The organism is Acinetobacter sp. ACNIH3 (genome assembly GCF_002918965.1).
Lineage (GTDB): Bacteria > Pseudomonadota > Gammaproteobacteria > Pseudomonadales > Moraxellaceae > Acinetobacter > Acinetobacter schindleri.
The window spans coordinates 1-46416 of record NZ_PQLP01000021.1; the positions used below are offsets into that span (position 1 = coordinate 1).

Below are 46416 nucleotides of genomic sequence, written 5' to 3' on the forward strand. Positions count from 1 at the left end.
ATTTTCGAGATTAAAACATTTCCGAGCGATTGCAACCCGATTTGATAAGCTTGCACGAAATTACCAGTCTATGATTTACATTGCTTGCATGTTTATTTGGTGTAAAGCCAAATGAGGACACGCCCTAGGCAATAACTGTATTACTAAGATTTACTAATTTTAAAAAGCATTCCCACAGGGGACTGATGTATTTCCTTGTTTTGTTGAATCAAATTTTGAAATCTGTGAGGTATTTCTTTTAGCTTAGGTGCATCAAGAAATTGATTTGCCACTAATGCAGCCACTCCCCATGCAGGTGTACCAGTCAAAGCAGCACTAATTTCAATCCCGCCCATTACAATCCAAGAACCAATATCATGTCCAGCAAATTTCCAATTTTTAGCTTTTAACTCATCCAGTTTTTTTCTATGATTTTCAAAACTGTTTTCAATATTTTCTAAAATTTGATCCCTTGTTCTAAAAGAATTCGTGGGGTTAGTATGAACTAACTCTTGAATATTGTTACCCAAAATATTTCTAATTTCTTCAAGTGCTCCTTGTTTTCTAAGTTCCAATAAAGATTCCGAAGGAATATTACCGAGCCAAGGCAAATCTGTTTGAGATAAATCTGTTAAGCCTTTAAGAATATGAAGATCTCCCGAATGATAGTATTCTTGAGCTTGACCAGCATCATACTCCAACTTCCAATTTAAGAACCTCCAAGATGTTTCCACATCCATGATAGGGGTTCCTGATAATTGTCTTGCTTTAAGCAAAAGCTCATTACTTACACTCATTCTTCCAAGAGCTTGATTGAAAATTAATAACCCTGGCTCTCCTCTACCAATTGCTTTCATTTCATCAGAACCTAATGCCCTGTTAAATTGTGTATGCAATGGTTCTTTCCATTCACTATCAAATAGCACTCTATTTGGATCTTTGATTTCCTTAATTGTATTTTCAACAGTATCCAAACTTATGCAGAACTCTGTAAACTCCTCAATACTCTCAAACTTTCTACCGAATATTTTTTCTGCATGTATTAGTGCATCAAGATTAGCTATATGATTAAGAAAGTCTCTACCATTATCTTCCAAATTAGGCATGTCAGGTAAGATAACTACAATCGGCTTACCATTCTCAACACATGCTAAATCCCTGTATTTTAGAATATTCATAGCATGTTTTATTAAGTAATAAACTTTTCTATCATCAGGATAATGTTCAAAAACAATTTTTGATCGTACAAAAGGATCAGGTAGCACAATAGTATCTGAATAAATCCCACATTTTGATGCTATATTTTCATCATGAGCAGGAAATAAATCTCCACCATACACCCCTGTTATTTGTTCATGACTATCTTCCATATGCCAATAAGCAATATCGCCTAAATTCCTCCAAAATTCATAAATAGCTTCAAGAAAATCGGGAAATTGCTTAATAATTGAATTTACGAAGCTTGGTTTACTGGATAAGAATTCGGCAATATGACCTGGTGTTACATTTGCTTTTAACATCTGCTGATAAAAATGATCAAAATTAGTAAAAATAAAGTCGAAATATAAATTTTGTATTTCAAATAAAGAATATTTCTTTTTTAACTTATCTCTTGTATCTAATTGTTCCACTACCAATGCCATTGATCTAATACTGGCATCTACCGATTCCAGTATGATTTCTCCTTTATCATCATATCTAATATTACTCAGACTTTTTGTTATGGAGTCTCTTAGATGTTCTGCGACGTGAATTTTTCCAGCTTCAAGATTTTTTTGTAGAATTTTCAACCTTTCTTTAAGCCTAGTTCTATATTCTTCCTGTTCTGGAATACCCATCATTAAGGTGCTCTTTTTAATGTAAATTATTTATATAGATAGAGGTGAAATAGATGATTTCAATAAGTTAAATATACTTTTTATTGTTTACTATAGGCTTACGTTGCATAAACGCCAAAAACAACAAAGCCCTGACAATGTCAGGGCTCAGTGCTTGTAATTTGGCGGAAGCGGTGAGATTCGAACTCACGGAGGGGTATAAGCCCTCGTCGGTTTTCAAGACCGGTGCATTAAACCGCTCTGCCACGCTTCCATGTGCGCCATCATACGGAGCTTTTCCTCACCTGACAAGTGAAAATTACAGTGAATGCAATCAACTGCATATAGTTTCATCAAATCCTTACAATCTGGCTGCCAGTTCAGCACCTTCACGAATCGCACGTTTGGCATCCAGCTCTGCCGCCAGTTTGGCACCGCCAATAATATGATACTTGGCTATAGTTTTTTGACCTTCAACAGGCATGATTTCTTTCACTGATTCCTGACCGGCACATACCACAATCGTATCTACGCGTAGCAATTGGTCATGTCCGTCCACTTCAATCCATAAGCCTTCATCAGTAACCGACTTATACTGCACCCCACGCAGCATACGTACACCATGTTTTTTCAATTGTGCGCGATGTACCCAGCCTGTGGTTTTCCCTAGACCAGCACCAAGTGGTGTGGTTTTACGTTGGAGCAGATAAATTTCCCGGACTGGTGCTTCAACCTCCGCAGGCTGCATCCCCCCTTCCGTTACATAATTTGGATTTGGATCTACTCCCCATTCACGCTTCCATTCCTCTACAGGCATTGGCTGGGGTTGCAATGGCGGTTTTAGCAAAAATTCAGATACATCAAAACCAATCCCTCCTGCACCAATCACGGCAACTCGATCTCCGACAGATGCTCCATTCAACACTTCGGTATAGGACAAGACCTGTGGCGCATCACTACCCGCGATCTTTAAGGCGCGTGGTACAACACCAGTCGCTACAATCACCTCATCAAAACCTTCACGTTCCAGCTGTTCACGATTGACCCTGGTATTCAGACGTAATTCAACCCCTGTCTTTTCTATTTGAACCTTGAAATAACGAATGGTTTCATGAAATTCTTCTTTACCTGGCACTACTTTGGCCAGGTTGAACTGGCCACCAACATCGTTCGTCGCTTCAAACAGGGTCACCTCGTGACCACGTCCGGCAGCCACCGTTGCCGCTGACATACCTGCAACGCCACCACCCACAACTGCAATCCGTTTCGGTTTTTTGGTTTTGACATAAACCAGTTCAGTTTCATATCCAGCACGCGGATTCACTAAACAGGTAGCACGCTGGTTTTTAAACGTATGGTCGAGACAAGCCTGGTTGCAGGCGATACAGGTATTGATCTCATCAACACGGTTGGTCGCTGTTTTATTCACCCAGAAAGCATCTGCCAGTAAAGGACGTGCCATTTGCACCATGTCCGCCTGCCCTGATGCCAGGATTTCTTCAGCAGTATCTGGCATATTGATACGATTCGATGCAATCACCGGAACAGTAACATTTTTCTTTACTTCTGCAGTGTACTCGACGAAAGCAGCTCGTGGCACAGACGTAACAATGGTTGGAATACGTGCTTCATGCCAGCCGATCCCGGTATTAAGTAAAGTAATTCCGGTCTTCTCTAATGCTTTAGCGACGGTAATGACTTCCTGCATGGTATTGCCATCATGCACCAGATCCAGTAAAGACAGACGGAAGCAGATAATAAATTTTTCACCAATCTCGGCCCGAATCGCTTTGACAATTTCCACCGCAAAACGCATCCGGTTTTCGATCGAACCACCCCAGCGATCATTACGCTGATTAACATGACGACTCAGGAACTGGTTAATCAGGTAACCTTCTGAACCCATGATTTCCACACCATCATAGCCGGCTTTTTTTGCCAGACTGGCAGTTTTTACATAGTCCTGAATAGTATCCAGAATCTGTTTTTCTGAAAGCTGGCGTGGTTTAAAAGGAGAAATCGGTGACTTGATTGGACTCGCTGAAACCACAAAAGGTTGGTAGCCATAACGGCCGGCATGCAGGATCTGCAACAGGATTTTGGCACCATGCTTATGCACGGCATGGGTTACCAGTCGATGCGGAGCAATATCTCCCAAGGTATTCATGGTTCCACCTGCAGGCAGTAACCAGCCCTGACGGTTTGGAGAAATACCACCCGTGATGAGCAGCCCTACCCCACCTTTGGCACGCTCGCCAAAATAAGCTGCCAGTTTGGGATAATTATAGAAACGATCCTCCAGCCCGGTATGCATTGAACCCATCACCACCCGGTTTTTAATCGTGGTAAATCCCAGATGAAGCGGTTTTAAAATATTCGCATAACGAGTCGTTGTCATGGCTATTCCCTTTGATGATGGCTTTGCAACTTGTTGCATATTACTCTAGCGTGTTTTTTATTTTTGTTTATGGCATTTTTACAAAATTATTGCTTTCTCAGGTCAACTCAGGCCTCCCACTGTTTCGCCGAGCTTTTCCATAATGCAATTGCCCCCAGTACTGTTCCTACAGGAAAACTCAACAGCATCAGCACCGCCATAATTCGGGAAAGTGTACGTCCCTCGCCCTGACCTTTCTTAACTTTCAGAGCTGCCTGAATATTGAAATAGATCAATACCAGCATTAATAGAATGACAAATCCCAAGCTGATGGTTGAAGCGGTTCTTTGCTGAGATTCAAGATAAAGAAATACTGCGCCACTAAAGATCAACAGGCCGGCATAAATGCCATGCAATACAGACAAAGTCTGATTACGCTCATGCAGTCGTGGCAGCTGTGGCGGGGTGATACTTGAATTCATAAGAGATTCCTAAAAAATTGTTATTGTTAGTTTTATCGTATCAGGACCAGATCATGATCTCTACCTGGCATATTAAAACCCAAGACTGGATCTAAATCAGTAGTTTTTCGATCTATGGCAACATCCGTACAACCTGTATTTTTCCAATGTTTTATAGATAAAAAAATGCAGTGCGAGCACTGCATGAGGTAGGCCAGATCATATTGTTATTGTTGTTATTCCCAGTTTTCCTGCTTATTTCCAGTATTTCAGCTTTGAGCTATGCCCAATACCGACATTAAAACTATTGGTCGGGTCCAGCTTCTGGTAATGGTTTTTTAATGCCGGTTTGGCAATGTAGAGATGTCCTACATTATGTTCAGCTGGATATTCCGCACCACGATCATCCAGCAGCTTCCACATGGCATGTTCCATTTTCAGCGGATTAACCCCTTTTTTCACGATATAATCCTGATGAAATACATGGCACAGGAAGTGACCATAATAAAGTTTATGTAAGATCTGCTCTTCCATCTCCTGTGGCAGAGTTTCTACCCATTGGCGGTCATTCCGACGCAGCGCAATATCCAGCGCCACAATATCTTCCACTTCACTTAAATGGGTATCACGGTAACGAATTGCTGCACCTGCTACGGCAAAACGGTGCAGGAAGGCCTTGCGACCTTCTTCTTCAGTACACAGGAAATAATTCCCGGTCGGATGGGCCTTAAAGTAGCCTTCAAAGAATGCCTGTACCTGTACCACATCCTGATTTTCAATTCTGAGAATCAGATGATGCTCATACAGATCACGGTATTCGTTCATGCGTTTTGGCAAATGTGATGGCAGCATTTTACTGATCATTTGCAGAATTTTGTCGCTTAAACCACGTAGCCCCATTTTCTGCAATATCCCATCAACCTTGTCTTTCATGGCAAATGCGGCAGGCACTTTGGCAGTACCAAATTTTTCAATGAACATAAAAGTGTCTTTGCCGTATTCCGCACCGATGTCATAAGCCACACGGTGAATATATTCTCCAGCAATCGGCAGACGCGGCAGATCTTTGAGCAAAAAACGACGGATTTCCGTCAGGTCATCATGCGAGTTAGTGCCGACATAGAACACTTGGCTTGGGATTTTTTCAAAAGTATCCAGACGTACTGCAAAAACACACACCTTGCCCGCAGAACCAGAGACTTCAAACAGACGGCTTGGATCTGCATTGAAACGTGCCGGAGTATCAGCATCAACCTGGCGCACATCCTGACTATAACGATGATCGGAAGCACAGCGATGTTCCTGCTGCTGGATATCCTGCTCATTATATTGTTTCTGCTCCAGATTTTTCAGAATCTCTTCCGGACTATGACCCAGATGGATACCGAGATGATTCACCAGCTCCAGTTCGCCATGTTCATTGACACGCGCATACAATGCCAGTTCAGTATAGGCCGGCCCACGGCGAACCAAGGCTCCACCGGAGTTATTGCATACGCCACCCAGCACCGAAGCACCGATACAGGATGAACCAATCACCGAATGCGGTTCACGGTTAAATGGCACTAGCTGTTTTTCCAGTGCATCCAGTGTTGCACCCGGCAAACAGACAACCTGTTTGCCCTCCTGGATCACCTGAATGCCTGCCAGACGGCGAGTACTCATCACAATCACCGGACGGTCATATTCACCAAACGGTGTTGAACCACCCGTCAGACCGGTATTGGCAGCCTGCATAATCACGATACAGTCGGCTGCAACAGCAATTTGCAGGACTTGCCATTGTTCCAGCAATGAACCCGGAGTGACGACCGCAAACACCTCACCTGAACCATAGCGTCGGCCCTGTCGATACAGACGCGTATCATTATCGTCGGTCAACACATGTTGCTGGCCGACCACAGCAACCAGTTTGTTTAAGGTCGCAGTAGCGTCAAATGAGTTTTGCATAGTGGAGCCCCGTTTCATTTTTATGGCTATCTTTTTATAAAGTCAGCCATCAGCATGTTTTGGATTTTTAATCTTGAATAGATGAAATAGCAGCAATTCTGTTGTTCCGCATTGCTCTAGGATGACGATCATGTTGAGTCGTCATCCTGATTGGTTTTATTGTGAAATTTCGCGATCCAGCTTGACCAGACAATCCTGTGTAATGTCAGCAATGGTCTTGGCCCCTGTTAAGGTCATGGCAACACGCATTTCCTTGTCGATCAGATCAAGAAGGTTGCTGACACCTGCACCGCCTGCAGCACCCAATGCATAAACGAAGGCCCGACCGAGCATACAGGTGTCCGCACCCATTGCCAGCATACGCACCACATCCAGACCATTACGGATACCAGAGTCGACCAGGATTTTCAGTTCACCTTTTACCGCATCAGCAATTGGTGGCAAGGCACGTGTGGTAGATAACACACCATCTAGCTGACGACCACCATGGTTGGATACTACGATGCCATCCGCACCGAAACGCACAGCATCTTTAGCATCTTCAGGATCCAGAATCCCTTTGATCACCATTGGACCATCCCAATAGTCACGGATCCATTCCAGATCTTTCCAGGAAATAGAAGGATCAAAGTTGGCACCCAACCAGCCGATATAATCTTCAAGACCTGTCGGTTTACCAAGGTATTTCGAGATATTACCCAAGTCGTGTGGACGGCCCATCAAGCCGACATTCCAAGCCCAGTGTGGATGCATGCAAGATTGCATATAACGGCGCATCGCTGCATTTGGTCCACTCATGCCAGAATGTGCATCACGGTAACGTGCACCCGGCACTGGCATATCCACGGTAAAGACCAGCGTTGAACAACCCGCAGCTTTGGCACGTTCCAAGGCATTTTTCATAAAACCGCGGTCACGCAGGACATAGAGCTGGAACCACATTGGGCGCTGGATCGCCGGTGCCACTTCTTCGATTGGACACACAGACACTGTAGAGAGCGTAAATGGAATACCTTTTTGGTCTGCCGCAACGGCTGCCTGCACTTCCCCACGACGTGCATACATACCGGTCAAGCCTACAGGTGACAAGGCCACCGGCATCGACAGGGTTTCATCAAATAATTTAGTTTCCAGATTTAGCGCTGACATGTCATTCAGGACACGTTGACGCAGCGCTACTTTTGATAAATCTTCTACATTGCGCTTCAGCGTGTATTCTGCATAAGCACCACCATCAATATAATGAAACAGGAATGGTGGAAGACGACGTCGTGCGGCTTCACGGTAATCATTTGCAGAAGAGATAATCATAATTTAGATCCTGTTTAATCGGCTCATACGCTGCTGACGGGCTTCATCCTCATCAATCGTGCGTACTTGCTGAATGACAAACTCAATGTGTCCACAAACTGCCTGACGTGCAGCTTCTGGATCTTGACGCTCAATTGCGGCCATCACCTTAAAGTGCTGGTCCTGCAACTGATCAAAACGGTGGGCCTCGGAATAGACCTTGCGTCGTCCGAGTACCACATTAAATTGCAGCAGGTCGAACAGACTGCGCATCAACTGGATCAGCACCACATTATGCGATGCTTCGGCAATGGCAAGATGAAAACGGGCATCTGCGCGGGCTGCTTCATCGTCATCACCCAACAGCTGATAATGTGCAATCTGGTCATAACACTGTCTGATTTTTTTTATATCATCGGGTGTGGCGCGCTGTGCCGCATACCAGGCTGTACCGCCTTCCAGAATCAGACGAGACTCCTGAACATCAAAACGGTATTCAGGATCGACATCCATCAGGTCACTTAAAGGCTGCACAATATGATGCTGTGACCAGTGATTCGGCAGTTCTTGCAAATAAGTACCGGCACCAACACGGCTCACCAGCATGCCCTGGCTAACCAGATGTTGCAGCGCTTCTCGCAACGAAGAGCGCGACACACCTAACTGTTCACATAATTTACGTTCTGCGGGCAAACGGTCCCCGACCTGCATATGATTTTTTTCAATCAGATTACGCAGACTTTGTACGACTTTATCAGAGACTTTCATTGCATCGCCCTCAGTATGGTGTTATGGAATCATCCATGGGAACACATAAGCTTGTAAGGTGATAATGATACCGATCATCACCGTGAAGGTGATACTGTGTTTTACGGTAAAGCGGAATAAATCCGATTCTTTACCGACAAGACCTACTGCGGCACAGGCAATTGCAATCGATTGTGGTGAAATCATTTTACCGGTTACACCACCGCTGGTATTCGCAGCCACCAGTAATACTTCAGGTACACCGATCTGCTGGGCCGTAGTTGCCTGTAGAGCCGAGAACAATGCGTTTGCTGAAGTATCAGACCCTGTCAGGAATACACCAACCCAACCCAGGAATGGTGAGAAGAACGTAAACGCTTGTCCGGTATGTGCCAGGGCTAATGCCAAGGTTGCTGACAAACCGGAATAATTGGCAATGAAAGCAAATGCCAATACCATACCAATTGAGTAAATCGGTGTTTTCAGCTCATTTACCGTTTCAGCAAAGGTCGCTACTGCGTCTTTCGGTTTCATTTTCAGGTAAATGATGGTGATGATTGCAGCGATCATGATCGCTGTACCCGTCGCTGACAACCAGTCAAATTTATAGATCGCGTCGTAGTCTTTCGCTTCAGCGACCACCGGCGGCAACTTTTGAATCATTTGATGCAGGAAAGGCACTTTAATGGAAATTACTAAATCACTTAAAGCCCCATCTTTGGCAAACAGATCTTTAAATGGTTTGATGCTCCATAAAGTTACCATGGCAGTCAGTACCGCAAATGGCGACCACGCTTTAATAATTTGACCGATGCTATATTTTTGCTGGCTTGCCAAAGCAATGTTGCTATCGACTTGTTGTTCATTATCAAAACGGAAAATATGTTTTGGCTGCCAGAACTTGAGTAATACCGTTAAGCTCACCAAAGATGCAATCGCTGCAGTGATATCGGGTAATTCAGGACCCACATAGTTAGCAGTCAGGAACTGCGCCAGGGCAAAAGAACCACCACCGACTAAAATTGCAGGCCAGGTTTCTTTCACACCACGCCAGCCATCCATGATTGCCATAATCCACACCAGTACAATGGGTACCATGATTGGCAATTGACGTCCTACCATCTGGCTGATTTCCATGGTGTCTACGCCTGATACCTGACCAGCGACAATAATCGGAATCCCCATCGCACCAAAAGCCACAGGTGCAGTATTCACAATCAGACATAAACCCGCAGCATACAGCGGTTTAAATCCAAGACCTACTAATAATGCAGCAGTAATCGCAACCGGTGCGCCAAAGCCTGCAGCACCTTCCAAGAAAGTACCAAAAGCGAAGCCGACCAATAACATTTGTAAACGCTGGTCTTCGGTTAATGACAGGATCGATGAGCGAATAATGTCAAATTGACCGGTCTTCACTGAAATCTTGTAAAGGAATACGGCGCCAATAATAATCCAGGCAATCGGCCACAAGCCGTAGAAGAACCCATAGACCATGGAAGCCAATGCCATAGTGACTGGCATTTTGTAGAGGAACATTGACACCAGAAATGCCAAAGCCACAGTAATCGTTCCTGCTACATTGCCCTTCATTCTGAAAACAGCAAGAGCAAGGAAAAAGAATACGATTGGAATAAGGGCGATCGCGCTGGAAATCCAGATATTTCCGATTGGATCGTAAATTTGTTGCCACTGTTGAAGCATTCTCTACTCCTTGAAATGCTTGTTTATTATTTCATTACAGGACATGTCCAAAAGATTATTGGTATGACCAATTTAACATTAAACAGACCAATCTCGGTCTTTTATCCAGCCAAAGTTAATGAAATATTTAAAATACCGCAACAGTTAAATCATTAAAATATAATTGGTATGACCAATTTTTTATATTAAAAGATGGAATTCAATATGAGCGAAAGCTAAGCAACATCCGGTATTTAACAGGTTGAAAGGAGCAAAAGTTGAGATAAAATGAAGCCTATAGAACTTTAGTCTTAGTCCGCTTTAAAACCCTGGATTTGGCTAATTCAAGGCCATTTGTGATGGCTCTCTTTGCATTAGATTGTTTATTTTTTTGTCTATTTTTTAAATTTTGCATTTTTTTTGCGAAAACTTGCCATTTGAAAGGTGTTACAATATCTGCATTCAAAATTCTCCTTGGCCACCAATATAAGTGGTGCCTATATTATTCTATCGTTAGGATTAACAATGTCTGATAATGCAACTATCTTACAGAATGTACCTGTAGGCAAAAAAGTTGGTATTGCCTTTTCTGGTGGTCTAGATACTTCAGCAGCCCTATTGTGGATGAAACAAAAAGGCGCAGAACCTTATGCATATACTGCAAACCTGGGTCAGCCTGATGAAGATGATTACGATGCCATTCCAAAGAAAGCTGAAGCCTATGGCGCAGTAAAAGCACGTTTAATTGACTGCCGTTTACAGCTTGCATTAGAAGGTATTGCTGCAATTCAATGTGGCGCGTTCCACATCTCAACTGGTGGTGTTCCTTACTTCAACACAACGCCACTAGGCCGTGCAGTAACAGGGACAATGCTTGTTACCGCAATGAAAGAAGATGACGTGAACATCTGGGGCGATGGCTCAACCTATAAAGGTAACGACATCGAGCGTTTCTACCGTTATGGTTTGTTGACTAACCCAAATCTTAAAATCTATAAGCCTTGGTTAGACCAGACGTTTATTGACGAGCTTGGTGGCCGTGCTGAAATGTCTCAGTTCCTGATCGACAACGGCTTTGACTACAAAATGTCAAAAGAGAAAGCTTACTCAACTGACTCAAACATGTTAGGTGCAACTCACGAAGCCAAAGATCTTGAATACCTGAATGCAGGCATCAAAATCGTTGACCCAATCATGGGTGTTGCGTTCTGGAAAGAAGAAGTTGAAATCAAACCTGAAGAAGTGTCGATCACTTTTGAAGAAGGCTTCCCAGTTGCAATCAACGGTCAACGTATCGAAGATCCTGTTGAGTTCATTCTTGAAGCGAACCGTATCGGTGGCCGTCATGGTCTAGGTATGTCGGATCAGATTGAAAACCGTATCATTGAAGCGAAATCTCGTGGTATTTACGAAGCTCCGGGTATGGCGCTGCTTCACATTGCTTATGAACGTCTGGTGACGGGTATTCATAACGAAGACACCATTGAACAATACCGTATCAACGGTCTTCGTTTGGGTCGTCTTCTTTACCAAGGTCGCTGGTTCGATTCTCAAGCGCTTATGCTTCGCGAAACTGCTCAGCGTTGGGTTGCGAAAGCGGTTACAGGTACTGTAACTTTAGAACTACGTCGTGGTAATGACTACACGATTATGAACACTGAATCTGAAAACCTGACATACGAAGCTGAACGCTTAACGATGGAAAAAGGTGATTCAATGTTCTCGCCAATGGATCGTATCGGTCAGTTAACTATGCGTAACCTGGACATTACGGATACGCGTGCAAAACTGGGTATCTACACAGGTGCGGGTTTACTTGCAGTAGGTACCGGTTCAGCTGTTCCACAATTAAAAGACAAAAACTAAGTTTTAGTTGTGTCAAAAAAACCGCGCAAATTGCGCGGTTTTTATTGTCTGTAATTCAGGAAAAATTTAACTGATATGCAGCGGTTTTGAATTTGCCGAAGCAATGCTCTGATAATAAATCTGATTGCGCCCCAGTTGCTTGGCACGATACAGTGCCTGATCTGCAATGCCAAGTAATTCATCTTTGGTTATGGCTTGCTCACCACGATAAACCGTAATGCCTAGACTTACCGTAATCTGCTTGGATACCAAAGATTTTTCATGTGGTATTTCCAGACGTTCAATTGCTTTAAAGATATTGGTAGATACTGCATAAGCCCCATGCGCATCAGTTTCTGGAAGCAGCACCACAAACTCCTCACCTCCATAACGTGCAACAAAGTCCATATGCCGGATCGCATTCTTGATAGTTTTGGCGATGGTCGAAATCACATTATCACCCTTTTGGTGTCCATAAAAATCGTTATAGTTCTTAAAGAAATCTACATCGATAAATAAAATAGCCAAAGAGCTTTCCTGACGCTGAGCGGTAGAAAAGTAAATTTCCAGCATTTCATCAAAGGTACGGCGATTCGAGATTTTGGTCAGCTCATCATGCTGGCTCAGATGTAACAGTTCGGTATTGTGAATCCGGTGAATCTGCTCACTGATCCGCGCCCGCATGGAATAAAGAAAAATCATCCGTTCACGTGCAAAAATCATATGACTAATAACAAAACCGAGCAGGCAACTTCCCAACAGAATTCGGCCAAATACCAAAAGATTAAAGTTAGCCCCAACCAGGGTCAGGCAAATAATCGTAGTTCCAGCTGCCAATACACCAGTGATCATCATCTGAATCGGCTTGACACCAGTAAGGATATAACCCAGCACATAAATAATGGTGACAATTGCCATGGATTGATGTTGCAAGGCTGCGGTCTGAATAGACATAGTCAGACATGAAGTTGAAACCAGTGCCCAGAATATCAAGACCAGTGAAGCAGGCTGAAAAAAAGGTTTTAAGCGTTCTAAACTTGAGAATAAATAGAAAACAAATAAACTAATTCCGCCATTAATAATACCTATTAAAGACAATACAAAATCATGTACAAAATATTGTTTATCGATGATCCAGTAATCGGTAGGAATAAGGATAAGGATGCCGATAAAATAGATTAATAATCCTGCCCAGACATACTGATCGGTGTGCTTACGGGCACGTTCCAGATTTTTGGTCCAGAATTCATCTTCAAGCGGTTGAGGAAAAACTCGGCTCAATTTCTGCCCAGCAATAAGCTCTTCGACTTTTTCCTTTTGATCCTGCAGTTTTGCTAAATTATACTTATATTCCATGGCAAGCATGTATGTAATTTTTTTAGTGTTTTTAAAATAACATACTTTTTTAAATTAATTCATAGTTAATGCATCTTTTGTCAGTATTTCACATTACCATTTTCGGTATAGATGCATTATCATTCATATTATTTCTCTGATTGAATTCGCCTTGAATACGATTACGATTCTCCAGCCAGATGACTGGCACGCTCACTTACGTGATGGTCTAGCACTTAAACGTACTGTTCCTGATCTAGCTCAACAATTTTCCCGCGCAATCTGTATGCCAAATCTGGTTCCACCAGTAAAAACCGTGGAAGAGGCAAACAGCTATCGTGAACGCATCATGGCGCATGTGCCGGAAGGCTGCAACTTTGACCCACGCATGGTGTTGTACTTCACCAATAATACTTCACCTGCCGAAGTTAAAAAAATCAAAGAATCTGAGTATGTGAATGCCATCAAGCTTTATCCTGCTGGTGCGACTACAAACTCGGATAGCGGTGTAAGCGATATTTCTAAAGTGTATGCAGTAATTGAGCAGCTTGAAGAACATCAGGTACCTTTATTGCTACATGGCGAAGTCACGCATAACCATGTCGACATTTTTGATCGTGAAAAACGTTTCCTGGACGAAGTACTTTCTCCATTATTAAAACAGTTCCCGAAGCTGAAGCTGGTGCTTGAACATATCACCACCAGTGAAGCGGCAAACTTTGTCCTGGAACAGGACCGTAATGTGGCTGCAACAATTACGCCACAACATTTACTGTTTAACCGTAATGACATGCTGGTTGGCGGGGTGAAACCGCATTTCTATTGCCTGCCGATTTTAAAGCGCCAGACGCATCAGCAAACTCTGCTGGAAGTCGCAACGAGTGGGAATCCAAAATTCTTCCTCGGAACTGACAGTGCGCCGCACTCAAAAAATGCCAAAGAAAATGCATGTGGTTGCGCAGGATGTTATAGTGCGCCCACTGCAATTGAACTTTATGCTCAGGCATTTGATCAGGTCGGCAAAATTGACCGTCTGGAAGGTTTTGCGAGCCACTTTGGTGCTGACTTCTATGGCCTTCCTCGCAATACCAATACCATTACTCTGGTAAAACAAGATCAAGTGATTCCTGAGAGTCTGGACTATTTGGATGGTGAACAGATTATTCCGTTATATGCGGGTAAAACCATTCAATGGAGAAAAGTGTGACAAATGAAACTCTCCCAGTCATTGGTCAACGTTTCCGTGGATTCCTGCCTGTTGTTGTCGATGTAGAGACAGCGGGCTTTAATGCACAAACTGATGCCTTGCTGGAAATCGCTGCCATTCCTATTATTTTTAATGAGAAAGGTGAATTTGTGCCGGGCCCTGCTCACCATGCACATATCAATCCATTTGAAGGGGCAAACCTTGACCGCCGTTCGCTGGACTTTATTGGGATCGATCCCTCTAATCCGATGCGTATTGCAATGGCCGAAGATGAGAAAACTGCGCTTAAACGTATTTTTAAATCTGTCAATGAAGTACGCCGCCAGCAAAACTGTACCCATGCCGTTCTGGTCGGTCATAACGCCCATTTCGATTTAGGCTTTGTACAGGCAGCTATTGCACGTACAGGAACCAAAAACCAGAACCCTTTTCATAGTTTTTCTGTCTTCGACACAGTGACTTTGAGCGCGGTGATGTTTGGTCAAACAGTACTGGCAAAATCCTGTATTCAGGCCGGTATCGAGTTTGATGGCAAAGAAGCCCATTCTGCGTTATACGACACGCAGAAGACAGCTGAACTGTTTTGCTATATTTTAAACAAACTCACCCCACACCTGCTTGACACTTTGGTGGCGGATCAATAAGATACCGCCATCTTCTAAACGTCCCTATCGTCTAGAGGCCTAGGACATCGCCCTTTCACGGCGGTAACCGGGGTTCGAATCCCCGTAGGGACGCCATCTATTTTCCTCTGTCTTTTTATTTCTATTATTCAGCTATTTAAGTCGATTAAATTCCGCACACATAAAAAACCTATTAATGCAAATAATTCTCATTATTATTGATTATCACACCAAAGTTAATGATAATCACTTTCATTATCTTTTACAGATTCAACCCTTCTCATGCGTTTTGCTTATTCAACACTTTCTATTGCAGTTCTAACAACATTATCAACCTCTAGCTTTGCAGAAGAATCAAATTATCAAGAATCCATCCTTAATGAAGCTACGGTTAAGTTCAACACGATTATTATTGAAGCTCAGCAAGAAAATGAATTTGGAAAAACCATTTATTCAAAAGAAGACTTAGAAAAAACGCCGAATAGCTCTAAAAATATCACTGACTTTCTAAAAGTAAATCCGAATGTGCAGTTTAGCAATGAACATATGGCAGCCAGCTCACAAGCTGATTTAAAACCGGCTGAAATTTCGATTCATGGTGCACAATCATTTAATAATAAATTTGTGGTCAATGGCGTCAGCAACAGCAATAACCTCGACCCTGCTGGTTCAGGAACAACCAACTACGGTGCAGTGTCTGGCGGTTCACAAGGTGTGGCAATCAACACCGATTTATTGTGTAATTTAGAAGTATTAGACAGCAACATTAATGCAAAACACGGTGGCTTCACCGGTGGTGTGGTTCAGGCAGAAACCTGTGCGCCTAAATCTGAAATTGGCAAAGTCCATGGTAGCATCACTTATGACTATACAGAAAGTGACTGGAACCACTACCACTTAAAAACCGATGCAGACAAAGGACTTTTTGAAGGTGCATCAACCCAGTCAAACCAAAAAGAGTATGTTCGCCAAGGTGTTAGTACCAATATTTTTGCTAAGCTTTCAGAGGTCTATGGCTTCGATTTCTATGCTTCACAACGTAAATCAGCAATTCCTGTTGAAAGTGGCTTACCTGCACCAAAACAAATTGATCAAGAAAAACGTAATACCAATGTCGGCGGAACCTTGTATGTCGATCCAAATGCAGACACCAGTATGAAATTCGGTTTCGCTTTAGGTGATTTGGAAGACAATACTTACGCAGACAAACGTCGTAACTCTCACAGCAGCACCAATAATCAATCAGCTTTGATTTTCGCGGAGATGCAACAAAAACAAGATTGGGGACAATTAACACACAAGCTCAATTACCAAAAAATTGACAATGCCCGTGAATCAACATCTGATCGTGGCATAAACTGGATGTATGCAGCAGGGAGCAAAGACTGGGCGAATACTGAAAAAGTATCGGAAGGTGCCATCTCTGCAGATATTGATTTAAAACAATCTTCTGTGAATTATGGATTAGATGCGGTATTTAATAACTTTAAATTTGCAGACACCGACCATCAAATCAGCGCCGGTTTTACCTATCATTATGATGATGTGCAATGGGAACGTAGCAAAGATTTTTCAACTTTCTATGGCGTAACATCAGGGAAAACCCAAAACTTGTTTGATCTTAAAGGTCAACAATGTCAAATCAATGATCCCCTCTGCGATGAAAATACCACGGTTGTATTCCTGAACAATAAAGTCCCTACGGTCTTTGATGGCCAATACTTTAAAAAGGGTAATGTATACAAAGCAGGTAGCTTTGCTGGTCAATATCATCAAGCAGCCTTGTATCTAGAAGATAATCTTCATTGGAACAACCTCAATGCCCGTCTAGGTGTGCGTGCTGATTATGATGAATCAAATAACAATCTTAACTTTGCACCACGTAGCAGCATTAGTTATCAGCCTTTTTCCAATAAATTATTAACCCTGACTTCAGGTTGGAACCGCTACTATAATGCCCCAACGTATATGACGGACTTGCGTCAACATCTGACCTCATTAGATTTTGACATCAGCCGTGCTGATCAAAATTCTGAATGGGTTGAAGAAGCAAAAGTTTCAGCCAATGATACACGCCGCAAGGATCTTAAAACCCCATTTGCAGATGAATTTGTCCTTGGGTTTAATAGCCAATTTAAAAACACCAATCTCAGCTTAAAATGGGTGAATCGTCAGTATGATGATGAAATCACCCGTAATAGAACTGATATTCCAAACCACTATTTTACTTATTCTTATGAGTTTGATAACAGCGGTTATGGCGAAAATGATACCGTAACGCTAGAACTTAATACGATTGAGCCACTTAAATTTAAAGGCACTCAACATGATTTAGGCTTAGCGGTCAATTACTCGGAAGTGTACCGTAGTGCACCAGATTATACGGAAAACTTTACCGAAGAAGATCTTCAGGAGCTGATTTCCTATGATGGCAAAATCATGCCTTATGGTGACCGCCCTGCATCAAACTATAACCAACCGATTACTGCACGTGTCATGTGGAATATTGGCTTTGATTCTCTTCCTTTAAAAATTTCCAACTTCTTTAGCTATAAAGACACCTATGAGCAAGTGCTAGAAGCGAGCTCTGCTGACAAAGTGGTGCATGATGGCGTTAAAATCGATACTTATACGCTACAAGATGTAAAACCTCGTTTTACATGGGATGTGCGCACTACCTATGATTGGAAAGTTTCAAAAGATTATTCAGCGATTTTTGGCTTAACGGTAAATAATATTACTAACCGCAATAATTTATATGTGAGTGGAAGCAAACTGTACTCTGAAATTGGCCGCCAATTTATCGCAGATATCACTTTTAAATTCTAACTCATGGACAAAGAGCACTCAGGTGCTCTTTTTAATTTGCTTAGGCTATAATTACTGCAATTTCATCTCTTGCATTTGTGTCATGTTAAAAAAGATCTTACTGGTTTTAATGATTTTAGCACCTTCCGCACTGTACCTCTATATCGTCAACCGTGAAGATAAAACCGAAGCACCTGCGGAACAAACGGTTCCAGCCAGTCAACCGGCCGAATCCCAAACACCTGACCATTAAATCCACACTGCTTAAACTCCTGTAAAGTGACGGGAATTTGAGGTTTTAATGTCGATTTCTGATGCTATAAACTGATGGATACGCTAGTTTAAAATCAGAAATCACGTTAATCCTTTGTTCTTGTTTAATGTTTAATCTGTTAATTCATTTTTAGCAAAAAGCCTTTTGACAAAGCTTAGCTTAGTCCTTAACATAGCTATCACCTCGCAACGTCCCTATCGTCTAGAGGCCTAGGACATCGCCCTTTCACGGCGGTAACCGGGGTTCGAATCCCCGTAGGGACGCCATTTATTGATCTCATACGATCAGCACTTATTCAGAATTACTATTATTTGATTGCAGATTTGTAGTTTTTGACTACAATAGCTCGCTTCATTCCTTTGAAGTATTTCGTATTTCCTATGCACTCATCTCCGAATGATGCTACGCATCAGGGCAATTCTGCGCCTTTAAAACGCGCTATGAGTACTCGACATCTGGTCATGATTTCGCTTGGTGGCGCAATCGGGACCGGCCTATTTTTAGGGTCGGGTGAAGTCATTGCACAAACGGGGCCTGTAGGTGCCATTCTTGCTTATCTCCTCGGCGGTATCATCGCTTACATGGTTATGCTATGTCTGGGTGAACTTGCCGTACATATGCCTGAATCTGGTTCATTTGGTGCTTATGCCAAACGTTATATTGGACCGGGCACAGGTTATACCATTACCTGGTTATACTGGCTGACCTGGTCAGTGACACTGGGAACCGAATTTACCGCTGCAGCTTTATTGATGCAGGAATGGTTCCCGGACAGTTCCATGTGGATGTGGACACTGGTCTTTGGTGCGCTTGTGTTTACACTGAATATGATTTCGACCCGCTGGTTTGCAGAATCCGAATTCTGGCTGGCCCTCATTAAAGTTGTCACTGTTATTGCCTTTATCCTGCTGGGATTATTGGCCATATTTGGTGTATTGGGTTATGCAGGTCAGGAAACTGCCCCGCTGTTTAGCAATCTGACAGCTCAGGGTTGGTTTCCTGAAGGCCTGTTCCCCATCTTCACAACAATGCTGATTGTCAACTTTGCCTTCTCAGGTACAGAACTGATTGGTGTAGCCGCTGGTGAAACCAAAGATCCTGCCAAAAACGTACCGAAAGCCATCAATACCGCAATTTTCCGTCTATTGATTTTCTTTGTAGGTACGATTGTCGTGGTGACATGTCTATTACCACATCAAGAAGCAGGTCTTGCGGCGGAAGGTGTAAGTAGTAGCCCATTTGTGACCGTATTCCAGCACATTGGTATTCCATATGCTGAAGACGTTATTCGCTTTGTAATTATCACTGCGCTGTTGTCTGCAGCAAACTCAGGTTTATTTGCTGCCTCCCGTATGATGTGGTCATTGTCTTATAGCAAACAATTACCAGCCATGTTCTCAAGAGTGAATGCTCGCGGTATTCCTTACATTGCGGTAATCGTGACTATGATTGGTGGTATGCCAGGTCTGTTGTCTGAACAGTTTGCGCCAGAAACCATTTTCACCAACCTGTTAGGTATTGCAGCCTTTACCATGGTGGTGGTCTGGATGAGTATCTGTCTGAGTATGTTCAACTTCCGCCGTGAATGGTACAAACAAGGGAAAACAGCTAAAGATCTTGCTTTCGCTGCACCGTTGTTCCCGATTGTGCCGATTCTGGGCTTCCTGTTCTGTCTGATCACCTGTATCAGTATGGTATTTGATCCAACAATGCGGATCAGCTTCTTTGGCTGTCTGGTATTTATTGGACTTTGCTATGCCAGCTATTATAAGTTTTATCACAATAAAGCTTAAATCTTAGCGCTAACAAAAGAGCAGCTCCGGCTGCTCTTTTGTTATCTATACTGAATATGTTTCAGGCAGCCACAGCGGTGTGTCGATGAAAATTATTTATATCCATGGGATGAACAAGCAGAATTTTAGTTCTGCTTCATTAAAGCAACGTTGGCTAAGTCTGCTTAAACATGGTCTGGAACAGTCGCATCGACAGGCCTGTTTTGCCTATATCAAACGTCATGTTCGTATCCCTTTTTATGGAGATTTACTGTTACGGCATCATTTACATAATGTATTGAACGCCAGTACCTTAATACCACAAGACTGGCCACATTTTCCCTTGCGCCAGCCACTTAAATCCCAACCGTCGCCGCCACATTTTCATCAGTATTTAGCTGAAACTTGCAAGATTCCCGAATTAAATATTGAGGATGCTCTGACTTTTAACCAGAAGCTGAAATTTATTACTAGCTTAAGCCGAAATACAGCCTTACGGGATTTTATGGTCTTGCTCAATTATTTTCCCCATCTGCATGATACGCTCATCAAAAAATTTCTGATTGAAACATATTCCTATCTGGCCAATGCCAGATTCATGCAGCAAGTTCATCAGCGTATTGGTCAGCGACTACATGACAATAAATCTTGTATCTTGATCGCACACTCCTTAGGTAGCGTGATTGCCTATCATTATCTGCTTTTACATCCGGAATTAAATGTGCAGCGCTTTATTACGCTGGGATCACCCATGGCCTTTCGTGTGATACAGGAACACTTGCCGCAACCGATGACCCGACCCGAGGCCATTCGTGGTGACTGGATCAATTTTTATTGTAGCGATGACTTTCTGACTGCCTTTCCCTTATCAGAACCACCCTTCCAGTTTCAGCCAGCGATTATTAATCAGAAAATTCGTACCTCCATCTATCATCCGCATGATATTGATGGTTATATCCAACATCCCGACGTCATCACAGCACTGCTGGAATTACTTTAGGATTTACTTAAACAGCGGGATTAAACTTTTACCGTTTTATTCCTATCTTTTTTCTATGTAGTAAAATCCTTGATCCGTATCTATCAATTTACTGCTTTTTCTACTTTTTTATAAATATACAACTGTCTGTTAATGGTTGTTTTATCAAAGTAATTTACACATGAACACCACAAAAAGTACAGCTTGGCTTGCCGCATTTTTCTCTATACTGTGAATATATAGATCGACCTCCGTGAGGTATCGATGAAAGTTATTTTTATTCATGGAATGAATCAGCAACATCATAGCGCTGCATCGATCCGTCAGCGCTGGCTACATATACTTCAAAAAGGCATTCGCAAACATCATCACGATGCCAGATTCAGTTATTTACGACGTCACATTCACATTCCATTTTATGGGGACTTGCTTTCTCGCTATAACGTCCGCAACATCCTCAATGCTGGCACCCTGATGCCACAACAATGGCCCAGCTTTCGGTTCCGTCAGCCTGCTCAACCTCAGCTTCCTGCACCAGTTCCACGCCCTGGCTGGCGCAAACCCGTGATTTCCGATCTTCCCCAGCTCAACCTGAATGACTCCATGAATTTCAAACAGAAATTCAAATTTATTACTACACTGAGCAAAAATGTTGCGCTGCGGGACTTTGTGTTATTACTCAATTATTTTCCCAGTCTGCATCGTAGCCTGCTTCAAAAATTTCTTATTGAAACCTATTTGTATCTCGACAATCCGGGTTTCATGAAAGAAGTTCATGAGCGGATCGCCCGGCAATTGAATGGTCGCAAACCTTGTATTGTAATTGCTCATTCTCTGGGTAGTGTGATTGCCTATAATCATCTTATTCAACATCCGGAACTCAATGTACAGCGTTTTATTACTTTAGGATCGCCATTAGCATTCCAGGTGATCCAGTCACATTTACCACAACCGATTGTACGACCTGCTGCAATTACGGGCGACTGGATAAATTTCTATTCAACTGATGATTTCCTCACCGCTTTGCCTCTTACCCAACCGCCATTTCAGTTTCAACCTGCAATTATTAACCACGGCATTCGTACACATATTCACCGCCCGCATGATATTACTGGTTATTTACTCCATCCGCTGGTGGTAGAAACAATTCTAGAATTGCTTAAAAATCCGGCTTAAACCATGTATTTTTCAAGTATTTTCTTAAGATTGTTTTAATTTTATGCACTCGGTTCAAAAAACTAGAAAAAGTGCAGAAATGCGTTTGACACCCCCCTTTTTTCACCCTATTATACGCCCACCTCTGAAACGTCCCTATCGTCTAGAGGCCTAGGACATCGCCCTTTCACGGCGGTAACCGGGGTTCGAATCCCCGTAGGGACGCCAATTTTCAGAAAGTAGTTTTATTAAGTCCCTATCGTCTAGAGGCCTAGGACATCGCCCTTTCACGGCGGTAACCGGGGTTCGAATCCCCGTAGGGACGCCATTACTTCAAATTGAAAGTAAAGGTTTTAAAATATCTTCTGTACTGTCCCTATCGTCTAGAGGCCTAGGACATCGCCCTTTCACGGCGGTAACCGGGGTTCGAATCCCCGTAGGGACGCCATATTCGAGATGATTATCTTAAAATGATCTTCTTATAAAAAAGCTCAGGCATTGTAACCTGGGCTTTTTTATTGCCTTCAATTTAATTTATTTTTACCATATATTCAAAATAATAAACCTCTAAAAATTTACGCACTTTTGCAAAGTCCTTGTATTTTCCGCCATAAAATCGAACAAAAACCAGACATCTGATCTTTCACATAAGGCTAAGGTAAGTTAGGAGCCAATATGCAAGGATAAGATTATGTTCACGAGTACGGAGTTTTGTTTAACTGCACCCCCATTTGAAAATCTTGTTCAAGAACCAACTAAAAGCTTCAAAGATTGGGTGGATTTTTTTCTGGATGAGCAGATCTCTAAAAAAACAAAAACAGATTCGGCAGAACAATACCTCAGTCAGTTAATCCAGCACATCGATCTAAGTTCCATGAGCTGGCTCGACCAACCCGAACATGCTGCTACGCATTTTTTAGAAGAACATCATAAAATTTGTGGCATATTTCAGGATTATCTCAGCCGTCGCAAACAAGGCGGACAACGTGAATACTTTGCTACGGTATCGCATGCATTTGAATTTCTCTACCGGGTTGCACCTACAAAAATGGTCGATGGCTCATGGTTATACTCTACTCTGGAACATGCGGATCAACCTGCGCTTAAAGACCTGATTCATATTTATCTGGAAGAGCTGGGGCTAGGTCACCCACAAGCCAACCATGTCACCATGTATCAGGATCTGCTAAATAACTATGAACTCACTGCCTATAGCGAACAACTCGACGACCGCTATTATGAACAGGCAGCTGTCCAGTTGGCTTTAGCTTATGCGCCAGCTGAATATTTACCGCTGGTGATTGGCTTTAATCTGGGCTATGAACAACTACCGCTACATTTATTGATTACCAATTATGAACTGGCTGAACTCGGTATCAATCCGCATTACTTTAATGTGCACATCACGATTGATAATGCGCATAATGGCCATGCGCAAAAATCCCTGCAAGCTTTCCTAGATCTATATCGTTCTGCAGAACACCCGGAGCGCTATCTGGAAATGGTCAAACAGGGTTACTTGCTGAATGACATAGGCAAAAGCTCTACCCAGATCGTGCGTGAGTTGGATCTCGATGCCCAGGTGTTGAAACTGTTTCAGCAGAAAGCTTTAATTGGTCAGTACATTCATAACCAGAAATGCCAGTTTAGCGGCAAGACCATCAATGAGTGGTTGTCACAACCTGAACAGATTCAGGATTTTCTACAGGTCATGATGGATAAAGGCTGGATCCAACGTGGACTGTCTGTAGAGCAAAGCCGTTTCTGGAAACTGATTGATGATCCAGATGGCAAGATGTTTGGCGTATTTAATGCCACAGAGAAACAGATAATTCGTGACTGGATTCAAGGGCCAGAACTGGCTCGACGGCTTTCTTCACATCAACTACGGACGCAAACACCGATAATCAGCCGGCAAGAGCAGCATAAGCTGGAAGAACTTCGCTTGCATCTAAAGCGTTGTGACAATAATGAAGAAAAACTGGAGATTCTCACGCCTTATGTAGCACCACATTGTCATTATCAGCAGCTTGGACTTTGGGCGACACAACAGGTCTCTAAAATCCTGTTTCCTTTCCAGACCCAAGCGGTGCAATTCAGCTAAATCTGTTGCATTTAAAAAGGCACCTTATGGTGCCTTTTTATATGTAGATCAGGTTATGCAGATTTACGTGAATTAATCTGTCCTTTAATCACAGCAGTGACATTGCCTTTTAGATAATGCAGGAAAACTTTTAATGGTGACAGTTTGGGATTTGGCTGCTTACCTTGAGCAATCCGTTTAAACTGTGCGGCATACCAGATGATTTCCATGATTGCCATTTTATCAATCATTGGAATACCGGTTTTAATCTTCTCTACCGCATAGCGTACATCCTGCCCTGCCACGAGCTTCTGCCCCAGATCAGTTTCTACTGCAAACGGACGGGCAATACCAACAAAATCACAGGCACCACTCTCAAGTGCAGCATTCATACCAGCAGCAGTTCTAAAACCGCCAGTCACCATAATATGGCAGCTCACTTCCTGACGGATTTTTTCGGCAAAATCCAGGAAATAGGCTTCACGGGCAATCGTGGAAGCTTTACGTTTATCCGCTTTAACGCCTGCCATTGCTGGTGCTTCATAGCTACCGCCGGACACTTCAATCAGGTCAATGCCTACTGCATCAATAGCTTTAAAGACATAGATCACATCTTCTTCGGTGATACCACCACGCTGGAAATCAGCCGAATTCAGTTTAACGGAAATAATGAAATTTTCTGAAGTCGCAGCACGCACTGCCTTATAGATTTCTAATAAGAAACGGGTACGGTTTTCAATACTGCCACCCCACTGATCCTGACGTTTATTGGTCAATGGCGATAAGAACTGACTGATCAGATAGCCATGCGCACCATGAAGCTGTACGCCTTCAAATCCTGCTTTTTCACAAATTGCAGCAGAAGTTGCAAAACGCTGGATAATATCCAGAATTTCATCTTCGCGCAGTTCACGTGGGGTACCAAAACTGACAGCCAGTGCCGGACTAAATGGCACTGCCGATGGTGCTACAGTTTCCCGATTCAAACCTTTTGGACATTGACGCCCCGGATGTGACAACTGCACCAGTTGCACCATACCATGACGTTTGCCAACTTCTGCCCAAGCCTTAAGTTTGTTCAGGTCACGTTCTGTTTCAGCGACTACAACACCCGGTTCATTCTTGGCACGAAAATCCACCATGACATTACCAGTAATCGCACAACCTAGCCCGCCTTTAGCCCAGGCTTCGTAGAGTTTCAAATGTGAGTCATTCGGCTGACCAGCATCATTAGCGAGTGCCTCGCTCATAGCTCCCTTGATGATACGGTTTTTAAAGATGGTATTACGAATCTGAATTGAATCTGCCAGTTGTGTCATACTTTTTTCCTAAACATTATGCTTTTATTCTGTCGGTGTTATACCCTGTCAGCAAGAAATTGACAATAACCCATGTCAATTTCATTTAAAAAGATTTGTAGTTTTAATATTGGCTGGCTGCAATTAACTGGCGGGTATAGTCAGTTTGTGGGTGCAGGAATAATTGTTCAGTCTCCTGAACCTCCATAACTTGTGCATGATGCAGTACCAAAACCTGCTGGCAGAGTGCACGTACCACTTGTAAGTCATGACTGATAAACAGGTAGCTAATTCCTTCTTCCTGTTGGATACGACGTAACAGTTTCACAATTGCACGTTGTGTAGTACGGTCCAGCGCAGAAGTCGGCTCATCCAGAATTAAAAGTTTTGGCTCTAAAATCAATGCTCTTGCCAATGATACACGCTGACGCTGCCCCCCAGAAAGCTCATGCGGATAGCGGTCTTTAAAAGATGCGGGCAGCTCTACCCGCACTAAAGCTTCCTCGACACGACTACGGATTTGCTCCTCGGTCATCGCCTTCAAGCCCAACCCTTCACCAATGATCTGTTCAATAGTCATACGCGGATTCAGGCTGCTAAATGGATCCTGGAAGACGATCTGAAAATTACTACGTAATGGTCGTAAGGCTTTTTCAGACAATTGATTCAAATCCTGATTTTCCAAAAGGATTTGACCGTGGCTTTCAATCAATCGTGCTATGGCCAAAGCAAGTGAGCTTTTACCTGAACCACTTTCGCCCACCACTCCAATCGATTGTCCCTGCAGCATGCTTAAATCGAGCGGTTCGACAGCAGTGACATAGTCCTTAATGCGATTCAGTAAACCCTGTTTGATGGGAAATTTGACTTCTACCTGCTTAAGTTCGAGCAAGGTTTCAGTCTGAGCTAAAGGCAGTGCCTGACCAAAATCATGATTGAGCAAGTCTTGGGTATAAGTTGATTGGGGTGAATTAAAGATCTGTTGTACTCCACCTTGCTCTTCAACGCAGCCCTTGTTCATGACAATCACCTGATCAGCATAGCGTCTCACCAGATTCAGGTCATGACTGATCAGAATCATCGCCATCTGTCGACTCTGCTGTAAAGATTTCAGCAAATGTAAAATCTGGGCTTGCAAGGTGACATCGAGTGCTGTAGTTGGCTCATCTGCAATCAGGATATCTGGATCTAGTGCCAATGCCATGGCAATCATCACGCGCTGACGCTGGCCACCAGATAATTCATGCGGATAACGTCTTAGTTTGTCCTCAGGTTCAGGAATACCAACATCCTTCAGTAACTCCAGCACCCGTTCTCGTGCCTTGGCTTTAGACCAGCCCTGCAACAACAAGGTTTCGCCAATGATCTTTTCTACCCGATGCAAGGGATTGAGTGCCGTCATCGGCTCCTGAAAGATCATGGCAATTTTCTTGCCGCGAATCTGACGTAATTGGAGCTGAGAAAGCGTCAGTAAATTCTGACCATCTAATACCGCCCGGCCTTGTACCTTTAAATTTCTTGGCAACAAACCCAAGATTGCCAGAGTACTAATCGATTTACCTGAACCGCTTTCACCGACAATCGCCAAGGTCTGCCCGGCAGACAGTTCAAAACTTAGCTGTTGTACCAGCACCTGATCTAGACTGCTGATCTGCAGATTTTCGACCTGTAGAAGCGGTGTTGCGTTATTGACGTCTTGGATCGAATGCATCACGCGTCGCCTCCCCAATATAGATCAGTAAAGATAGAACTATGGCCAGCGTAAAGAAGCCGGATAAAGCCAGCCACGGCGCATTCAGATTGTTTTTGCCTTGTAGCAGCAATTCACCCAGTGAAGCCGCATCAGGTGGCAATCCATAACCAAGAAAATCCAGTGCTGTCAGTGCGGTAATATTAGCCGTCAGCATAAATGGTAGCTGTGACAGACTCGAACTCATGGCATTGGGTAAAATATGGCGGAAGATAATCGCGCGATCAGAAACACCAAGGCTACGCGCGGCACGCACATAGTCAAAATTACGTGCCCGTAAAAATTCAGCCCGTACCAGACCAACCAGGGTAGTCCAGCCGAACAGCAGCATGATCAGGAATAGCCAGTACACGTTTGGGGTAAACATGCTGACCAGAATCATCACCATAAACAGCATCGGCAAGCCGCCCCAGACTTCCAGAACGCGTTGCCCTGCCAAATCAATCCAGCCACCATAGTAGCCCTGAATCGCACCGATTATAATGCCGATCACGGCAGATGCGATGGTCAGTGCAAAGCCGAACAGCAATGATATTCGTAGACCGTAAAGGATTCGTGCCAACACATCACGACCTTGGTCATCAGTCCCTAGCCAGTTTTGTGGCGTGGGTTCAGACGGCACAGGCACTGCCAGTTCCAGGTTTGGCGTCTGGTAGGAATATTCAATCAGTGGCCACAATGCCCAGCCCTTGGCATTGATTAACTGCTGGACGACGGGATCTTTATAATCTGCTTCAGTTTCAAACACACCACCAAATGTGGTTTCCGGATAAGTCTTAAATGCCGGCACATACAGTGAACTGTCATATCTCACCAGCAGCGGTTTATCGTTAGCAATCAGTTCTGAACCTAAAGATAAAATGAAAATAATGATAAAGATAATAAAGCAGCTGAAACCGAGTTTATTTTTCTTAAACCGCTGCAAGCGCGCTCGCATGATAGGTGACATTATTTGGCACCTCGCGAGTCAAAGTTAATCCGCGGGTCGATCACCTGATACATCACATCACTGATCAAACGCAGAATCAGCCCAAGCAAAGTAAAGATAAACAAGGTCCCAAAAATCACTGGATAATCACGCTGTACAATCGCTTCAAAGCCAAGCAGACCTAATCCATCTAAGTTAAAGATAATTTCAATAAACAGGTTACCGACAAAGAAGATCCCGACCAGTGCTTCTGGCAGACCCGCGATGACAATCAGCATGGCATTTCGGAAGACGTGTCCATATAGCACACGCGATTCATTTAAGCCCTTGGCACGTGCTGCCAGTACATACTGTTTGCTCAGCTCTTCCATAAAAGAATATTTGGTTAAGTAAGTCAGCCCAGCAAAACCGCCAATTACCATCGCCAGCAATGGCAAGGTCATATGCCAGAAGTAATCCTTAATTTTTCCGAACCAAGACAATTCAGCAAAGTTTTCCGATACCAACCCTTGCAATGGGAACCATTGGAAATAGGAACCACCCGCAAAAAATACGATGAGTAAAATGGCAAAGACAAAAGCCGGAATGGCATAACCCACGGCGAGCAGCATCGAAGTGGATTTATCAAACAGGCTGCCATGCTGACGCGCCTTCCGGATCCCGAGTGGAATCGAGACCAGATAAATCAGCAAAGTACTCCACAGTCCCAATGACAGAGAAACTGGTAATTTTTCCAACAATAATGTAGTTACAGGTTTATCTTTAAAGAAACTGATGCCGAAATCTAGCTGTACATAGCTTTTCAGCATTTCCCAAAAACGGATATGAGCGGGCTGATCAAAACCATATTGAGCCTTGATTTTTTCCACCATCTCGTCACTCAGGCCTTTGGCACCCTGATAGCTGCTTTTGGACTGTGCAGTTTCTGCACCTGTGGTTCCGCCCATGCCCTGAAAAGTTTCTGCCTGTTGAATGGCCTGTTCGACCGGTCCACCCGGCGCAATCTGAATGACAATGAAATTAATCAGCAGAATCAAAAATAAAGTCGGGATAATCAGCAAGAGCCGCTTAAGTATGTAGGTTCCCATTGTCAGTGATATTCCTTATTATTTTTGACGACGTAAATATTGGCTCACTTGTGCAGCTTTTTGTGGATTACTCCACCAGAAGTCGAATCCAACAGCAAGCTTTGGCTTGATCTTTGGCTGCTCATACATATTCCAGTAAGCATACCAGTTGCCGCCTTTCCCATAGGTCGGAATCTGATAATAACCAGCACGCAGCAGACGATCCAATACTTTGGTACGAATCACCAATTGCTGGCGATCCGGTGCCTGAATCACCTTGGTAATAGCATCATCAATCACAGCATTTTTGATACCCGCATAATTGTAATTACCCGGCTGATCTGCTGACGCACTACTCCAGAACTGTGCCTGCTCATTGCCCGGGTTGAGAGATTGTGGCAAGACATTGGTCGTCATATCAAAATCTTTACTGCGCATACGTTCAATGTACTGAGGTACATCGACATGACGGATATTCACCGTGATCCCCAGCCGTTTTAGGTTACGTATAAAAGGCATTAAAGTACGTTGCAAACCATCCTGATGAATTAGAAACTCAAGTCGAATCGGCTTAGCTTTTGGATCAGTCAGTTGCGCATTGTGATAACGGTAACCCGCCTTGAGTAACAATTCCCGCGCGACCAGTAAATTCTTGCGATTAAAGCCTGAAGCATCCGAAACTGGATATTTCCAGGCTTTCAGCACACCAGCACGCTGAATCGGATCTAACTTAGCCAGATAAGGCTTTAAAATCGCCAGTTCTTCAGCTGAAGGCATGCCCTTCGCTTCCAGCTCACTATTAGCAAAATAACTTTGTAAACGGTGGTATTGACCATAAAACAGTGCTTTGTTCTGCCACTCAAAATCATAGGCATAAGTTAAGGCCTGACGAAAGCGAATATCCTGCATTGGTGCACGACGGGTATTAAATACAAAGCTTTGTGTCGGAATCGGGTTTTCATGATTGAAGTTGTATTTCACCACCATCTTGTCCTTGATGGCTGAAAAATTGTATTCCGTTACCCATTTACGTGCGGTGTATTCCTGATGTACGGTATATTGACCAGACTTAAAGCCCTCAAAACCAACATCCATATTGCGGTAATAAACAAACTTCAGGCGATCAAAGTTATATTTACCCCGGTTAACAGGTAAATCCTTCGCCCAATAATTTGGATTGCGTTTATAGCTAATGCTGCGTCCCGCATCAATACTTTCAACCAGATAAGGTCCTGAACCCAAAATGGGCTGCATAGTGATACGAGTAAAGTCTTTGCCCTGCCAGTTCTTTTTGGAATAGATCGGCATCTGTGCCAGGATCAGCGGCATTTCCGAATTATTATTCGACTTGAAGCTCATCTTGACCTGGTACCTGGATAGTACCTCGGTTTTATCCAGATCTGACAGATACATCTGCAAGCCTGGATTACCCTTAGTTGTGTATGTATCAAAACTGAATTTTATATCTTCTGCAGTGACTGGCGTACCATCATTAAAACGTGCTTTGGGATTCAGATGATAAATCACATAGGCAGTTTTTTTTGGATCATAGGTGACTTTTTCAGCCAGCAAGGGATACATCACGCCCGGCTCATCCAGGGAACTGACCATGAGCGTATCAAACAGGTATTCCACGCCATCTGCTGCTGTACCTTTGCCATTCATGGCATTCAGGTTATCAAAGGTACCATTGGCAGACTGGCTGAGATATCCACCTTTGGGTGCTGCAGGATTGGCATAGGGTAAATGTGTCAGCCCGGCATATTTGGGCTGACTATGAATGGCGATATAAGGGGTGGTCTGCAGTGCAGCCCAAGCCCCCTGAGTAATGACCGAAATTCCACAGATATAAATCAGGCGCTTTGCAGCAGCAAACGGCATTCAGATACTCCCTGTATCATTTCGGCTTTAGAGATTTGGAACCTTGATCACATCCCCGATACGCAGTTGAGTATTCGGTTTCAGGTCATTCATTTCTGCCAGTGTACTACTATCCATGCCATAACGTGAGGCTAAACCGATCAGTGTGTCGCCACGCTTGATTTTATATTCCATAATACGTTTAGGGATTTGCAGACTTTGGCCCACACGCAAGCCTGCATTAGCACGCAGATTATTTAAACTGGCAAGTTCTGTGGTGGTAATTCCCAGACGACTGGCAATCGCGTTAAGTGATTCGCCTGACTTCACTGTATAGCTTTCTGTGGCCTTAGATGAAACAGTCGTGGTCACTGCTTTGATCTCATCTACCTTTTTAGTTTCTGGCAGCTCACCATCAATCTTCAGACGCTCTCCGACACGTAATGGACTCGATACAGACAAATCATTTAGCTCAGCCAGATATTTCAGTTGTAACTTGTACTCGCGTGCAATTGAACTGAGGGTTTCACCTGATTTCACTATGTGGGTGTCTGACTTCACACCTTTCACCGCCTGCTCAGTCACAGTTTCACGAGCTGCTTCTGCATCTCCGGTCAATTTCAGACGTTGTCCTACTCGCAGGCCAGCATTACGGGATAAACCGTTCAGATTCGCCAGATGATCCATGCTCAGGTTATATTTGGTCGCAATTCCTGTCAGGGTATCACCCGACTGCACAGTATAATTCTCTGGCATAGTGCTGCCCGCAGGAATCTTGATGGTTTGACCAATACGTAAACCGCTATTGGCAGCAAAGCCATTTAAGGCTGCCAGTTCAGCCACACTGAGTTTGGACTGATTGGCAATGCTATACAGCGTCTCACCACGTTTTACCTGATAGTTTTCAGTTGCAGTCTGGTCCACTTTAATATTTTCAAACTTCTGCTCAATTTTCTTGCCTGAGCTTGCAGATTCAGCTTCATTCACAGGTACGTTGATTTTTTGACCTGCCATCAGGTTGCTGCCTGAAGTCAAACCTGGCGTCAACGCAGCCAGTTCCGCATTCGAAAGTGCATAACGGTCTGCAATCAGTTTCAGATATTCGCCGCGCTGAACGGTATAAGGCTTAGTCTGAACTTTACTGCTTTCCGCTTTTTTGGTTTCTTCAACTTTCGCTTTAGAAGCAGCAGTTTCTTTTAAGGATAGTTTTTGACCGACAAATAGACCGCTGGTCGTGCTCAAACCATTATAGTCAGCCAGCTGTTTTACCGTTAAACCAAACTGGCTGGCTACACCGGTGAGTGAATCATTGGCTTGTACCACATAGCTTTCTGGTTTCGCAGCAGGTTTTGATGCTTCTTGAACAGGTTTGGCATCATAAAGATAGATCGTGGTACCGACATATAAAGTGGCATTTGGATCAATCTGGTTCCATTTCGCCACATCCCGCCAGTTCACTCCATTTTTAGCAGCAATCAAAGCCAGGTTGTCACCCGGTAAAACCGTGTAGGTACTGCGCTTGCCTTTTGGTGCAACAACCACAACTTCCGAATCTGTTTTAACGTAATTCTTGCCTTGGTTCAATTTCGCTTCGACTGAATCTGCCTTGGTACTTTCCGCTACGCCTTTTGGATAAGAGAAACCTTTGGTTAGTTCTTTACCCTGCTGTTCTGCTACAGAAAGGCTGGTCTGAATCGCGGTCAGCTTAATCTTGCCATCATAAGGATCGACAATTTCGGTACCCGCAGGTGCCAGTGCTTTCAGTTCCTCCACCACTTCTGCCTGTTCTGCGGCTGTCGCCACCGGTTTCAGGATTTCATCTACAGACTTTGGAATTTCCTCTGCCACAACCGCCGCCTGAATCTGTTCACGTTCCTTTGCAGAAATTGGCGGTTCAACCTGAATCGGTTGCACAGGTGTTACCGGCGTCACTGCAACTGGAATACGCGGTGCACTTGGAATAGGTAATTCACTCTTCGCAGCAAAATCAGCCAAAGCTGAAGAACCTCTTGGTGTGCTGACCCTGGTCTTGCTTTGGGCAGTCAGGTTGGGTTTGGTTGTACTTGTAGCTGCTGGTGTTGCAGCGGCAGTAACAATCGCTGTGGTCGTTGCTGGGGACGTCGCTTTGCTTGCAGTAGTGGTTACAGGCGTTGCAGGTTTAATAGTTGTCGTGGTTGAGGCCGTGATTGCAGGCGGTGTCTGTTTAGCTGGCGTAATTGTTTTGCTATTCAGCTCAGGTGGCGTGGTTTTTACTGGCGTAATCGTCTGATTATTCTTCGGTAAACTGCTGATAGAGCTTGCCCATAAACCTGAAGAAGAGGATTGAAGCTTTTTCAGTTTTTCATCAATGGAGGGACTCAGGTCAGCTGGAATCAGAATACGGCGCGGACTGTCCGGATCAATCCTGTCTCCACGATGCCCTGGGTTCAACTGATACAGTTCAGCCCGACTTAAACCGGTAATCGCAGCAATTTCATTCAGGCTGGCTGCCCCAACACTGACTTCACGAAAGTGCGGACGGTTGGCAATAGGCGGCAGACTCACGCCATATTTGGCTGGACTTTTTACAATCTGTGCTACTGCCATGAAACGAGGAACATAGTTCATGGTTTCCTGCGGCAACTTCAGTGACCAGTAATCAGTTGGCAAACCAGCAGCCTTATTACGGTTAATCGCCTGCTGAATACGACCTGGACCGGCATTATAGGATGCTAAAGCCAGTTCCCATGAACCGAACTGATTATATAATGCACCTAAAAACTCATAAGCAGCGCGAGTCGACTCTACCACATCACGACGGCCGTCATACATCGAGGTCTGTTTTAAACCATAAATACGGCCGGTACTTGGAATAAACTGCCACAGACCCGCTGCAGCCGCACTACTGGTTGCTGCCGGATCGTATGAACTTTCAATCACTGGAAGCAATGCCAGCTCAGTCGGCATACCACGGCGTTCAGCTTCTTTTACTGTGTAATATAAATAACGTGAAGCACGCGCACTTAAACGCTCTAAATATGGCTGACGTGATGCGAACCAGCCACGCTGGGCATCAATACGCGGATTCCAGACATCCAGATTCATCTTGAAACCGACAGTCATGCGCTTCCACACATCACCGTGTTTCAGTACCAACAGTCGGTCGCCTTCTACCGCACGCATATCAGTCGCGGATAAAAGATCTTCCAGACTATCCAGACTGTCGGCGCCTAAATAATTCGAACTTGTTTGTTTATGCTTGGATCCTGCCGCGCTTTGTGTCGTCGAACAACCCGTTAAACCTAAGGATGCAAGCGCAGTGCCAAGAACTGAGACTTTTAAAAATGAAGGTAACGATGGCTGCCACATGAATGCGGTTGGTTTATACATAAAGAAATCCAAACAACTTGTATAAAATTTATTTTTTAGATATGCCATTTTAATTAAGCATGTCGACGACACAAGCTAATAATTTACCGCGATTTGACGTTAAATGTTACAAGAAATTAAAAAATCGCGGAGATATAGATTATTCAAACGTATTTGCGTTATACAATATCCTGCTCAGCTTGTTCTTTTTTGATCGGATTTGGTTTATGTCTCAAACAATCACACTGTATGTGGATGGCGCATGCCGCGGCAATGGTAAGGAAATCGCTGTAGGGGGTTGGGGTGCCTATATTCAGAACGGTTCAGATGAGCATAAAATTTATGGCGGCGAGCTTCAGACCACCAATAACCGTATGGAACTGATGGCTGCCATAGAAGGGATTTCTGTCTGTCCCAAAGATGCCAAGCTGGTGATCTGGACCGATTCCAATTATGTCAAAAAAGGTATCACTGAATGGATCGAAGGCTGGAAACGTAAAAACTGGAAAGATGTCAAAAACCCTGACTTATGGAAACAGCTGGATGCAGTTTGCCAGGGCCGTCAGATTGACTGGCACTGGATCAAAGGACATGCTGGCCATGAGGGTAATGAAATGGCCGATCAGCTGGCTAATCTGGGTGCGGATCTCGCCTTAAAAAATGGCGAAAAATCCCGTCATGTTCCAGCAATTCATTTTGCAGCAAGCGCTGAGATAAAAACACAAGATATAAAAAAGCCTGAAAAAGACTGGTTACTGGATGACCCTTTTGGCCTGGAACTGGCTGAAGCTGAAGAAATGGATGAACTCATGGCAGATGTAACTGAAGTGACCATGGAAACTCACTTAAACAATCAGCCTGTCGCTGCTGAACAAGCGCTAGTAGAGACTCAATTGCACCCGCAGATTGTGATTACTCCAGCCACATTAGATATATCTGGTCCTCGTCAACTGATTCTCGATACAGAGACCACCGGTTTCTATTATCAGGATGGTGACCGGATTATCGAGGTCGGCGCAATTGAAATGGTGAATCGTAAACTCACCGGCAGCTCGATTCATATTTATATCAATCCGAAAAAACCGGTAGGCGATTCAGTTAATGTCCACGGCATTACTGATGAGTTCCTGCAAGACAAGCCTTTATTTGAGGATATTTCTCAAGTTCTGTTCGATTACTTGAAAGGTGCAGAAATCATCGCGCATAACGCGACCTTCGATATGAACTTCCTGGATATGGAATTCAAACGGGCTGGTTTTCAAACCCTATCAGAAGTCTGTGAAGTCACGGATACCCTGGCGATGGCCAAGTCACGCCATCCGGGCCAGAAAAACTCTCTTGATGCCCTGGTACGTCGTTATGAGATTCCGCAGCGTGACCGTACCTTCCACGGTGCATTACTCGATGCGGAGATTCTGTCCGATGTTTACCTGGCGATGACCGGTGGTCAGGTTTCTTTTGATATGGATGCCCTGTCACATAGTGAAGAACAAAATGCCAGTTCAGGCAGTGTGAAAATTGAAATTGATCTACCAGTAATTTTGCCATCTGATGAAGAATTGAGCGAACATGAGAACTGGGTCAAACAATATGAAGAAAAACATGGCGCGCCTTGCCTTTTCGCAAAATAAAATCCATTATTCAGCTAACAATTTATGTAAAAAAAAATAACAGTTCAGTTATAGTAAATACAAAGATGTCCTGCCAGTTGCAGCAGGCCTCAACTATTAGATAAAACTTCAGGAAAGGTGCAGATCAATGTCTTACCAAACCTCTATACATTTTGACCCTACGGCTTTACTGATAATAAAAAATGAGGTTGATAATTCGATCAAATTGGTTGAATCAGCAGTCAGCACACTGGTAGAAGATCAGACCTTGCCTTTTGGGATTGATGATGCGCTCAACCAGTTCGAGCAGTGCGCGCAAGTTCTTGCACTGATCGATATGCCAAGCCTGGCCAAAGTTGCTCAATATTCTGCTGAGCTTATGCGCAAGATCATGGGGAATCCTGCCAACGTAAACACGGCAGAAGTGATCGCCCTCAGTGAAGGGACGACCATGCTGAAGCGCTATATCGAATTCATTTGCTTGCGTGAAGTCAAAATTCCACAATTTTTGCTGGATACTTTAAACCGGCTGGAACTTGCTCTGGGCAAGCCACTGACTACTGAAGGCCATCAGATTGAGTCCCTGCTCGACCTGATCATGCCTGATTTTGATCTGCCGCAAGCACCTGGACTGGAGAAGTCTGCTTATGTGCATCGCCTGTACAAGCTATCGCTGAATAAACTGCTTAAGCAGGAAGAAAGCGATCTGGACTTACAAGCGATCAAACTGGCGGGGACTTATCTGGCAGGTCTTTCTGAGCAGCACCCAAGCAAACAGTACTGGAATCTGGTCTATGTGGCGTTCAATCATATCGATGAGATCCTGATCAACGAGCCACGTTTACGCACCCTGATCAGTGTTGAGCGTAATATGGCACAGTATTTCAATGCACCAGACCGTTTCAAGGCGAACATTGCTGACCTGGCGAATATACTGAGCTTATGTATCAGCCAGGAAGATGACATTGCTCATCATATCCGTAGCAAGCTGAATATCGGTGAAGATTCACTAACCGATACCCAATTACAGGTCTTCAGCCGTCATTTATATGGTCCTGATTTTGAAACCATGCATACCATCAGTGATCTGGTCACTGCTGAAATGGCACAGATTCGTAATGACATCGAATACAACTATCACAACATGACTCCTGAAAAAACTCAGGAATTGCAGGTTCAGCTGAATAGCATGGCAAACATCTTCAAGGTTTTGAACCTGAATGAAGCTTCTAATGATCTTACTCGTCAGGCTGCTTCACTCAGTCAACCTGAAGTGTTGAAAGATGAAGGTTTTGCCCAGCAGCTCATGAATGTGATTTTGTCTGCTATGAACTCGATTGGGGTACTAGAACGTCATCACACCTCTAGCCGTTTACAGCTCCGTGTAAATAACATGAATATTTCACTGGATCGTCTGGATGAAGCACATGCCGCTTTACTAAGCGAAACCAAAGCCCTGATCGAACTTGCCAGCCACACCCTAATGAATTACTTGCAGGACCAGAACCTGCAAACATTAGAAAGCTTGCCAAACCAGATCCGTGAAATTGCGGGTGCAATGCTGTTCCTGAACGCTGAAAATGGTCAGGCCGCACTAAGCACAACGGCTGACTTTATTCAAAGCCGGATTGAATCTGCTACTGCACTCAGTGCCGATGACGTCAATCGCGTGCTTGATCCACTCGCCAGCGCGGATATGCTCATTGACAATTTAAAGAGCAAACAGCCTGTATTACAGTCAATGTTTAAGGTAGCATTGGACAGTAGTCAAAAACTGAAAACTGTAGCCTAATGTCTAAATTGTCACTTGCGTATATCTTTCAACAACAACAACTTTTAGTCGATGAAAATCTCCAGCTTCCTCAAGTGGAAGCGCTAGCAAGTGACATACAGCTCGGTACGGGTGATCAGGTGATTGCCCGTGACCTCCTCCCTGAGGAACCGATTCCTCTAGGTCTGCAACTCGTTCCGATCCGTCAATTACTGCAATACTGGAATGTTCGCCAGTTTGAACAGGCCAGTCGCGCTGTACAGCTACTGGAATGGCGCCGCAATCATCGTTTCTGTAGTCATTGTGGTACACCAACCGAAGTCCACGCCGTAGAATATGCTATGGTCTGCCCCGCTTGCCACTACCGTCAATATCCACGCGTGCAACCCTGTGTGATTACCGTGATTACCCGTGGTGAAGATGAAATCTTGCTGGCTAAAAATGCCCGCAATAAAACCAGCCAGATGTATGGACTGATTGCCGGTTTTGTCGAAGTCGGTGAAACTTTGGAAGAAGCAGTCCGTCGTGAAACGGAAGAAGAAGTCGGAATTAAAGTCAAAAATATTCAATATCTGGCCAGCCAGCCTTGGCCCTTCCCAAGTAATCTGATGATCGCCTTTAAAGCAGAATACGCTTCTGGCGAGATCAAACTGCAGGAAGAAGAAATCAGTGATGCGCAATTCTTTAAGCTGGATGCCCTGCCAGAAATTCCATTCAAAGGCAGCATTGCACACTCTATGATTATGCATATCACGCAAGGCACGCCCGTGGCTGATGATACTCAAGCCTGGTTGTAAGCCAATATATAAACAAAAAGCCCGGTATTAAATCCGGGCTTTTTACATTCAATAGAATGAATTATTTAAATGCATCTTCTAGTGCCCATAGTACTCTAGACTTGGTTACAAAGAAGCGGCTAAACAGGCTGGAAAGTGATCCAACAATAGTAATGTGTCCGAGCTTTGGAATACTGATCACATGACTATGGTTACCATGTTGCTTTAATACCCGATCCAGATCATGACTATTGAAATGTCCCACGATATCGTCTTTTTCAGCAATAAACAGATAATGCTTCAAAGGCTGAGGTTGTACAAAGTACAGTGGCATCACCTGCTGATAAGGCACTGCCTGATCAAAGGCATTAGCACAGATCGGATCATCCTTATAGTCAAAATGATAAGGCCCCGCTAAACCAATGATAGCGCGGATATTCGCCAGCCGCTCTGCTGTATGCTGCTGCGGATAGTACACCGCTGACATCACATTAAACGCACCGGCAGAATGTCCCATCAATACAATATTCTCTGATGAAATCTGCAGCTTTGCTGCCGCAGTGTGCAGATGATCCAAAAGCAGATGCAAGTCATCCACAGATTGAGGGAAGATATGTTCTGGCGCCAGATGGTAATTTGGAACCACCACGTCATAGCCTTCACGGGCAAAAGCCTCACCAATAAACTGATATTCTTTCTTATCCCCATGCAGCCAGGCACCGCCATGGACAAAGACAATCAAGGGGCGATGTGCCAAAGGCTGTGTGCTACGATACAGATCAAAACGCTGCCGCGCTTTAAGGCCATAGGCCAAATGCCGTTCGGCGCTATAACCTGCTTTGGGAGTAAAACGGTTCAGTGCATAGCTGCCGAGATCATATAAGCGAAAATCCCGGTAGATTTGTCTTGCAACGTTCAGATGACTCGACAGCTTGGCTTTAAAAGAGTGCACCTTATTGTGCATAAGTTGGTTCAACTGTATCAGGATCAATCGCAACTGGAGTTTGCACCAAGGCACTTGATGAAGCTGTAGTCGCAAAGTTTTGGCTGGTTGAATTGCTGAGCGTTTCTACATTATCAATCAGGGTCACAATTTTAGTGACATTACCGACTTGCGCCAGCACCTGATTGAGATCAGCAATTTCAGCATTGTTTAGACGGCCCATCACATATAACACGCCATCTTCGGTATGCACATGTACCTTACTGTCTGCAACTACAGGCGCCTTCATGATCAGACCACGGGTATTTGCCGTCGCTGCAGTATCCTGCATGATGGTGCCATAACTGATCTGGTTACCGATAGTAATAAAGTTATGTACGGCTTTCACATCACTCATGGCTTTGACATTGTCTTCAGCCAGTTGTTTCAGATGCGCATCTGGCACCTGACCAGTCAATAATACATGACCATGAAAACTCTCAATATTGACTCGCGACTGTTTGAATCGTGAATCAAGTTTATAAAGATTAATTTTTGCAGTACGCACAATTGAAGAATCGATAAAAACCTGTCCAAGGGTACGCGCCCCTTGATCCGTACCGACAGGAGCCGTGCCTGTACCACCTGAAATAAAGCTGGCACAGCCCGATAAACTTGCGACACATAACATTGTTATTACAATACGTTTAACCACTCAGCAAGACTCCTTATTGTTTAATACGTCTTTGTTCAATTTAATAAATTCTGTCGCGCAATCTTGATCAACTTTTATTTTCCTTGAACATTACCATAATCTCTGTACAGAAAACCGCACAAAGAAAAGCCTGTGTTGTTCAAAGATTAATAAACTCTTGATCAAAAGTAAAAGCATTTTCAATCCATTGCGAATCATAAAGGTAATTGCAAAAATCATGCTGTATGGTTTTTGCAAAATGTTGATTAAAATCAAAACAAATCACATCAAAACGACAGAAAAAATGCTGAAATTCTTCATGATTTTGCAGGAAATGAAGAGCAGTTTTCATCATTTTCCGCTGCTTGCTAAGGGAAATTGACTCGAGTGCATTGGCATAATCTGTACTTGCCCGTGCTTTTACTTCCACAAAAACCAGCTCTTGATCATGTTGCACGATTAAATCAATTTCACCATAACGGCTGTGATAATTGGCTTGGACCAACTGAAAGCCATGATGCTGCAACAAGGCAAGCGCTTGCTGTTCTGCCCATTTTCCCAATTGCTGACTGATACGCATAATAGTTAAATCAGCTTGACGCCCTTGCTGGTATATTCAAAGCAGGCGGGCATACGTCGCAGTCCCTCAGCATTGACCTGAATATGTCCGGTACGACCCTGGAATTGTAGCTGTTCGACTTTATAGTCACTTAAATACAGCTGACTGATCTGCCAGGCATCTCCACCAAAGGCGATTAACCGCTGATAGGACATCTGCACCGGCGCCTGCTGATAGGCATTCAATACATCTGGCCAGGCATGGGTATACAGTGCAGGCACGTCACAAAATTTAATACCTTTAGGCAAAGTTATATGCTGGTCAATCGCATTGGATACGGTATAAAGCCGTTTCTTCGGCAGGTTTTGCATTGCGGCCAACCACTCCGGATTGCCCATGAGTAATAAACCCTGTTTAGAGGACAAAGATTTTGGTGCAATATCGATAATATCAACTTGCAGATCCCCTACACTGAGCAAAGACATCAACATCAGTTCATGCTCGGTCTCACTTCCGGGCTGACGCAGTATCTGCAAATACTGAATTCGATCCTTCGTCAGTACCTTCTGTAAAGCAATTGCATCTTCATGCTTAGACAGACTGAACTGCCAGAGCTGAGGTGAACTGCTCATGCTGTCATTCAGACTCAGGGTTTTGACTTTGGGCTGGGCCTGAACCAGTGCTTCAATATCCTGACGTGCCAGTGGCCCCACGATGAGCTGCGTCTTTTTATTGACATGCTGTTTCAGTAATTGTGACATTTTCTTCTGATCAGAATTCACCCATTTAATCGGCACTTTTTGCCCGGATGCCATATAGGCACTCATGAATCCCTGTTTGATATTCGATGCAGCTCGCGCCAAAGGACCAGATTCGGGTAGAATGACCAGAATTTCCGCTTGCACGCTGCCGATGCAGCCCAATAAGCTCAAACCCAATATTTTTTTAATATTCTTCCGTTTTTTATAATTCTGTTTATTCCACATGGAGAAACCTATGAGTGCTCAGTTATTTGTTGTTGCGACTCCAATCGGGCACTTAGATGATATTAGTTATCGTGCAATTGAGGTGTTGAAGTCGGTGAGTCTTATTGCTGCTGAGGATACACGAACTTCTATGCAATTGCTCAAGCATTTTAATATTTCCACTCCACTGACAGCCTGCCACGACCATAATGAAAGCAACAAGATAGATCAGCTTATTCAACGTTTGCTCAATGGCGAAAACATGGCACTGATCAGTGATGCGGGTACACCATTGATTAGTGATCCAGGCTTTAAATTCGTGCGTGCTGCACAGGAACACAATATTCGTGTGATACCTGTACCGGGTGCCTGTGCTGCAATTGCTGCATTAAGCGCAGTAGGTTTACCGAGTGACCGTTTCAGCTTTGAAGGCTTCCTGCCATCAAAACAAAGCCAGCGTCTGCTCAATTTGGAAAAACTCAAAGATGAAACCCAGACCATGATTTTCTATGAGGCACCGCACCGGATTCTGGAATGTGTGAAAGATATGGCGAATGTGTTTGGTGCTGATCGTCCGGTTGGCTTTGCCCGTGAAATTACCAAAACGTTTGAAACTATCCGAAAGATGACCTTGGGTGAATTGATTGAGTTTATTGCCAAGGACGCCAACCAGCAAAAAGGTGAAATCGTACTGGTAGTGGGTGGAGCGACTGTCGAAAAAGATATGGATCAGGAAAAACTCGACAAGCTGTTACTCCGTTTATTACAGGATCTTTCTGTGAAAGCAGCTTCCCAGCTGGCAGCCGATCTGACCGGTATCAAAAAGAAAGTGGCTTACCAACGTGCACTTGAGTTAACGGGTGCCAATGACTAAATAGCTTTTTCCAAAGAAAAATAGGCATAAAAAAACACCACTGTAATCTGCGGTGTTTTTTTATATTCAGGAGGTAGACGACTTATTCGCGTACTGAATCGTCTGCCGGCACTTCAGTAATTCGACCACCGCGAGCCAGGAACGCGGCCACCTCATCTTCAAGTGCCTGACGCTTTTTTAGCTTCGCTGTCACAGTCAATGTTTCAGCTTCGAGAACGTCTGTATCACTAACAACTTCATCACCTTCAGCAGCGCCTTTCTCTGCTGCTTTTGCTTCATCATCATCAACGACAGCATCTTCTGCTTCATCATATTCATTCATATCTGTCATATTCATGTCCCCCACAAATGACCATCACATGTGCATTTAAACTAGGTTGTAAATTACCTGAAATTTAGCAATCTCTTTGTGTTTCGCCTAGTACCAAATATTAAAAAATCGTATCTTTTTTAAACAAATTCGTTTCTTTTTACATATGATTGTTTAAAAAATAACAATTCCAGGTCAGACGGCGTAGCGGGTATCTTTGAGCAGTCCCAAGCCATTGGCCTGCGCCATAAAAGCATCTTTTAATACAGGCAGCCGTTCAACCTGTTTCAGGCCCAAATTACGTGCCCAAACCACAGGGAAAAGTTGAGTGGTTTCCATCCAGCCAATCGCAGACATGCTGTGCATCATGGCATCATTTTGCCCCTTACGCAGATGTTCATAGCGCTGTAAGGTTTGCTCATGTGCCCAGACGCCACGCGTTTTATCATGCAGTAACACATCACATAACACTGCCGCATCCAGACAGCCAATATTGACACCTTGTCCGGCGAGTGGATGAATCACATGGGCAGCATCACCGATCAGGGCCAGTCCATCTTGCACATATTGCTGAGCCGCACGTGCTTTAAGCGGGAAAGTTGCTCGTGGGCTAGCTTCGAGCACTTCACCAAGCATATGATGACTTTCTCGGGTCAGCAATTGGATAAATTCCTGATCTGACAAAGCTGCATATTCTTCAGCATAATCATCCGGTAAAGTCCAGACGATCGATTGCCAATGCCCCTGTTCTTCAGCTTTTAAGCTTGCCATCGGTAAGTAAGCCAATGGACCAGTTTCCAGGAAAATCTGGCGTGCAACATGCTGATGGGGTTGTGCGGTCTTAATGGCACAGCTGATACCGGCCTGCTTATAGTCCAGGACATCAATGTCAATAAAGGCATGTTCACGGACAAAGGAATTGGCACCATCTGCACCGATCAGCAATCTGGTTTTGAGCTGGGTACCATCGGCAAGGTGTACAATCCAGACTCCTACCCCACGTTCTACCCGGCTAACTTTGACCTGTGTGCGGTAATCTTTCAGTTCTTGCAGCATTTTTTGCTGAATGGCCAGGTTCAGAATACTTGGCTCAACCATAGAACCAAGCGCCTGCTCGACTTTTGGTGTTTTCTTGGAAGGCTGACCAAAATTGATTTCACCATAACCATTTTTATTCCAGACCTGCATACCTGTATATGGCTGCTGACGTGCAAGTTTTTCCCAAACCGCTACTGTTTTTAGCAAATGAATAGTGGCCTGGCTGAGTGCCAATACGCGTGGATTGGCAACACTTAGTGTCTTTTCAGTATCTAAAATCGGTGCAGCATCCAGCACGGTGGTCTGTACGCCATCTTGAGCAAGTAATAATGCCGTTAAGCCACCAACCAGCCCGCCACCTACGATGACAGCATCTAATACCTGAGTTTGTTCTGTCATGCTTTAAGTCCCATTGCATAGTTGGCTACAAGTGGCTTGATGCCTGGAATATTTTCAAAAGCCACCAGTCCGGTATTACGGATCAGTTTCAGGAATGGATTCTGGTTGCTAAAACCACGTACGACTGAATCACAGAACTTGATCACACGTTGCTGATCTTTCAGGCGTGATTTTTCATAATCTTGCAGCATTTGAGCATCGCCCAGATCAGCCCCCTGTTCCAGCTGTTCTGCCAGATAACGGTTCAGTACATAAGCATCACGCATACACAGGTTAAAGCCCTGTCCTGCAACTGGATGAATCGTATGCGCTGCATTCCCCATTAACACCACACGACCAACTGCCTGCTTTTCTGCCAGGACTTGCGATAATGGGAAACTGAAACGCTTACCAGTTTTCTGGAATTTTCCGGCACGATCACCATAAGTCTGTTGTAAAGCATGCAGGAAGTGCTGATCATTTTCATCACCCAGCCATTCATGCTCGGTACCTTTAGGAACTGGCCATACCACGGAACGACGGTATTCGCCTGGAAGAGGTAGCAAAGCCAAAGGTCCTAAAGGACTAAAACGTTCAAAACCGACATGTTGATGCGGTTTTGATGTTTGTACGGTTGTGACAATCGCAACCTGATCATAGTCGTGTACCGATGCGCCAATACCCAGTGCCTTACGACAGAAAGAATCGCGACCATCCGCAGCAATTACCAGTTTGGATTGCAGTTTTAAAGCAGTCTCGCCACGCTGTGCTTCAATATAAGCAAAGTCTTTATCCTGGATGAGAGACGTCACCTGGATGCCATCGATCAGTTCAATGAGTGGCTCTTTTTTGACTTGTGTCAGCAATACGCGACCGAGCCAGGCATTTTCAATCACCTGACCAAAGCTTTCGACTTTTTCCTGTTCAGCGATCAGACGTGCCTTACCAAAGCTGCCCTGTTCGGTAATATTCACTTCCAGAATCGGCGTGGCATGTTCCTGTAAAGCATCCCACAGACCCAGCTCCTGATAAATCTGTACACTACGGCGTGATAAAGCGCTGTTACGGGCATCAAAACTGGAGTGATAGGGAGCAAGATTGATATCATCATAATCTGGGTATTGGATTGCTTCTAACAGTTTGACCGCAATCCCGGTTTTCGCCAGCATCAGTGCGAGGCTTAAACCCACCATCCCACCACCGACAATGATGACTTCTTGTTGCATGCTTTGATCCTTATCTGGGGTATCTATAAAGTCTAGATACGTCTAATCATGTTGGATTTAATCTTACCTCAAAGATTTTTATTTTTATAATGAATTAGTTGTTTAGCTGTAATTGATATTGCTTTGTTAATCGCTTAAATCTTTAGAGAAATAAAACTTGGCACAGATCTGTGTCTTTTTTATAAACGAACCCTAAATAGTTCTTCCAAGAATAAAGCTTAAAGAGAAAAACAATGCAAATAAAGAAATGCTTTATCTTAGCCGGCTATCTTGTCCCACTTATAGCCTGTTCATCAAAAAACCAAGCTCCTCTGCCTGAGGAAGGAGAAGTCGTCACTTGGAACAGAATCCTGAATTGATTGTAAAAACACAGCTTGGTCCACATCTAGAGCATTATTTAGGATCCTTTCCAATTAATGAAATCCCTAAAAATATCAACCAATTATACAGGAAGAAGCCAATCAATTGCCGTTATCAGACTCTAATCGTCAATTAGAATTTTACTTGATATTGCATAGAACAAATGTTCAAGCGACAGATAGTTATCTGCTAGAGCATAAAGATCAAATTAGAGTAAGAATAGAAAGATTATCTTAGGATTTCAGAAAAAGTTATTTTAATACTGAAAAAGTATTTATCAGCAATTTAGCTTTACAG

At 43.9% G+C, this 46416-nt stretch carries 34 protein-coding genes, 6 tRNA genes and 1 pseudogene; 19 read left to right on the plus strand and 22 right to left on the minus strand.

Annotated elements, in window-relative coordinates:
• Positions 1 to 115: pseudogene (locus C3420_RS17255) on the plus strand (IS5/IS1182 family transposase); the annotation flags it as partial.
• A 28-nt stretch (positions 116 to 143) separates the two neighbouring features.
• On the opposite strand, the gene C3420_RS09815 reads toward C3420_RS17255, so the two are convergent.
• The 8 genes from C3420_RS09815 to lldP form a co-directional block, all read right to left on the minus strand.
• Complete coding sequence (locus tag C3420_RS09815) at positions 144 to 1820, minus strand: hypothetical protein (RefSeq protein ID WP_228152958.1); 1677 nt, start codon at positions 1818 to 1820, stop codon at positions 144 to 146.
• 159 nt (positions 1821 to 1979) lie between these two features.
• Positions 1980 to 2070 (minus strand) — tRNA-Ser (locus C3420_RS09820).
• Between the two features lie 87 nt (positions 2071 to 2157).
• On the minus strand, positions 2158 to 4194 hold the full coding sequence (locus tag C3420_RS09825; protein WP_103800402.1) for an NADPH-dependent 2,4-dienoyl-CoA reductase: 2037 nt from the start codon (positions 4192 to 4194) through the stop codon (positions 2158 to 2160).
• Positions 4195 to 4301: 107 nt separating this feature from the next.
• Positions 4302 to 4655 (minus strand): hypothetical protein, encoded by a 354-nt coding sequence (locus tag C3420_RS09830; protein WP_008303621.1) that lies wholly within the window; start codon positions 4653 to 4655, stop codon positions 4302 to 4304.
• A gap of 234 nt (positions 4656 to 4889) precedes the next feature.
• Entirely contained in the window at positions 4890 to 6584 is a 1695-nt protein-coding gene (gene dld / locus C3420_RS09835) for a D-lactate dehydrogenase (RefSeq protein ID WP_103800403.1), read from the minus strand.
• Between the two features lie 156 nt (positions 6585 to 6740).
• Positions 6741 to 7895 carry an FMN-dependent L-lactate dehydrogenase LldD gene (gene lldD, locus C3420_RS09840; RefSeq protein ID WP_103800404.1) on the minus strand — a complete coding sequence of 385 codons (1155 nt, stop codon included), beginning with the start codon at positions 7893 to 7895 and terminating at the stop codon, positions 6741 to 6743.
• A 3-nt stretch (positions 7896 to 7898) separates the two neighbouring features.
• Positions 7899 to 8642 carry a transcriptional regulator LldR gene (gene lldR, locus C3420_RS09845; RefSeq protein ID WP_004810656.1) on the minus strand — a complete coding sequence of 248 codons (744 nt, stop codon included), beginning with the start codon at positions 8640 to 8642 and terminating at the stop codon, positions 7899 to 7901.
• Positions 8643 to 8663: 21 nt separating this feature from the next.
• Positions 8664 to 10325: an L-lactate permease gene (gene lldP / locus C3420_RS09850; protein ID WP_103800405.1), complete on the minus strand. Its 1662-nt coding sequence runs from the start codon at positions 10323 to 10325 to the stop codon at positions 8664 to 8666.
• Between the two features lie 504 nt (positions 10326 to 10829).
• Between lldP and argG the strand changes: the two genes are divergently transcribed.
• Positions 10830 to 12170: an argininosuccinate synthase gene (gene argG, locus C3420_RS09855; RefSeq protein WP_004810660.1), complete on the plus strand. Its 1341-nt coding sequence runs from the start codon at positions 10830 to 10832 to the stop codon at positions 12168 to 12170.
• Between the two features lie 66 nt (positions 12171 to 12236).
• On the opposite strand, the gene C3420_RS09860 is transcribed toward argG, so the two are convergent.
• Positions 12237 to 13505 (minus strand): GGDEF domain-containing protein, encoded by a 1269-nt coding sequence (locus C3420_RS09860; RefSeq protein ID WP_171294462.1) that lies wholly within the window; start codon positions 13503 to 13505, stop codon positions 12237 to 12239.
• 151 nt (positions 13506 to 13656) lie between these two features.
• Here C3420_RS09860 and pyrC point away from each other — a divergent pair, with 151 nt between their 5' ends.
• The 13 genes from pyrC (at position 13657) to C3420_RS09920 (ending at position 24406) form a co-directional block, all read left to right on the plus strand.
• The gene (gene pyrC, locus C3420_RS09865) at positions 13657 to 14691 is read left to right on the plus strand and encodes a dihydroorotase (protein WP_004810663.1); all 1035 of its coding nucleotides are present in this window, start codon (positions 13657 to 13659) and stop codon (positions 14689 to 14691) included.
• Positions 14676 to 15335, plus strand: a complete 660-nt coding sequence (rnt, locus tag C3420_RS09870) for a ribonuclease T (protein ID WP_008303612.1) — start codon at positions 14676 to 14678, stop codon at positions 15333 to 15335. The genes pyrC and rnt overlap by 16 nt, the downstream gene beginning before the upstream one ends.
• Before the next feature lie 20 nt (positions 15336 to 15355).
• Positions 15356 to 15431: transfer RNA gene (locus tag C3420_RS09875), tRNA-Glu, on the plus strand.
• Between the two features lie 165 nt (positions 15432 to 15596).
• A complete protein-coding gene (locus C3420_RS09880; protein WP_103800407.1) occupies positions 15597 to 18143 on the plus strand; it encodes a TonB-dependent receptor plug domain-containing protein in 2547 nt (848 codons plus the stop codon).
• 82 nt (positions 18144 to 18225) lie between these two features.
• Positions 18226 to 18375 carry a hypothetical protein gene (locus C3420_RS17385; protein WP_167456609.1) on the plus strand — a complete coding sequence of 50 codons (150 nt, stop codon included), beginning with the start codon at positions 18226 to 18228 and terminating at the stop codon, positions 18373 to 18375.
• A gap of 211 nt (positions 18376 to 18586) precedes the next feature.
• Positions 18587 to 18662 (plus strand) — tRNA-Glu (locus C3420_RS09885).
• Positions 18663 to 18776: 114 nt separating this feature from the next.
• A complete protein-coding gene (locus C3420_RS09890; protein WP_004810673.1) occupies positions 18777 to 20189 on the plus strand; it encodes an amino acid permease in 1413 nt (470 codons plus the stop codon).
• 85 nt (positions 20190 to 20274) lie between these two features.
• Entirely contained in the window at positions 20275 to 21168 is an 894-nt protein-coding gene (locus C3420_RS09895; protein ID WP_103800408.1) for an alpha/beta fold hydrolase, read from the plus strand.
• 243 nt (positions 21169 to 21411) lie between these two features.
• On the plus strand, positions 21412 to 22323 hold the full coding sequence (locus tag C3420_RS09900) for a hypothetical protein (RefSeq protein ID WP_103800409.1): 912 nt from the start codon (positions 21412 to 21414) through the stop codon (positions 22321 to 22323).
• A 131-nt stretch (positions 22324 to 22454) separates the two neighbouring features.
• Positions 22455 to 22530 (plus strand) — tRNA-Glu (locus C3420_RS09905).
• A gap of 24 nt (positions 22531 to 22554) precedes the next feature.
• Positions 22555 to 22630: transfer RNA gene (locus tag C3420_RS09910), tRNA-Glu, on the plus strand.
• A 44-nt stretch (positions 22631 to 22674) separates the two neighbouring features.
• Positions 22675 to 22750: transfer RNA gene (locus C3420_RS09915), tRNA-Glu, on the plus strand.
• Positions 22751 to 22993: 243 nt separating this feature from the next.
• A complete protein-coding gene (locus C3420_RS09920; protein ID WP_103800410.1) occupies positions 22994 to 24406 on the plus strand; it encodes an iron-containing redox enzyme family protein in 1413 nt (470 codons plus the stop codon).
• Positions 24407 to 24459: 53 nt separating this feature from the next.
• On the opposite strand, the gene C3420_RS09925 is transcribed toward C3420_RS09920, so the two are convergent.
• The 6 genes from C3420_RS09925 to C3420_RS09950 form a co-directional block, all read right to left on the minus strand.
• The gene (locus tag C3420_RS09925; protein WP_048881575.1) at positions 24460 to 25704 is read right to left on the minus strand and encodes an NADH:flavin oxidoreductase/NADH oxidase family protein; all 1245 of its coding nucleotides are present in this window, start codon (positions 25702 to 25704) and stop codon (positions 24460 to 24462) included.
• A gap of 103 nt (positions 25705 to 25807) precedes the next feature.
• Complete coding sequence (locus C3420_RS09930; RefSeq protein ID WP_103800411.1) at positions 25808 to 27394, minus strand: ABC transporter ATP-binding protein; 1587 nt, start codon at positions 27392 to 27394, stop codon at positions 25808 to 25810.
• Entirely contained in the window at positions 27369 to 28382 is a 1014-nt protein-coding gene (locus tag C3420_RS09935; RefSeq protein WP_103800412.1) for an ABC transporter permease, read from the minus strand. Before C3420_RS09935 ends, C3420_RS09930 begins: the two co-directional genes overlap by 26 nt.
• Positions 28382 to 29449: a microcin C ABC transporter permease YejB gene (locus C3420_RS09940; protein ID WP_004810685.1), complete on the minus strand. Its 1068-nt coding sequence runs from the start codon at positions 29447 to 29449 to the stop codon at positions 28382 to 28384. Before C3420_RS09940 ends, C3420_RS09935 begins: the two co-directional genes overlap by 1 nt.
• Before the next feature lie 18 nt (positions 29450 to 29467).
• A complete protein-coding gene (locus C3420_RS09945; RefSeq protein ID WP_103800413.1) occupies positions 29468 to 31309 on the minus strand; it encodes an extracellular solute-binding protein in 1842 nt (613 codons plus the stop codon).
• 27 nt (positions 31310 to 31336) lie between these two features.
• Positions 31337 to 34657, minus strand: coding sequence for a LysM peptidoglycan-binding domain-containing protein (locus C3420_RS09950; RefSeq protein WP_103800414.1), 3321 nt, complete (start codon positions 34655 to 34657; stop codon positions 31337 to 31339).
• Positions 34658 to 34863: 206 nt separating this feature from the next.
• Between C3420_RS09950 and dnaQ the strand changes: the two genes are divergently transcribed.
• From dnaQ to nudC, 3 genes are all read left to right on the plus strand, one after another.
• The gene (dnaQ, locus tag C3420_RS09955; RefSeq protein ID WP_103800415.1) at positions 34864 to 36267 is read left to right on the plus strand and encodes a DNA polymerase III subunit epsilon; all 1404 of its coding nucleotides are present in this window, start codon (positions 34864 to 34866) and stop codon (positions 36265 to 36267) included.
• A 127-nt stretch (positions 36268 to 36394) separates the two neighbouring features.
• Positions 36395 to 38038, plus strand: coding sequence for a chemotaxis protein (locus C3420_RS09960; RefSeq protein WP_103800416.1), 1644 nt, complete (start codon positions 36395 to 36397; stop codon positions 38036 to 38038).
• Positions 38038 to 38814, plus strand: coding sequence for an NAD(+) diphosphatase (gene nudC / locus C3420_RS09965; RefSeq protein WP_103800417.1), 777 nt, complete (start codon positions 38038 to 38040; stop codon positions 38812 to 38814). Before C3420_RS09960 ends, nudC begins: the two co-directional genes overlap by 1 nt.
• Before the next feature lie 61 nt (positions 38815 to 38875).
• Here the strand turns inward: nudC and C3420_RS09970 are convergent, their stop codons facing one another.
• The 4 genes from C3420_RS09970 to C3420_RS09985 all read right to left on the minus strand — a co-directional run bounded on the left by C3420_RS09970 (position 38876) and on the right by C3420_RS09985 (position 41954).
• Positions 38876 to 39757 (minus strand): alpha/beta hydrolase, encoded by an 882-nt coding sequence (locus C3420_RS09970; RefSeq protein WP_103800418.1) that lies wholly within the window; start codon positions 39755 to 39757, stop codon positions 38876 to 38878.
• Positions 39747 to 40430: a BON domain-containing protein gene (locus C3420_RS09975; RefSeq protein WP_004810697.1), complete on the minus strand. Its 684-nt coding sequence runs from the start codon at positions 40428 to 40430 to the stop codon at positions 39747 to 39749. Before C3420_RS09975 ends, C3420_RS09970 begins: the two co-directional genes overlap by 11 nt.
• A 139-nt stretch (positions 40431 to 40569) precedes the next feature.
• A complete protein-coding gene (locus C3420_RS09980) occupies positions 40570 to 40989 on the minus strand; it encodes a YraN family protein (protein WP_076753258.1) in 420 nt (139 codons plus the stop codon).
• A 5-nt stretch (positions 40990 to 40994) separates the two neighbouring features.
• Positions 40995 to 41954 carry a penicillin-binding protein activator gene (locus tag C3420_RS09985; RefSeq protein WP_103800419.1) on the minus strand — a complete coding sequence of 320 codons (960 nt, stop codon included), beginning with the start codon at positions 41952 to 41954 and terminating at the stop codon, positions 40995 to 40997.
• Positions 41955 to 41964: 10 nt separating this feature from the next.
• Between C3420_RS09985 and rsmI the strand changes: the two genes are divergently transcribed.
• Positions 41965 to 42807, plus strand: coding sequence for a 16S rRNA (cytidine(1402)-2'-O)-methyltransferase (gene rsmI, locus C3420_RS09990; protein ID WP_004810701.1), 843 nt, complete (start codon positions 41965 to 41967; stop codon positions 42805 to 42807).
• 82 nt (positions 42808 to 42889) lie between these two features.
• On the opposite strand, the gene C3420_RS09995 is transcribed toward rsmI, so the two are convergent.
• From C3420_RS09995 to ubiH, 3 genes are all read right to left on the minus strand, one after another.
• The gene (locus tag C3420_RS09995; protein WP_004810703.1) at positions 42890 to 43138 is read right to left on the minus strand and encodes a hypothetical protein; all 249 of its coding nucleotides are present in this window, start codon (positions 43136 to 43138) and stop codon (positions 42890 to 42892) included.
• Between the two features lie 174 nt (positions 43139 to 43312).
• Positions 43313 to 44554 carry an FAD-dependent monooxygenase gene (locus C3420_RS10000; protein ID WP_103800420.1) on the minus strand — a complete coding sequence of 414 codons (1242 nt, stop codon included), beginning with the start codon at positions 44552 to 44554 and terminating at the stop codon, positions 43313 to 43315.
• A complete protein-coding gene (gene ubiH / locus C3420_RS10005; protein ID WP_103800421.1) occupies positions 44551 to 45759 on the minus strand; it encodes a 2-octaprenyl-6-methoxyphenyl hydroxylase in 1209 nt (402 codons plus the stop codon). Before ubiH ends, C3420_RS10000 begins: the two co-directional genes overlap by 4 nt.
• Positions 45760 to 46416: the final 657 nt, after the last annotated feature.

What these genes read in the sequence shown, in the direction of transcription:
- C3420_RS09890 (WP_004810673.1), top strand. Translation starts at nt 18,777, where the DNA reads ATGCACTCATCTCCGAATGATGCTACGCATCAGGGCAATTCTGCGCCT.
- C3420_RS09980 (WP_076753258.1), bottom strand. Translation starts at nt 40,989, where the DNA reads ATGCGTATCAGTCAGCAATTGGGAAAATGGGCAGAACAGCAAGCGCTT.
- C3420_RS09945 (WP_103800413.1), bottom strand. Translation starts at nt 31,309, where the DNA reads ATGCCGTTTGCTGCTGCAAAGCGCCTGATTTATATCTGTGGAATTTCG.
- C3420_RS09960 (WP_103800416.1), top strand. Translation starts at nt 36,395, where the DNA reads ATGTCTTACCAAACCTCTATACATTTTGACCCTACGGCTTTACTGATA.
- C3420_RS09920 (WP_103800410.1), top strand. Translation starts at nt 22,994, where the DNA reads ATGTTCACGAGTACGGAGTTTTGTTTAACTGCACCCCCATTTGAAAAT.
- argG (WP_004810660.1), top strand. Translation starts at nt 10,830, where the DNA reads ATGTCTGATAATGCAACTATCTTACAGAATGTACCTGTAGGCAAAAAA.
- C3420_RS10000 (WP_103800420.1), bottom strand. Translation starts at nt 44,554, where the DNA reads ATGACAGAACAAACTCAGGTATTAGATGCTGTCATCGTAGGTGGCGGG.
- C3420_RS09940 (WP_004810685.1), bottom strand. Translation starts at nt 29,449, where the DNA reads ATGGGAACCTACATACTTAAGCGGCTCTTGCTGATTATCCCGACTTTA.
- C3420_RS17385 (WP_167456609.1), top strand. Translation starts at nt 18,226, where the DNA reads ATGTTAAAAAAGATCTTACTGGTTTTAATGATTTTAGCACCTTCCGCA.
- C3420_RS09895 (WP_103800408.1), top strand. Translation starts at nt 20,275, where the DNA reads ATGAAAATTATTTATATCCATGGGATGAACAAGCAGAATTTTAGTTCT.
- rsmI (WP_004810701.1), top strand. Translation starts at nt 41,965, where the DNA reads ATGAGTGCTCAGTTATTTGTTGTTGCGACTCCAATCGGGCACTTAGAT.
- C3420_RS09860 (WP_171294462.1), bottom strand. Translation starts at nt 13,505, where the DNA reads ATGGAATATAAGTATAATTTAGCAAAACTGCAGGATCAAAAGGAAAAA.
- rnt (WP_008303612.1), top strand. Translation starts at nt 14,676, where the DNA reads ATGGAGAAAAGTGTGACAAATGAAACTCTCCCAGTCATTGGTCAACGT.
- lldP (WP_103800405.1), bottom strand. Translation starts at nt 10,325, where the DNA reads ATGCTTCAACAGTGGCAACAAATTTACGATCCAATCGGAAATATCTGG.
- C3420_RS09830 (WP_008303621.1), bottom strand. Translation starts at nt 4,655, where the DNA reads ATGAATTCAAGTATCACCCCGCCACAGCTGCCACGACTGCATGAGCGT.
- C3420_RS09935 (WP_103800412.1), bottom strand. Translation starts at nt 28,382, where the DNA reads ATGTCACCTATCATGCGAGCGCGCTTGCAGCGGTTTAAGAAAAATAAA.
- C3420_RS09985 (WP_103800419.1), bottom strand. Translation starts at nt 41,954, where the DNA reads ATGTGGAATAAACAGAATTATAAAAAACGGAAGAATATTAAAAAAATA.
- C3420_RS09930 (WP_103800411.1), bottom strand. Translation starts at nt 27,394, where the DNA reads ATGCATTCGATCCAAGACGTCAATAACGCAACACCGCTTCTACAGGTC.
- C3420_RS09995 (WP_004810703.1), bottom strand. Translation starts at nt 43,138, where the DNA reads ATGACAGATATGAATGAATATGATGAAGCAGAAGATGCTGTCGTTGAT.
- lldD (WP_103800404.1), bottom strand. Translation starts at nt 7,895, where the DNA reads ATGATTATCTCTTCTGCAAATGATTACCGTGAAGCCGCACGACGTCGT.
- C3420_RS09815 (WP_228152958.1), bottom strand. Translation starts at nt 1,820, where the DNA reads ATGATGGGTATTCCAGAACAGGAAGAATATAGAACTAGGCTTAAAGAA.
- C3420_RS09880 (WP_103800407.1), top strand. Translation starts at nt 15,597, where the DNA reads ATGCGTTTTGCTTATTCAACACTTTCTATTGCAGTTCTAACAACATTA.
- lldR (WP_004810656.1), bottom strand. Translation starts at nt 8,642, where the DNA reads ATGAAAGTCTCTGATAAAGTCGTACAAAGTCTGCGTAATCTGATTGAA.
- C3420_RS09900 (WP_103800409.1), top strand. Translation starts at nt 21,412, where the DNA reads ATGAAAGTTATTTTTATTCATGGAATGAATCAGCAACATCATAGCGCT.
- C3420_RS09950 (WP_103800414.1), bottom strand. Translation starts at nt 34,657, where the DNA reads ATGTATAAACCAACCGCATTCATGTGGCAGCCATCGTTACCTTCATTT.
- C3420_RS09970 (WP_103800418.1), bottom strand. Translation starts at nt 39,757, where the DNA reads ATGCACAATAAGGTGCACTCTTTTAAAGCCAAGCTGTCGAGTCATCTG.
- dld (WP_103800403.1), bottom strand. Translation starts at nt 6,584, where the DNA reads ATGCAAAACTCATTTGACGCTACTGCGACCTTAAACAAACTGGTTGCT.
- ubiH (WP_103800421.1), bottom strand. Translation starts at nt 45,759, where the DNA reads ATGCAACAAGAAGTCATCATTGTCGGTGGTGGGATGGTGGGTTTAAGC.
- C3420_RS09825 (WP_103800402.1), bottom strand. Translation starts at nt 4,194, where the DNA reads ATGACAACGACTCGTTATGCGAATATTTTAAAACCGCTTCATCTGGGA.
- nudC (WP_103800417.1), top strand. Translation starts at nt 38,038, where the DNA reads ATGTCTAAATTGTCACTTGCGTATATCTTTCAACAACAACAACTTTTA.
- dnaQ (WP_103800415.1), top strand. Translation starts at nt 34,864, where the DNA reads ATGTCTCAAACAATCACACTGTATGTGGATGGCGCATGCCGCGGCAAT.
- C3420_RS09925 (WP_048881575.1), bottom strand. Translation starts at nt 25,704, where the DNA reads ATGACACAACTGGCAGATTCAATTCAGATTCGTAATACCATCTTTAAA.